Origin of the sequence: Pseudomonas sp. LAMO17WK12:I1 (genome assembly GCF_900177315.1) — a bacterium.
Classification (GTDB): Bacteria; Pseudomonadota; Gammaproteobacteria; order Pseudomonadales; family Pseudomonadaceae; genus Aquipseudomonas; species Aquipseudomonas marginalis.
The window spans coordinates 1-57,671 of sequence record NZ_FWZV01000017.1 but is presented as its reverse complement, the minus strand read 5'-3'; the positions used below and the strand labels follow the sequence as shown (position 1 = coordinate 57,671).

Annotated in this window: 47 protein-coding genes, 1 rRNA gene and 2 pseudogenes (1 of these 50 running past the window's edge); 30 read left to right on the top strand and 20 right to left on the bottom strand. The window is 60.1% G+C overall.

Features of this window, described 5'->3' with window-relative positions:
• From B9N88_RS27635 to B9N88_RS27620, 4 genes are all read left to right on the top strand, one after another.
• Positions 1–2,042: the 3' portion of a DUF927 domain-containing protein gene (locus B9N88_RS27635; RefSeq protein WP_027606918.1), read on the top strand. The gene continues 865 nt to the left of window position 1, outside the view; the window shows 2,042 of its 2,907 coding nt (coding positions 866–2,907); its start codon lies off the left edge, out of view; the stop codon is at positions 2,040–2,042.
• A gap of 71 nt (positions 2,043–2,113) precedes the next feature.
• Positions 2,114–2,749, top strand: a complete 636-nt coding sequence (locus B9N88_RS27630; protein ID WP_027606919.1) for a hypothetical protein — start codon at positions 2,114–2,116, stop codon at positions 2,747–2,749.
• A 1,008-nt stretch (positions 2,750–3,757) separates the two neighbouring features.
• A complete protein-coding gene (locus B9N88_RS27625) occupies positions 3,758–4,609 on the top strand; it encodes a DMP19 family protein (RefSeq protein WP_027606920.1) in 852 nt (283 codons plus the stop codon).
• 1,040 nt (positions 4,610–5,649) lie between these two features.
• On the top strand, positions 5,650–5,892 hold the full coding sequence (locus B9N88_RS27620) for a hypothetical protein (RefSeq protein WP_027606921.1): 243 nt from the start codon (positions 5,650–5,652) through the stop codon (positions 5,890–5,892).
• Positions 5,893–6,189: 297 nt separating this feature from the next.
• Here the strand turns inward: B9N88_RS27620 and B9N88_RS27615 are convergent, their stop codons facing one another.
• Both B9N88_RS27615 and B9N88_RS27610 read right to left on the bottom strand, forming a co-directional pair.
• Entirely contained in the window at positions 6,190–6,447 is a 258-nt protein-coding gene (locus B9N88_RS27615; RefSeq protein ID WP_081744459.1) for a bacteriocin immunity protein, read from the bottom strand.
• 1 nt (position 6,448) lies between these two features.
• Entirely contained in the window at positions 6,449–8,158 is a 1,710-nt protein-coding gene (locus tag B9N88_RS27610) for an S-type pyocin domain-containing protein (protein WP_371263384.1), read from the bottom strand.
• A 952-nt stretch (positions 8,159–9,110) separates the two neighbouring features.
• Here B9N88_RS27610 and B9N88_RS27605 point away from each other — a divergent pair.
• From B9N88_RS27605 to B9N88_RS27580, 6 genes are all read left to right on the top strand, one after another.
• Positions 9,111–10,154, top strand: coding sequence for a methyl-accepting chemotaxis protein (locus B9N88_RS27605; RefSeq protein WP_027606922.1), 1,044 nt, complete (start codon positions 9,111–9,113; stop codon positions 10,152–10,154).
• 947 nt (positions 10,155–11,101) lie between these two features.
• Positions 11,102–11,590 carry a group I truncated hemoglobin gene (locus B9N88_RS27600; RefSeq protein WP_027606923.1) on the top strand — a complete coding sequence of 163 codons (489 nt, stop codon included), beginning with the start codon at positions 11,102–11,104 and terminating at the stop codon, positions 11,588–11,590.
• Positions 11,591–11,681: 91 nt separating this feature from the next.
• Positions 11,682–12,314, top strand: coding sequence for a nitrile hydratase subunit alpha (gene nthA / locus B9N88_RS27595; RefSeq protein ID WP_027606924.1), 633 nt, complete (start codon positions 11,682–11,684; stop codon positions 12,312–12,314).
• 20 nt (positions 12,315–12,334) lie between these two features.
• A complete protein-coding gene (nthB, locus tag B9N88_RS27590) occupies positions 12,335–12,988 on the top strand; it encodes a nitrile hydratase subunit beta (protein ID WP_027606925.1) in 654 nt (217 codons plus the stop codon).
• Complete coding sequence (locus tag B9N88_RS27585) at positions 12,985–13,425, top strand: nitrile hydratase accessory protein (RefSeq protein WP_027606926.1); 441 nt, start codon at positions 12,985–12,987, stop codon at positions 13,423–13,425. Before nthB ends, B9N88_RS27585 begins: the two co-directional genes overlap by 4 nt.
• Positions 13,426–13,493: 68 nt before the next feature.
• Positions 13,494–14,171 carry an energy-coupling factor ABC transporter permease gene (locus B9N88_RS27580; protein WP_027606927.1) on the top strand — a complete coding sequence of 226 codons (678 nt, stop codon included), beginning with the start codon at positions 13,494–13,496 and terminating at the stop codon, positions 14,169–14,171.
• A 297-nt stretch (positions 14,172–14,468) separates the two neighbouring features.
• On the opposite strand, the gene B9N88_RS27575 is transcribed toward B9N88_RS27580, so the two are convergent.
• A complete protein-coding gene (locus tag B9N88_RS27575) occupies positions 14,469–15,476 on the bottom strand; it encodes a helix-turn-helix domain-containing protein (protein WP_051429384.1) in 1,008 nt (335 codons plus the stop codon).
• A gap of 507 nt (positions 15,477–15,983) precedes the next feature.
• On the opposite strand from B9N88_RS27575, the gene B9N88_RS27570 reads away from it, so the two are divergent.
• From B9N88_RS27570 to B9N88_RS27540, 7 genes are all read left to right on the top strand, one after another.
• Positions 15,984–17,231, top strand: a complete 1,248-nt coding sequence (locus B9N88_RS27570; RefSeq protein ID WP_027606928.1) for an acyl-CoA dehydrogenase family protein — start codon at positions 15,984–15,986, stop codon at positions 17,229–17,231.
• Positions 17,232–17,421: 190 nt separating this feature from the next.
• Positions 17,422–18,372: a transporter gene (locus B9N88_RS27565; RefSeq protein ID WP_223841665.1), complete on the top strand. Its 951-nt coding sequence runs from the start codon at positions 17,422–17,424 to the stop codon at positions 18,370–18,372.
• A gap of 226 nt (positions 18,373–18,598) precedes the next feature.
• Positions 18,599–19,432, top strand: coding sequence for an EamA family transporter (locus tag B9N88_RS27560; RefSeq protein WP_027606930.1), 834 nt, complete (start codon positions 18,599–18,601; stop codon positions 19,430–19,432).
• Between the two features lie 75 nt (positions 19,433–19,507).
• The gene (locus B9N88_RS27555) at positions 19,508–20,287 is read left to right on the top strand and encodes a PhzF family phenazine biosynthesis protein (protein ID WP_027606931.1); all 780 of its coding nucleotides are present in this window, start codon (positions 19,508–19,510) and stop codon (positions 20,285–20,287) included.
• 36 nt (positions 20,288–20,323) lie between these two features.
• Positions 20,324–22,153, top strand: a complete 1,830-nt coding sequence (ggt, locus tag B9N88_RS27550; protein ID WP_051429385.1) for a gamma-glutamyltransferase — start codon at positions 20,324–20,326, stop codon at positions 22,151–22,153.
• 23 nt (positions 22,154–22,176) lie between these two features.
• Positions 22,177–22,899: a peptidoglycan editing factor PgeF gene (pgeF, locus tag B9N88_RS27545; protein ID WP_027606933.1), complete on the top strand. Its 723-nt coding sequence runs from the start codon at positions 22,177–22,179 to the stop codon at positions 22,897–22,899.
• A gap of 121 nt (positions 22,900–23,020) precedes the next feature.
• Positions 23,021–23,335, top strand: coding sequence for a helix-turn-helix domain-containing protein (locus B9N88_RS27540; protein ID WP_027606934.1), 315 nt, complete (start codon positions 23,021–23,023; stop codon positions 23,333–23,335).
• Positions 23,336–23,361: 26 nt separating this feature from the next.
• Here the strand turns inward: B9N88_RS27540 and ddlA are convergent, their stop codons facing one another.
• A complete protein-coding gene (ddlA, locus tag B9N88_RS27535) occupies positions 23,362–24,456 on the bottom strand; it encodes a D-alanine--D-alanine ligase (RefSeq protein WP_027606935.1) in 1,095 nt (364 codons plus the stop codon).
• 44 nt (positions 24,457–24,500) lie between these two features.
• The gene (locus B9N88_RS27530; protein WP_027606936.1) at positions 24,501–25,139 is read right to left on the bottom strand and encodes a LysE family transporter; all 639 of its coding nucleotides are present in this window, start codon (positions 25,137–25,139) and stop codon (positions 24,501–24,503) included.
• 137 nt (positions 25,140–25,276) lie between these two features.
• Here B9N88_RS27530 and B9N88_RS27525 point away from each other — a divergent pair, with 137 nt between their 5' ends.
• The gene (locus B9N88_RS27525; RefSeq protein ID WP_027606937.1) at positions 25,277–26,086 is read left to right on the top strand and encodes an AraC family transcriptional regulator; all 810 of its coding nucleotides are present in this window, start codon (positions 25,277–25,279) and stop codon (positions 26,084–26,086) included.
• 6 nt (positions 26,087–26,092) lie between these two features.
• Here B9N88_RS27525 and B9N88_RS27520 read toward each other — a convergent pair whose 3' ends face one another.
• The 4 genes and pseudogenes from B9N88_RS27520 to B9N88_RS27510 form a co-directional block, all read right to left on the bottom strand.
• On the bottom strand, positions 26,093–26,668 hold the full coding sequence (locus B9N88_RS27520) for a flavin reductase family protein (RefSeq protein ID WP_027606938.1): 576 nt from the start codon (positions 26,666–26,668) through the stop codon (positions 26,093–26,095).
• Positions 26,669–26,726: 58 nt separating this feature from the next.
• Positions 26,727–27,155, bottom strand: a pseudogene (locus B9N88_RS33405) (methyl-accepting chemotaxis protein); the annotation flags it as partial.
• 111 nt (positions 27,156–27,266) lie between these two features.
• Positions 27,267–27,953, bottom strand: a pseudogene (locus B9N88_RS33400) (PAS domain-containing protein); the annotation flags it as partial.
• Between the two features lie 194 nt (positions 27,954–28,147).
• Positions 28,148–28,480 (bottom strand): DUF2790 domain-containing protein, encoded by a 333-nt coding sequence (locus tag B9N88_RS27510; RefSeq protein WP_027606940.1) that lies wholly within the window; start codon positions 28,478–28,480, stop codon positions 28,148–28,150.
• 225 nt (positions 28,481–28,705) lie between these two features.
• Here B9N88_RS27510 and B9N88_RS27505 point away from each other — a divergent pair, with 225 nt between their 5' ends.
• From B9N88_RS27505 to B9N88_RS27495, 3 genes are all read left to right on the top strand, one after another.
• Entirely contained in the window at positions 28,706–30,025 is a 1,320-nt protein-coding gene (locus tag B9N88_RS27505) for an OprD family porin (RefSeq protein ID WP_027606941.1), read from the top strand.
• Positions 30,026–30,364: 339 nt separating this feature from the next.
• The gene (locus B9N88_RS27500) at positions 30,365–31,039 is read left to right on the top strand and encodes a heavy metal response regulator transcription factor (protein WP_027606942.1); all 675 of its coding nucleotides are present in this window, start codon (positions 30,365–30,367) and stop codon (positions 31,037–31,039) included.
• On the top strand, positions 31,036–32,439 hold the full coding sequence (locus B9N88_RS27495; RefSeq protein ID WP_027606943.1) for a heavy metal sensor histidine kinase: 1,404 nt from the start codon (positions 31,036–31,038) through the stop codon (positions 32,437–32,439). The genes B9N88_RS27500 and B9N88_RS27495 overlap by 4 nt, the downstream gene beginning before the upstream one ends.
• A gap of 115 nt (positions 32,440–32,554) precedes the next feature.
• Here the strand turns inward: B9N88_RS27495 and B9N88_RS27490 are convergent, their stop codons facing one another.
• From B9N88_RS27490 to B9N88_RS27480, 3 genes are read right to left on the bottom strand one after another with little or no spacing between them, the layout of a single operon-like run.
• Entirely contained in the window at positions 32,555–35,698 is a 3,144-nt protein-coding gene (locus B9N88_RS27490; RefSeq protein ID WP_027606944.1) for a CusA/CzcA family heavy metal efflux RND transporter, read from the bottom strand.
• A gap of 18 nt (positions 35,699–35,716) precedes the next feature.
• Complete coding sequence (locus tag B9N88_RS27485; protein ID WP_027606945.1) at positions 35,717–36,823, bottom strand: efflux RND transporter periplasmic adaptor subunit; 1,107 nt, start codon at positions 36,821–36,823, stop codon at positions 35,717–35,719.
• An 18-nt stretch (positions 36,824–36,841) separates the two neighbouring features.
• Positions 36,842–38,062, bottom strand: a complete 1,221-nt coding sequence (locus B9N88_RS27480; protein ID WP_027606946.1) for a TolC family protein — start codon at positions 38,060–38,062, stop codon at positions 36,842–36,844.
• 185 nt (positions 38,063–38,247) lie between these two features.
• Between B9N88_RS27480 and B9N88_RS27475 the strand changes: the two genes are divergently transcribed.
• Positions 38,248–39,618 (top strand): GntT/GntP/DsdX family permease, encoded by a 1,371-nt coding sequence (locus B9N88_RS27475; protein WP_027606947.1) that lies wholly within the window; start codon positions 38,248–38,250, stop codon positions 39,616–39,618.
• Between the two features lie 3 nt (positions 39,619–39,621).
• Here the strand turns inward: B9N88_RS27475 and B9N88_RS27470 are convergent, their stop codons facing one another.
• Complete coding sequence (locus B9N88_RS27470; protein WP_027606948.1) at positions 39,622–40,911, bottom strand: MFS transporter; 1,290 nt, start codon at positions 40,909–40,911, stop codon at positions 39,622–39,624.
• Positions 40,912–41,096: 185 nt separating this feature from the next.
• Here B9N88_RS27470 and B9N88_RS27465 point away from each other — a divergent pair, with 185 nt between their 5' ends.
• From B9N88_RS27465 to B9N88_RS27450, 4 genes are all read left to right on the top strand, one after another.
• The gene (locus tag B9N88_RS27465; RefSeq protein WP_027606949.1) at positions 41,097–42,515 is read left to right on the top strand and encodes a short-chain fatty acid transporter; all 1,419 of its coding nucleotides are present in this window, start codon (positions 41,097–41,099) and stop codon (positions 42,513–42,515) included.
• A 141-nt stretch (positions 42,516–42,656) separates the two neighbouring features.
• A complete protein-coding gene (locus tag B9N88_RS27460; protein ID WP_027606950.1) occupies positions 42,657–44,357 on the top strand; it encodes an acid phosphatase in 1,701 nt (566 codons plus the stop codon).
• A gap of 121 nt (positions 44,358–44,478) precedes the next feature.
• Positions 44,479–45,648 carry a hypothetical protein gene (locus B9N88_RS27455; protein ID WP_027606951.1) on the top strand — a complete coding sequence of 390 codons (1,170 nt, stop codon included), beginning with the start codon at positions 44,479–44,481 and terminating at the stop codon, positions 45,646–45,648.
• 144 nt (positions 45,649–45,792) lie between these two features.
• Complete coding sequence (locus B9N88_RS27450) at positions 45,793–46,305, top strand: SET domain-containing protein-lysine N-methyltransferase (RefSeq protein ID WP_027606952.1); 513 nt, start codon at positions 45,793–45,795, stop codon at positions 46,303–46,305.
• Here the strand turns inward: B9N88_RS27450 and can are convergent.
• The gene (can, locus tag B9N88_RS27445; protein ID WP_003188288.1) at positions 46,302–46,946 is read right to left on the bottom strand and encodes a carbonate dehydratase; all 645 of its coding nucleotides are present in this window, start codon (positions 46,944–46,946) and stop codon (positions 46,302–46,304) included. The genes B9N88_RS27450 and can overlap by 4 nt on opposite strands.
• A gap of 151 nt (positions 46,947–47,097) precedes the next feature.
• Here can and B9N88_RS27440 point away from each other — a divergent pair, with 151 nt between their 5' ends.
• Positions 47,098–47,502: a hypothetical protein gene (locus tag B9N88_RS27440; RefSeq protein WP_027606953.1), complete on the top strand. Its 405-nt coding sequence runs from the start codon at positions 47,098–47,100 to the stop codon at positions 47,500–47,502.
• Positions 47,503–47,562: 60 nt separating this feature from the next.
• On the opposite strand, the gene rimI is transcribed toward B9N88_RS27440, so the two are convergent.
• Both rimI and B9N88_RS27430 read right to left on the bottom strand, forming a co-directional pair.
• A complete protein-coding gene (rimI, locus tag B9N88_RS27435; RefSeq protein WP_003188286.1) occupies positions 47,563–48,015 on the bottom strand; it encodes a ribosomal protein S18-alanine N-acetyltransferase in 453 nt (150 codons plus the stop codon).
• Entirely contained in the window at positions 48,008–48,751 is a 744-nt protein-coding gene (locus tag B9N88_RS27430; protein ID WP_051429386.1) for a hypothetical protein, read from the bottom strand. The genes rimI and B9N88_RS27430 overlap by 8 nt, the downstream gene beginning before the upstream one ends.
• Positions 48,752–48,938: 187 nt before the next feature.
• Here B9N88_RS27430 and mksB point away from each other — a divergent pair, with 187 nt between their 5' ends.
• From mksB to mksF, 3 genes are read left to right on the top strand one after another with little or no spacing between them, the layout of a single operon-like run.
• Complete coding sequence (mksB, locus tag B9N88_RS27425; RefSeq protein WP_027606955.1) at positions 48,939–50,216, top strand: Mks condensin complex protein MksB; 1,278 nt, start codon at positions 48,939–48,941, stop codon at positions 50,214–50,216.
• Positions 50,206–50,913, top strand: a complete 708-nt coding sequence (mksE, locus tag B9N88_RS27420) for an Mks condensin complex protein MksE (protein WP_027606956.1) — start codon at positions 50,206–50,208, stop codon at positions 50,911–50,913. The genes mksB and mksE overlap by 11 nt, the downstream gene beginning before the upstream one ends.
• Positions 50,910–53,750 (top strand): Mks condensin complex protein MksF, encoded by a 2,841-nt coding sequence (gene mksF / locus B9N88_RS27415; protein ID WP_027606957.1) that lies wholly within the window; start codon positions 50,910–50,912, stop codon positions 53,748–53,750. Before mksE ends, mksF begins: the two co-directional genes overlap by 4 nt.
• Positions 53,751–53,811: 61 nt before the next feature.
• Here the strand turns inward: mksF and B9N88_RS27410 are convergent, their stop codons facing one another.
• From B9N88_RS27410 to rrf, 4 genes are all read right to left on the bottom strand, one after another.
• Positions 53,812–56,115 (bottom strand): PqiB family protein, encoded by a 2,304-nt coding sequence (locus tag B9N88_RS27410; protein ID WP_027606958.1) that lies wholly within the window; start codon positions 56,113–56,115, stop codon positions 53,812–53,814.
• The gene (locus tag B9N88_RS27405; protein WP_027606959.1) at positions 56,108–56,731 is read right to left on the bottom strand and encodes a paraquat-inducible protein A; all 624 of its coding nucleotides are present in this window, start codon (positions 56,729–56,731) and stop codon (positions 56,108–56,110) included. The genes B9N88_RS27410 and B9N88_RS27405 overlap by 8 nt, the downstream gene beginning before the upstream one ends.
• The gene (locus tag B9N88_RS27400; RefSeq protein WP_027606960.1) at positions 56,718–57,377 is read right to left on the bottom strand and encodes a paraquat-inducible protein A; all 660 of its coding nucleotides are present in this window, start codon (positions 57,375–57,377) and stop codon (positions 56,718–56,720) included. Before B9N88_RS27400 ends, B9N88_RS27405 begins: the two co-directional genes overlap by 14 nt.
• Before the next feature lie 152 nt (positions 57,378–57,529).
• Positions 57,530–57,645, bottom strand: a 5S ribosomal RNA gene (gene rrf / locus B9N88_RS27395).
• Between the last annotated feature and the right edge of the window lie 26 nt (positions 57,646–57,671).

The window sequence follows — 57,671 nt, the reverse complement described above, 5'->3', positions numbered from 1 at the left end:
ACCTGCGCACGCTGGGAGCGGCCTCTGTGCGCGTTCTGGCGCTCGCGGTGTTCAGTCAGCGACCGGGCCTCAATGGAGAAGCACCGACCTTTGCCAAGGGCGGTGTGTGGGCGGACGGCGATGATGCTGCCGATGCTCAGGCAAAGGATTGGACGCCCGCCCACTTTGCCGAGCTGGAGCGCACAGGAGAGCTTTTCTCTCTGCCCCTCACGACGCCTCGCGACAAGCCGTCCAAAGCCAAGCAGACCAACAGTAAACAACCCGCTAGGAAACCCAAAACCAATACGCTGCCAGGTGGCTTTCGGCTCACATCCGAAGGCGTATTTTATGCCGGCGATGATGGTGAAGCTCGGCCAGTCTGCTCTCGCCTGGAAATTCTCGCCCGCACCCGGGACGAAAAGGGCAATAACTGGGGCTTACTGGTCGAGCTGGATGATCCCGATGGGGATAAAAAACGCTGGAACATCCCCGCTCGCAACATGGCCGGTGACTTCGGCAAGGAAGTGTTGGGGCCTCTGGTGGATATGGGCTTGCGGTTGGCGGGGAGTCGGTCAGGGCGTAACGCTCGCAACGATTTGCAGGGCTACCTGCAAAGCTATGACAGTGACAAACGCGCCCGAGTGGTTAACCGACTCGGTTGGCATGACGATGCCTATCTGCTCCCAGAGCAACAGATTGGCGTCAGCAAAGAGCAGCTGCATTTCTATGATGCGGGTGCTCAACTTCCGCCCATCAGTCAGGCCGGAACACTCGCACAATGGCAACGCCATATTGGTTCCCTATGCATTGGCAACCACCGCCTGACGTTCGTTGTGTGTGCCGCTTTCGCAGGGCCAGTACTGCATATGCTCGGGCATGAGTCAGGGGGCTTTCACCTTTACGGCGATAGCTCCGGTGGGAAAACCACCCATTTGCAGGTGGCCGCATCGGTCTACGGTAGCCCACGTTGCGTACGCTCCTGGCGCTCTACTGACAACGCCCTCGAGTCCATCGCCGCCGCGCACTCAGATGGCTTATTGGTGCTCGATGAAATCGGCATGTGTGATCCGCGCATCATTGGCGAAACGGTTTACATGCTGGGTAATGGCAGTGGCAAAGCACGCGCCAATGATCGAGGCCAGGCCGGTCGTCACGTTCAGGAATGGCGTTTGTTGTTTCTCTCGACCGGGGAAAAGACGTTAGCGCAGCACATGGCAGAGGCAAACAAGGATCTTAAAGCGGGCATGGAAGTACGCATGCTCGCAGTACCTGCCGATGCCAGCAAAGGGCTTGGAATGTTCGATGCCCTCAATGGTTTTGAGGATGCTGCTGCGCTTTCAGACGCTCTAAAAGCGCGGGTGACCAAATACTACGGCACCCCGCTAACCGCCTTCCTATCGGCCCTGTGTGAGCCCGGAAAGATGCTGGGGTGGTCGACCATTTTGCGCCACACCATTGAGCGGTTTGTCTCGACGTCACTACCCAAATCAGCGAGCGGACAGGCCCAACGTGCTGCCACTCGCTTTGGATTGGCGGCTGCTGCTGGAGAGTTGGCCACCGCCCTGGGGATAACTGGCTGGCCAGAGGGGGGGGCGACCACGGCGGCAAAGGTTTGTCTCAATGCCTGGCTGAATGAGCGAGGCGGCGCCGGAAACTTCGAGAGTGATGCCATCGTGGCGCGGCTTCGCCAAGTGATCGAGCGTTTTGGGGAGAGCCGTTTCACTCGCTGGGAATCCGCCGCCGCCAAGATCGATGAGCACGGCCCTCGCACCATTGACCGGCTGGGCTTTCGCAAGACGCTGGAGCACGGCCTGGGTGATGCGCTGCACACCACCACGACCTACTACGTACTACCCGAGGCTTGGTGTTCCGAAGTTTTCAAAGGCATGAACCTGAACGCCGTTAACAAAGAGCTATTAAGCCGGGCCATTTTAGAGCCCGGCAGCGATGGCAAAGCGGCTCAATCGGTAAGGCTGCCGGGCATGCCTAAAGCCCGCGCCTACGTTTTTAACTCATCCGCACTCATGGCGGATGACAGCGGACACTCCATCGAGGCCGCATAAATTAGTTATCCATTTCGGCCTGCCATTCCGGCAAGCCTTTCGCAGCACCATATGTAAATGGAGATACCCCCATGTTTAAAAGAAACACGCTTTCAACCCCTGAAATCAAAGCGGCTCAAACCAAACACGCAGCTCACCAAAAAACGCTCCAAGAACTGGAAAGGACCAAGGAACAGCTAACCCACAAATTAAAGTCCCTGGTCGCTGAGGACGCTATGGACAAGGAAGCCAAAGCATCTGCGCATGACAAAGCGCTCAAAGCCTACAGTGCGGCCATTGCTACTGGCGATACAGCTGCTGAAGCCGAAGCAGACACAGCTCTGCAATCAATCCTTGGCGAGTCGGACAGAAGCCGTGGCAAGCACCTGGCTCGAACTGCTGCCATCGCTAAACTTGAACAGGAAGTGGTTGAGATCGAGCAACGACTCGAACAGTGCGGCCAAGCATTGGAGAGCTCACACAAAGAGCTCTTGAGGGCAATCCTGTACAAACGAGCGGAACAAATAAGAAGCAGCGCTAATGAGTTGGTGGCAGTAGCCAAACGATACCAGCAGGTCGCGTATGTCATGGGTCTGCAAGGCTCTTTGCAGGACATTCGGATTCCCTTACCTCCCACTCACCGGGAGGACCGGTTTGACTACGTCGGCCCTCATACAATCAGGACAGGTCCAACGAGACCGACAGTTGAGGAACTGCTGTTGGACTGAATTGACACACCATCAACGTGGAACACCTTTTGCGGCTGGAACACCTGGTGTTCCAGCTCAAATAAAAAGGTGTTCCGGCCTGAAAGCCACGAGATACGTGGCTTTCAGCTTTAGTGGAACACCTGGAACACCGGTTTTTGAGGGGTATCGGTTTTTTACCTCCGTCATCCCGTCGCATTGGGTGCCGTCAGCGAGCAACAGCAGGCTCTGCGACACATGTACCAGACCGAACCTACCACGTCTGTCCGCACACAAATCGTTCCTGGCGCAACCTGCGCCGAACGTTGAGGACGTGACTCTGGGACCAAATCAACAGGCTTCAACGTGGAACACCTTTTGCCGCTGGAACACCTGGTGTTCCAGCTCAAATAAAAAGGTGTTCCAGCCTGGAGGCCACGTAGTCCGTGGCTTTCAGCCTTGGTGGAACACCTGGAACACCTGGAACACCGTTTTTTGAGGGGTATCGGTTTTTAACCCCCATCACCCCGTCGCATTAGGCGCCTTCAGCGAGCAGCAGAGGGGTTCGCCCACGCATTCCTACACATCTCCCAGATGCCCAGAGAGCAGCCTGCGAAATTGCGCTCCACCTGACCATCCGTTTGCATTCGATCCGACCAGTAACTTGCATTCGTTCTGACCAGCAATTGCATCGAATTTGACCAACACGCGTTGAAACCAAGATCGGCGGAGAACGGCCAATAGCGGACGATGCGGCGGCCCGCTACGCGAAACTTCCAACTGGGATTTGAATCTACGTGCTCACTTGCTTCTGGGGAAAAATACTTTCATCTTTATGAATTTTTTATTACACAAGTTCAGTCAAGGGCCCTAGAAATTGTCTTTCGGTTTTACGAAGCACAACAGTAAGCCACTCCTTCAACCGTCGAGAGACTGTGCCATATGGATGTTTTTGACCCTGCACATCCGAACTCCCATCGATTGACCTCTATTCCGATCCGCGAAAGACATTACCGGGGCGAGAACCCTTATGCTTTGATAGAAGCGGTTATGAAGACCGTCCAAACATTGGACCATTACGGTGCATATCTGCGACACGAATTGCCTATCGAGACCAGGCTGAGCTGCCAAGTATCCAACTACGAAGGAGAAGTCTGCAATGGAGGGCATGAGCAGTTCATAAGCAACAGCGGTTGGTCGCCAGAAGTTCAGGCCGATGTCGATCAGGGGTTGGCAGCCATGGGAGCACTTGCCATCCAGACGCTGTTTCGAGAGGTGGCTCAACGCGTCAATATAGATGCCAAGGAGCTGGAGGCTGTTCGCGCTCGGGGAGGATTCGACCATCGGGACTTTGGCAAGGTCGACAATTGGATTGGCGACAAAGACAGCGAGTTTTACACGCTTAAACGAGAGACCGACTTTGCCGGTATGCATGCAGCGTGGCTGAGGTCGCTCGAATGTATCCAGTCAGTACCCGATCTCGAATGGAAATTCGTCATAGCCGGGGCCATCCAGGCCCAGACACTACGGGAGGCGCGCCTGCATGCAAAAGGACAGCGCGCAAGTGATTTTCTTGCTGATATCCGCAGCCAGGCGCCGCTGATCAAACCGTTTGAAGTCTATGTAGGAGAACTCGCTGCACGTCACAAGATTGCACTGAACGACTTGCCTACACGCAGTTGGCGAACCTGGCCTCAGGGTAGATTGGTCTGGAGAGACGTGTTCGAAACTCGGCGACCGAGTATCTGGATTGGATTGCGTTACCAATGTTTTTTAACCGAGTTCATTACAGCTACTAACACACTCGTGCTCTATCGGTTAAAGAATCTCGGCCACGACGACATCGTCGAGATTGTTGGACCAGCAATAGGCCAGATCACTCTGGAACGCTGTGAAGAATAAATTCATGGCGATAGAAAAATGGACATCGCATCGTGACCCAAAAGCCAGAGGTCAATCCTAACTCCAGCGTTCTGAACTACGCACTGCCCTGCGCAAATGCTTGCTGACGTCGCAGGAACTTTCTGTTGTGCAACTGCTGTTTACCTGGTAGCACCCGCGACCGAAACGAGCAGTCAAGTCTTTTGTGTGTTCTTTATCCTGGCGGGGCCTCATCGCGTTGTTCATGGTGATGTCCTTATCGATAATGAGTAAGCATCATGCGGCCTTTACTTCTTTCCCCTGAGTGGCCGGCTCTGTGGATGACCGCTTTGGGTCGATCTCTGCCGGTCATACCCACAACTCGTGCCGGTCAAATCTGACGCAGTGACTGGTCAGGTCGAATGAAAAGGGTGAGCAAGTCCGTGCAATTACCCAGCAGCCAAAACACGGCATCTCCGCTTCGCTCATGGGTCCTTTGGGAGGTGATTCGGATTGGGGTAATTCGAACCCCGATGTTTTTTCAGATTCAAGTGGCTATAGGGGGTTCCGTCTCCGGTTGGGTAGTAGGTCAGTAGATGGCCAGGCCCCCCCAGCCCTTGCACAGCTATCATTGAAGCTGTTGAGGTGTCAGGGGAAGAGGTGCCCCTGTGGTCACCACCATTACCCGCTGTTGGTACCCCAGATAAAGGGCGGCGGGATGAATGAATAACTCAACCCTCCTCAATCCGGTGCTCCACAGGCTCCCGGTGCACCATAAACGCTGAAGGCCACGGAATATATGGTTTTCAGGAGCTTTACACCGAATAGAAATAGTCGGAACACCTCGTATTCCAGCAGCTAAGCGTGTTGCAGGAGAGGGGAACATGCCCCCCTCTTAGGCTCGTCCCATCAAGCTCACCCACAGCCACACAGTTACCCTTCAAGAAGGGCAGATACCGGCCAGAAGCGGACGTCCAGCCCACCACTTTCTTCAGGCAGAAGCTGCCAACAGGAAGGCAATCTTGAAAAGGATATAAACTCGCCTGGCGGTGTCCCAGACGTCAACATACGGAAATAGATTCGTGCAGATTCATATTATCTACACCCGAACAGTCATGTTGCTCTCCAAGCATACTTACCAATCATGGAGAGAAATTCAAAATCAGTACCCTGACTACATGACTTCGCTCGGCCCTTGGGAAGAAGATACGGTCATCGAATACCTTGCAGATGAATACCCAGAACTTTCCCCGCGTCCGCAAGAGCAAGTCAATGCGTTCATAGCGGATACTCAAGAGGCAAGAGTGCTTACTTTTGCCGCGTAAATCGTCTTAGCGAGCATTCTCAGAAGCTCGCCCTCGACGTCCGCTTTGGGTCGATAGCTGCCGGTGGCGACTGGCAGCCATCGGCCAGGAGCTGTCGTTCAATCTTGGGTTAATAGCGGCTCGGCAGCGAACTTCCGCAGTTGACACCTATATACCTGAATACACTTCCCACCTACGCCACATATGTCCTTTCAACTGAATTTACCAGGGAACCTCCCAGTTACCCCCTACAATGTTCGAAAAATAAAATACCCTCACCGAAGCTCACGGCAAGGGCATCACCAGAAGCAATCGAGCTTAGGTAGATCTAAATCCAGGCTTACCGTTCGCTGCGCGCCACTCTTTAACTTTTTTTGTTATGACTTCAGGCGTACTCTCCGCATTCGATGGAGGATAATAAATTAAGTCAGATCCGTCTGGATGCTCTGTCAATACCTCAAACTCTAAAACCGCATCAACTTGGTCTTTCTCGGTGGCGTACTCAGAATCACAAATTTTTTTAACAAATAGTAAAAACTCAGATTCTGTGTACTCTTCTATTTTCTTAATACTCATATTACTTACCCTCTAGATGTATTGAGCTGTGCTGCTTTGGGGTAACCACCCGAATATTATCAATATCAAAAACTGCGCCTCCTTTGGATACATAAGTGGCATGATGAAGTTCAAACTTCACCTGACCACCAACCCGATCTCCCTTTCGAACAAACGGAGCCCGCCCGTTCTTCATTTCAGAAATATTGTTGCTGATAAATTGCTTTGATAGTTCGGAGTCATTAGCGACAGACTTCCAAAACGCCTCTCGAAATTTCCTGAAGTTTTTAAACTCTTTGCCTCGCAATTGGTCCGCAATCTGTGACGGAATTGGAGCCCCTTCAACTTGTGATGCAGCTCCCAACCAGTTCCCCGACACAGGCTGGCCAAAACCTGTTGCAACACCTGCATCCTCTCGCCGATCCCGGAACATCGTATAGATCGGTGGCAGACCTGAATCCGCTGGAAAGACCGTAATAAAATCATCAAAACTCGCTTCTGAAACTGCAGGAAAGGCGTCAATGCGGCCTTCCACCGGAGTCACTGTAGCGCCAGTGTAAACTGTTGGCACAGGCTGTTCAGTAGGCGAGGTCGTTGAATTATTCCCTGGGCTGACAATAGGCGTCCAGGTTAGAGTCCGTGGAGGTACATCCGCTGTCGTAGCGGTATATACTTTCTGTGCCGCATCATAACGAGCCGCCACTACCCTGACCTTTGACGGAACCGTCACGCCATCAGTCTTGACTACAAAGACCTCTGACTGCCCATCTGCAGCAGTTTTTGAGCTAATGCGGTAAGCCAAATCAACGGTGCCACCTGTGGCAACAACGCTATTCAGATCTTGCTGAAGGTCAGGAATCAGGTCCGATACTGGGGTACTGAAAGCATAACGCTCCGACAGTTCGCCATTCGCCAGCTTTGACGAGTAAAACAGCGCTGAAACCCCAACAACAAGGCCTGCCCCAACACTCGCAATAACTCCGCCCAAAGCGCTAATGGCTGCACGAATAGCCGCTTGTAGAGTGAGCGCCGCGGCTTCAACTACCGTTACGGTTCCGGCTGAAGTCATAAACAGCGAGCCGGCAGCAGATGCAGGGCCCGGTGCACGGAACGTATTGGCGTTCCGAACAGCTTCATTTGCGGCGGTTAGGCGTGCTTGTTCGGCCTGAATAACAGCCAATGCATCTGCTGCCACTTTTAAACGCCTGGCTGTTTCTGCATAGACCTGAGCGAGCCGAAGGGCTTCATAGCCTAAAGCCCAATCAATAAGCCGTTGCTTTCGGACTGCTGCATCTTGGTACTTATTATCCGGAAATACATCAGAAACAGAATAATACGGTTTAAGGTCCGGGCCGACTTTCAGCGACGCTGCTTTGTCCGCTTGGTTTTTTTCTTCTGCTTTAGAATTGTAGTATAATGTTACATGAATGACATGTTCTTTTGTTACGGTTGATTCTGGAGTTGTGGCATCCATTGGCTCATTAGAGCCTCCCTCACTCTCTACATCCTTTTTTATGTCACTGTCGATTTTCTGCATGTTTTCAGTATGCGCGGCATCGATTTCTTTTTGAATCTTGCTTGTGAATGCATTTATTACATCCCGTCTTTGGAGGTCCATCCGAATAGCGGGAGGGAAGAAGTTCAGTGGCTGATTATCACTTCTAAGATTGAAGTTAAACGCCTCTATCAAGGCCGGGGCTGTTACTCTGGATTCTCCGAGTTCTATTGTCATTACCATTTCCTTTTGGTTAAGTCGTCTGATCCATTCATCGACAGCATTCCTATTTGTGAAGGCTTCCAGCCTTCGCTGCTTCGTGTACTTCGCCCGCCTAAGGTTATCGCGAAGCATGACGTGGGCGAGCAAAAAATACTGTATACACATACATATTTTGCGTCAATGCATATTTTTTGCATAAATGCATTTGTAGAATTGACTGGGATGGCAATGTGATCTCGCCTGATGAAATCCCTGAGGTTTGAAGCAGAAAATTTTGAGTGCCGTCGGTTGGCTCTGGGCATTCGAACCCATATTTCGCAAGCATCCACCTCTGGCCGATTTCTACCTATCGCAACCGTCAGCTTTGGGTCGATTTCGGTCAGTCGTGACAGGCAGAAATCGGCCAGAAGTGGTCATTGCATTTGGTCTGCTTTCGACCCAAACCGGCCCTCCGTGGATTTCAGGGTAGCAATACAACTGACAACCAGAACCAGAGCTATCTATACGATCTGAACGATGCTCATGTGATTGCCCAACCGAAGTAACACCCATTACTGCGCTGAGTTTTCTGAATGAAACCGTCTAGGTTCGGCGCCTTGATGCGTACAGGGTTGACCCTGTGTGGCAATGACAACCACTACGATCGCCCTGCCCTCCTAAGCCTGACCGCGTCATGAATGCCGTATTGTCAATGAGCCGCATCAAACTGCTGAGTCTCTAGGCTCTCTTGCCAGCGCTCATTGGTGTCCCATTCCTTACGACCCAAGCCAAGAGGGATCCGGGCCTCGAACATTTGAATTAATTTTTCGTATTCACCTAATGGCCCAGTGAAATCAGCCGATCTTATTGTTAGAGGGGTCCTAACCTTCATTCGTTAGAGGGCAGCTATAGCCCAGTTTTGTATTTTCTTCGTTCATTGATCAGCAACCCACTGCCGCCATCAATAACTCGTAGAAGCAGAAAGAAAATGATCGAACCCGAACGGATCGTCTCCCTCTCACGGGAAGTGGAGTCTCTGGCGAATCGTGGTGTCAGTGATATACATGCGATCACTCGCCAAACTCGATTGCTGGCAATCAATGCACTCATTGAAGCCGCACATGCAGGCAAGGCCGGGATGGGGTTCTCGGTTGTGGCGGAAGAAGTCAAAAATATCTCCGAGCGTATCTCGAAAATTGCCAGCGGGCTGACCGAGGACTTGCAGGTTTCGGTCAATGAACTGACGGCACTCGGTCGGGGCATGTGCTTTGACGTGCGCGGACAGCGATTGGCTGATCTGTCGCTTAACATGATCGAGATCATCGATCGAAACCTTTACGAGCGCACATGCGACGTGCGCTGGTGGGCAACGGATGCATCCCTGGTAGACGCGCTGACGAGTCACTCCCCGGAAGATTGCGCCCACGCCAGCGAGCGTCTTGGGATCATTCTCGACAGTTACACCGTGTACCTGGACATCTGGGTCGCTGACAACAGTGGGCGAATCTTGGCCTCGGGCCGACCGGGAACCTTTGGCAAAGTGATCGGAGCCAATGTTGCGAAGGAGCCTTGGTTCAAGAAAGCAATGCAGCACGCTTCAGGTGACCAGTATTTCGCTGGAGAAATAACGGCCGAACCGCTGTTGAACGACTCGCAAACCTGCACATTCAGTGCGGCTGTGCGCAGCAAGGCAGGTAAACAGACCCCGGTGATTGGCGTTATCGGAATTTTTTTCGACTGGAAAAATCAAGCTGACTCGGTGCTCAAAGGCGTGCGCTTGAGCGAGGATGAACGCTCGCGAAGTCGATTGATGATCATCGACGGCAATCACAAGATAATTGCCAGCTCTGATACACAGAATCAGCTGGGCGAGCGAATTGAGTTGCAAACTAAAGCCGCCCAAACGAGTGGTTACAGCATCTTGAGTAAAAACCTCATCCAGGGTTACTCGATAACGCCTGGGTTTGAAACCTATGCCGGTATGGGATGGCTAGGCGTAATCGAACAACATTTGCCCACAATTGACGCGTAACCCAACGCGCTGAACCAACACTGCTAGCTCGCTTAGCAGATCTCTAAGCAGACATTAAAAATCAGCACAACTGGTTGCGTACAACGCAGATTTCTTATGTTTAGACTTCGTTACGGCGTTCAATCGGGCGCCGCGTGTATCCCCACATGTATCCCTAACCACACAACATATAAACAAAACAAATAAAATCAACATCTTGTCCACCCAATTCAAATGACTGTGTACCACCAAGTACCGATCCATAGATGTCTACAGCAGTCTATGAATCACCTCAAGAAGCCCGCCTCGTGCGGGCTTTCTTGTATCTGGCCGTTTATCCCTGTCTATCCCTCCCCACCCCGCACCATCGCTGCCCACTGGCATGCCGGACATCTATACCTGTCCTTTTTAACCAAACGGTTGTCCATTCGAGCCAAGCACACTTCATCTCCCCTAGATAATGTTCACTCCACGCCGTGTCCCTAAAAACACAAATGACGAGGTGTCTCATGCATCTACGAGAACAGCAGCGACTATCCGATTCATCCTGGTTTTTACACAGATGGGACATGGCACCCGAAGAGTTTGCCACTTACCTGCTGCAACTCGGGACCTTGGTGCTGCAACGCCGATGGAATGGGAGCAATCGTAAAACACCAACGTCCACGGCGATCTAGAACAGCGAACCGTCCGGTCAAGACAGAAATAAAGGAACCCCAGTCACGGACCATATCTCCCCCCATGGCCGCAGGACCAGTTCCGATGTCAGCATTCTGCGTCGGCTGCAAGCACGGTTTTCCTAAGCCGTTGTCCGTCTAGACCAAACGATTGTCCTTGCCAGCAAAGCGTGCGCTCGACAGCAGCTCTAATTTTGTATTCGTCCCACGTTCTCGCGCCCTTTATCAACCGTGCGGAACACGACATTGAGCGAATCAGATCGTCCCCAGCCGAAACGGAGAAACCGCATCATGACCGACCAGCAACCATCCGTGGAACAACAGCCCTCCCTCTATGCGCGTCTTGGGGGCTACGACGTCATTTATCAGTTCGCAGGTGCAGTTTTGAGGAAGACCATGGGACATCCCGCTATCGGCCATATCTGGGCCCACATGTCCGAATCAACATTCCAGAAGGAACACATCAACTTTGTCGATTTCCTTTCTGAACACTGGGGTGGCAGCGCCAAATACCGGGGCAGGGACATGGTCACCGCGCATCGCGGAATGGGTCTTACCGAGGTGCACTGGCAAGCCGTGCTCGATTGTCTTGAGGAATGCTACAACGACTACGATCTGGCACCGGACCTGCGCAAAGAGGTCAATGACTTTCTGATCAAGTTTAAACCCGCCGTGATTGGTAGCCCCTCCTACCGCGACGTAGTACTCGCACACCCCGAAATGGACCCCGCCAAAGGAATGAAAAGCGTTGGGGTAATTTGGCCGAAACGAGGAAAGTAACCTGTGAAAAAGCTGGCGCCGGATACGGGTATTGCTGCACTCGTCGAGTAATGCAGGGAGCGATTTCACCAACTTCAGAGGGGGCAAAGACATGAGCCATACGCACGAACATCATCACGATCACGACCACACTGAGCCACCGGAGGCCATAGCGCTACGCGTCAAAGCGCTCGAGTCCCTGCTGACGGAAAAGGGCCTGGTCGATCCCGTCGCCATGGATGCTTTGGTGGACACCTACCAACACAAGGTCGGCCCGAGAAACGGCGCCCAGGTCATAGCGAAAGCCTGGTTCGACCCTCTGTACAAACACAGGCTGCTGGAAGATGGCACTGCAGCCATCGCCGAGCTGGGCTTTTCTGGTGTTCAGGGTGAAGACATGGTGGTCGTGGAGAACAGCCAGACCGTGCACAACGTGACGGTATGCACACTGTGCTCCTGCTACCCGTGGCCGACCCTGGGCCTGCCACCGGTCTGGTACAAGTCCGCACCTTATCGCTCGAGGATAGTCATTGACCCGCGCGGCGTGCTGGCGGAGTTCGGTCTGACGATTCCTGATGACAAGGAAGTTCGCGTCTGGGACAGCAGCGCTGAGCTGCGCTATCTGGTATTGCCGGAACGTCCGGCGGGTACTGATGGCTGGAACGAGGAACAACTGGTCGAACTCGTGACTCGCGACGCCATGATCGGTACCGGACTGCCTAAGAATCCGGATCAAGTAGCCTGAACCTGAAAAGGAGAAAACCCATGAATGGTATACACGACCTGGGCGGCATGCATGGTTTCGGCCCAGTGCTCACGGAAGAGCACGAACCCATCTTCCATCATGATTGGGAGCGCAGGGTTTTTCCGCTCTTCGCCTCGCTCTTCGTCGGCGGGTACTTCAACGTCGACGAATTCCGCCACGCCATCGAACGCATGAAGCCGGCCGAATACCTGCAGTCGAGCTACTACGAGCACTGGCTGCACGCCTTCGAGACCCTGCTGACAGAAAAGGGCGTCATCAGCGCCGCCGAACTGCAGGGTACGGCCAAACCAACCCCACCGACACAGCCCGTCACGGTTTTAACTCCGGACATCGTCGACGCCGTCGTGCTCGGCGGCGCCTCGTCACGAGCAAAAGAAGATGTCCCCGGCCAATTCCAAGTCGGTGACCGGGTGCGGACGAAGTGCCTCAACCCAACCAATCACACCCGGCTGCCACGCTACGCGCGCGGTAAGGTCGGCACAATCGTGATTGCACATGGCGCGTTCGCTACCCCGGACACGATGGCCCACGGTTTGGGCGAACAGCCGCAGCAGGTCTATGCCGTACGCTTCAGTGCCGAAGAATTGTGGGGAGTACGGCGACCAGACAGTGTGTGCATCGACCTATGGGACAACTACCTGGAGGCCGTATGAACACGAGCATGCGCCACGCCTACAAGGCCGTCGGCCTCCCTCTCGACGATGAAGGCCCGGTGTTCGACAAGCCTTGGCAGGCTCAGGCTTTTTCCCTGCTGGTGCACTTGCACCAAGCCGGCGTGTTCCCCTGGAAGGACTGGGTGCAGGTATTCAGCGAAGAGATCAAGGCTGCCCCGGCGCAACCCGGAGAAAGCGTCAATGACGCCTATTACCGGCAATGGATCACGGCCATGGAAAGAATGGTCACCACCCTCGGCCTGACCGGGATGGAGGACATCGTCCAGCGGGGCGAGGAATGGAGGCAGGCCTACCTGAATACTCCCCATGGACAACCGGTGGTTTTGCTCAATGCAAGCTGTCCACCGGCCCACGGGCACACCGGTGAGCATCTGCCGCATCGCGAGCCCGTGGCGATCAGCCGAGCCTCTCACTGAGGGCGGAGCAGTTTTTTGTTGTCCTTTTTTACCTAGCAAGCCGCAGAGGCGGCCAAGGAGTCATCGTCATGCATATCGAACCTGGCCTCGTGGAAGCCGGAAAACTCTGGCTGAGCTATGTTACCGCCGCAAGCGTCGGCACCTACACCGTCAAACTCGTTGCGGACGCCATTGGCGAACGCGGTGCCGTCTCGCTGGTGGTTCGCGCCGTCGCCACCACGGCGCTGGTGTTTGGCTTCTTTGAACTGCTACCGCATCATCCGGTTGGCGTCTCGGAGGTGCATCTCATACTCGGTTCGACGCTGTTCCTGTTGTTCGGTGCAGCACCTGCCGCAGTAGGTCTCGCTTTGGGGCTGTTAATCCAGGGTCTGTTCTTCGCCCCATTCGACCTGCCGCAGTACGGCATGAACGTCACCACCCTTTTGGTACCGTTGTTGGCAGTTGCTGCCCTGGCGCGGCGTATCATCGCGCCAAACACGCCCTATGTTGATCTGGGCTATCGCCAGGCACTGGGCCTGTCGACGGCCTTCCAGTCAGGCATCGTCGCCTGGGTTGCCTTCTGGGCCTTCTACGGGAAGGGCTTCACGGCAGAGAACGCACTGTCAGTCCTGACCTTCGGCAGTGCCTACATGACCGTCGTCATCCTCGAACCGCTGTTGGACCTGGCCGTGCTGGCCGGTGCCAAGGCAACGCATCGCCTGCGTAACAGCCGGCTGGTCGAGCGCCGTCTGTATCAGGCCGCCTGAGTCGACAGACGCCAGTCCAAGCCAGACTGCCCCGGGCATTCGAAGACCGCGATGCTCGGGGCATCAAGAGCGAGAACGACCTCAACACCTCGTGAGCAAAACTGGAGGTAGTTGATGCTTTTCAGAAATAGCCCCCGCAAGTCAGTCCGGGGAGTACCGCTGGCTCCATATTCATGGCGAAACGCGCCGTGATGAACGGGGACTACCAACAGATGACCGCGGGTCACCCTGCGCCGCATCCCATCCCATCCCGGCACCTCGCACCTTGATCGCCTTTGTAGTTCCTGAACCTTGTCTTCACCTGATCAGAAGATCCTGGACCGATCCACAACTGTTCGTTCCTGGCTTGGCTTCACCCTCTACGCTGGCTGCAAGCCCCCTTGGGGAAATCCCGAACCGCTGCTTGAACAACCGGGAGAAATGCGAGGCATCGTTAAATCCCCAGCGCAGCGCTACGGCGAGCACGCCAGGATGGCTGGAACTGCAGAGATCGCGCGCGCTGTGCCGCAAGCGCAGCTCCCGGATCAGGCCACTGACGGAAAATGGCTCTTCCTCGAACAGGCCATAGAGTGTCCGGCGCGAGACCTTGAATCGCGCCGCAAGCAGGTCCGGCCCGAGCCCGGGTTCAGATAAATGATCGGCTATATAGGTCTCGACCGCCTGGCGGAAGGCTGTCCGCAGCGGCACCCGGTCCTGTTCCTGCGCCTCCAGCGTGGCGCCCAGCGCGACGGCGATGACACCGTTGAGCGCGGCGCTGAGCCCGTGCTGCGCCTGTAGGCCGACGCTGGCGTCCATCTGTTCAAGTGAGCGGGCGAAGCGAGCCGCGACCAGTCCAAGTCCCGCTTGTCCGCTGACGCAGCGCGCTGTCGCCTGGCGCGGTGCCGCGAGCCTGGACACCAGTTGCTCCCTGGGTATACGGAATGACAGCACGCGCCAATCTTCCCTGAAATCGAGAAAGTAGGGACGCGTGGAGTCCACGACGGAGAAGTCACCGGGCAACACCAGTGTCTCCTGCCCATCCTGACGTACCACGCATGACCCTTCCAACTGGAAGTTCGCGAAGCAGAACTCGACCGGGTTGCGGCGGATTTCATCCCAGCGTCGTTGGACGAACTGCGCACGGGAAAACACGCGGGTCTGCGCGCTCATGGAGAGGGGCCGGGAGCTCACCTCGCCCGTGAAGTTCGATCCTGCAGGCTCTTGCTTGAGGATGGGATTGAGCGAGACGAAGGCTTCGCAGAGGACCTCACGCCAGTAGCTGAATCTTTCGCGCTGCACGCACGCTTCGGTAGTCCAGATTTGCATCCTGCGGTCACCCCTCAGTGGCGCAAAAGACAATCATCACGAGCGCAAGCCAGCGACTGATTTCTGAGCCAATGTCACGGTATGGCGGGCCGCTCAGACGTGTCATGTGGTCCTCCTGTTGCACAGATCGTCAACTGGTCTTGCACGCAAAGGCAAGTCGTCGGTTGATGGGCGTTCAGGCACCCTGGCACGGCATTTTCGTTTGTGCCTGCGCTGTGCACGGCGGGAATGCGAATGCGTCATGCCGGTGCAGTTTTCGCCGGATAAACAGGCGCAGGACTGAACCCATGTGACCTGCGGCAGGAAGACGCAAAGTCCGCGCCAGAACCAAGGGGGCATTCACCCGCCACAGGCTCTTTCTGCAGAAGGCACGACCTCAGTCGGGAAAGCCCTGTGCCCTTGCGCAAATCGTCAATTGGGCTTGCACGCTCCGGCGAGACCGAGGCAGTCCGGCTGCCTACGATGGGTTGTCCGTTACCTAACCCACCGCAAGAAAGGTCGCTTCCCATGGCTATCGATTTCCAGCTCACCGAATCACAGAAGGCTTTACAGGCAAGCGCGCGCACCTTCGCCGCCGAAGTCCTCAGCAAGGTCGCCCCCACTATCGCCCCAATCGCGCGACCGGAAGACCGGTTCTACGCCACGCGGCCGTTCTACGATGCAATGGTCGACGCCGGCTTCATCAAGGCGTTGCTGCCCGTCTCGTGCGGCGGCAGCGCCCTGACCACGCTGGATTTTGCCTTGGCAGCCGAAGAACTCGCCGCCACCGACGTCAACTTGCCTTCGGCCTTGCTGGGCACCGGCCTGGGTTTGCACGCGGTGCTGCACCACGGCACCGAGGAGCAGAAGCGCCGCTTCCTGCCGGACTTCGTCGAAGATGGCTCGCGCCTGGCCGCCCTGGCCTTCACTGAGGTCACCGGAGGCGCTAACTACGACAACCCCGACCCCTCCGCCGGCGTGCAGACATTCGCCCGCCTCGAAGGCGACGAATGGGTCATCAACGGCGCAAAGCACTACACCACCAACGGCACCGGTTGGGACGGCAAGGGCGCGCACCTGTACAGCGTCATATGCCGCACCGATGCGACCCTGCCGCCGCAGCAATCGCTGGCGGTCATCATGGTGCCCGGCAGCGCCCAGGGCATCGAGATCGCGGGCTTTCTCGATACCGTCGGCCATCGCGCGACGATCTCGCCGCGCATCCACTTCAACAATGTGCGCGTGCCGGCGGCCAATATTGTGGGCAAGCCGGGCGATGGCATTGCCATGGTGGAAGATGCCTTCTCCTGGACTGCGGCGCTCATCGGCGCGGCCTGCGTAGGTGTGATGCGCGCGGCCTTCGACGTCGCCTTGAAGTTTGCCCGCACCGACAAGCGCTCCGGCACGGTGCCTGTGATTGAGCACCAGAACGTTGGCTTCATGCTGGCCGATATCAAGATGCGCATCGAGGCCGCGCGCTACCTGACCTGGAAAGCCTGTCACCAGCTCGATATCACCCAGGGACGCAGCCGCGAACTGGCCATCATCACCAAGGTTCACTGTTCGGAACTGTGCGTTCAGGCTGTCTACGATGCCATGCGCGTTGTCGGTGTCGATGCCTATACCGACCTCTACCCGTTGGCCGGCCTGATGCAGGACGCGCTGTGTTTTCCCCTGTACGACGGCGGCAACATGGGGGTCCGTCGCCGGCAACTCCATGCGCTGCTGCGCTCGCCGGCCTACGACGCCATGGCCGGTGCAGAGGCACGCAGTTGAAGCGGCCGCCGTGCCACGAGGCGTAAGCGCCGAGCAGCTGTCCTTCCCAGCACAACGAATGACCGCCCCAACAAAGCGACTTGGGGCGCGTCCCCCCTATCTTTGTCATGCGCACTGCCGCGTTGTCCTGTGTCGCCGCACTTCGCCGACCGATCAATGACAGATGACTACTCGAGAGAGGACTTCCGTAATGACCCAAGCATTCTCCAGCGTCGCCCGCAGGACCGGCCACGTGTCAAAGGCCGGTACCCACTCGCCCCTGAGCAGCATGAACAAGGTATTGGCCTTGGCCTGTCTACCGATGGTCACGATGGTGCCGATGACCGCGCGCGCCATCGATGTGGACATCGGTGATTTCGTCCCGGCGCCGGAGGGTACGACGGCGGGGTTGCTGTACCTGCAGCATGCCGAGCGCAACAAACTCTATGCCCAGGGACGGCAGACGGCGCGGGATCCTCGGCTGGTCTCGGATGTCGGCATCGGGAGGCTGGTGCACTACACCACGATTGGCGGGCTGACGGTAGGCCCCCAGATCCTGGTACCGTTTGGCCGGCTGGATGCCGGGCGCGACACGAGTGCACTGGGCAAAACCAGCGGGGTAGGTGACGTTATCCTGGCCGCACCAGTCTGGTTGATCAACGACGCAGCGTCTCGCACCTATCTAGCCATAGCGCCCTATCTGTACCTTCCAACGGGTAGCTATAGCCACGACCGCCCGCTCAATCTGGGTGAAAACCGCTGGAAGTTTGATTTACAGGTAGGTTTCGTCAAAGGGCTGACCGACAATTGGTATGTCGACTTGACCGGCGACGTCATGTTCCACGGCAAGAACGACAACTACGGCGCTGCCGGCGACACGCTCAAGCAGAAACAGCTCTACCAGGGGCAGGGATATTTGCGTTACCAGTTCACCCCCGGCGCCAACGCTTTCGTCGGCCTGTCACAGACCTGGGGCGGTGAGACCCGAGTCAATGGCGTTGACAGCGACGACGAAGCTCGGCAACGAAAAATCAGCGTGGGTGGCAGTTACTTCATCCGCCCGAAGACGCAGGTGCTGGTGGCGCTCGGGCGCGATCTTGAGGTGGAAAATGGCTTCAAGGAAAGCGCCCGCATCAACGTTCGACTGTTGCAGGTGTTCTGAGCAAAAATCTCATTCAGGGCTACTCGATAACGCCTGGCGTTGAAACAACGCCGGGCATGAGGTGGCCAGGTGTAATCGAACAGCAGTTGCCCTCAATTGACGCGTAACCCGGTACTGATAACGGCTTACCGAAAGGTAGACCGTTTTTTATGCCTTGAAGAAAGTGCCTGGGGCATACTCGCAGCCCCCTCCTGGATACAGAACTGAGCCAATAGGATGCCCCTTCATGAGCCTTGATGTGTTCGCAATCATCATGCTGGGCGCTGCGTTGCACGCGACTTGGAATGCCGTGGTCAAGGGCGGTGACAACAAGCTGCTGACCACCTGCATGATCGCGTCCATTGCATCGCTGATCGCAGCGACGGTCATTCCGTTTCTGGAGTTGCCGGCCAAGGAAAGCTGGCCCTTCATCGGTGCGTCGGTGATTTTGCAGGTGGTGTATTTCGTGCTGGTCGCCTCGACTTACCGCATTGCCGACATGAGCCAGACCTACCCGATCATGCGCGGCACTGCGCCGTTGCTGGTGGCGACAGCGGGCGTAGGGCTGTTGTCCGAATCCTTGTCCTCATTTGCCTGGCTCGGTATTGCCATCATCTGCATCGGCATTTTGAGCATGGCTGCCGCCCCCAGCATCGGTCAGCGAAAAGGCATGCTCCTGGCGCTGGTCAACGCGGCAGTCATCGCCAGCTACACCCTTATCGACGGTGTGGGTGTGCGCAAATCCGGCGCCCCGGCGGCCTATACGCTGTGGATATTCCTGCTCACCGGCCTCGCGCTTGCCGTATGGGCATTTGCCGTCAGGCGGCGCGAATTCTGCCGCTATCTGGCGCGCCACTGGCGCCCAGGTGTTATCGGTGGCTTCGGCACCGTCGTGTCCTACGGCCTGGCACTTTGGGCAATGACGGCGGCACCGATCGCCACGGTTTCGGCGCTCAGGGAGACGTCGATCCTGTTTGGCGTGGTGATCTCGGCACTGGTGCTCAAAGAGCAACTGACCCGCCGCCGCATCATGGCTGCGTGCATCATTGCCGGCGGGGCTATGGTATTGCGATTGGGCTGACGGGCAGGCCGCTTTTGACGCCCTCCCTTACCACTGTTAGTGTCCAGCCTCCCCCCACGCACGGAGTGCTTCACGGTGAAACTGGACATCTACCAAGTCGACGCCTTCAGCCAACATGCCTTCGGCGGCAACCCTGCCGCGGTGTGCCCGCTCACCGAGTGGCTGCCCGATGAGCAACTGCAGCATATCGCCGCCGAAAACAACCTCTCCGAAACCGCCTACTTCGTGCCCCGCGATGGGTTCTATGAGTTGCGCTGGTTTACCCCGCAAGTCGAAGTCGACCTGTGCGGCCATGCCACGCTGGCGACAGCGTGGGTGTTGATTCACGCGCTGGCGGATGCACCCCAGATGCTGCGCTTTGCCACCCGCAGCGGCGAGCTACGGGTGACGCGCAAGGGTGATGAGCTGGCGATGGATTTCCCCGCCCGGCAACCACAGCGCTGCGAACCGCCCGCTGGAATGTTGAGTGCCCTGGGGATCGAGAGCGCCGACGTGTTCGGCACCGATGACTACATCGTGCTGGTGGACGACGAAGCCCAGGTCGCCGCGCTGACGCCTGACTTTTCGCGGCTCAAGGGCCTACCCAAGCGCGGGATTGCAGTCACCGCCAAGAGCACCCGGTTTGATTTCATTTCGCGCTGGTTCGGGCCGAATGTGGGGATCGATGAAGACCCGGTCACCGGTTCGGCACACACCTCGCTGGCACCGTTCTGGGCCGAGCGCCTGGGCAAGTCGCACTTGACGGCCGAGCAAGGGGGCCAGCGCAAGGGCCAGTTGCACTGCGAGCTGCAGGGCGACCGCGTGATTATTTCCGGCAAGGCAGTGTTGTACATGCAAGGCACGATTTACCTGTAAACCGCAGCGCCCCACGGACAACAGATCATTCGCACAATGAACGGAGTTCAGCACGTGTTTTCGATTTCCCGCCGCCAACTGTCACTCATGGCCGCAGCCCTGACCCTGGCTGCCTGCCACACCCCGGTCAACGACCAGCCACCGGCACCGGAGTTGGGCTCGGGCTATCGCACCGACCTCAGCACCCGCCATGCCGAGCGCCATATGGCCGCCGCCGCCAACCCGCTGGCGGCCGAGGCCGGCCGCGAGATGTTGCGCCAGGGCGGCTCGGCCATTGACGCCGCCATTGCGATGCAGGCGGTGTTGACCCTGGTGGAACCACAATCCTCCGGCATTGGCGGCGGTGCGTTCATCATGCTGTGGGACGGGAAAAACGTGCACGCCTATGACGGCCGGGAAACGGCTCCGGCCGGGGCGACCGAGCGGTTGTTCCTGAACGCCGACGGCACGCCGATGGCCTTCACCGACGCACAGATCGGCGGGCGTTCGGTGGGCACGCCCGGGGTGCTGCGGGCCCTGGAAATGGCCCATAGGAAGACCGGCCGCCTGCAATGGGCCAAGCTGTTCGAGCCGGCGATTCGCTTGTCGGAGCAGGGCTTCGCGATTTCACCGCGCTTGCACAGCCTGATCGCCGCAGACCGCTTTATCCCGCAATCGCCGGAGATGGCGGCCTACTTTCTGAATGCCGACGGCACGCCAAAAGCCGCCGGTACACGGCTGAAAAACCCGGCGCTGGCCGCTGTGTTCAAGCGCATCGCCAAGGAAGGACCGGACGCCTTGTACCACGGGCCGATTGCCGATGAGATTGCGCGCAAGGTGCAGGGCAACCGTAATGCCGGCAGCCTGACTCAAGCCGACCTCAAGGGCTACGTCGCCAAGGAACGCGCGCCGTTGTGCACCGATTACAAACGCTGGAAAGTCTGCGGCATGCCGCCGCCGTCCTCAGGCGGGATTGCGGTCGCGCAGATGCTCGGCACATTGCAGGCCCTGGAAGCCCGCGACCCGCGCCTGGCCATCGCGCCGATGACACCGATAAAAAGCGCTTCGCCTGCCGGGCTTGAGCCCACGCCCGAGGCCGTGCACCTGATCGCCGAAGCCGGTCGCCTGGCCTTTGCCGACCGTGCGCTGTACGTGGCCGATGCGGACTTCACACCGGTGCCGGTGGCCGGCCTCGTGGCCCCGAACTACCTGGCACAGCGTGCCACGCTGATCGGCGAGCGCAGCCTGGGCATCGCCAAGCCAGGCCGACCGGCCGGTATTCAAGTCGCGTATGCACCGGACCGTTCGCCGCTGCGCATCTCCACGTCACAAGTCGTCGCCGTAGATGACCTGGGTGGCGCCGTGTCGATGACTACCACGGTGGAAGCAGCGTTTGGCTCCCATGTAATGGTCCAGGGCTTCTTGCTCAATAACCAGATGACCGACTTCTCATTCATCCCCGAAGAAAACGGCCAGCCGGTCGCCAACCGCGTGCAACCCGGCAAACGCCCGCGCTCGGCGATGGCGCCGACCCTGGTGTTCGACCGCGAGAGCGGTGAATTGCTGGCTACGCTCGGTTCGCCGGGCGGCTCGCAAATCATCGAGTACGTGAGCAAATCCCTGGTGGCGCTGCTCGACTGGAAACTCGACCCGCAAGCCGCCATCGGCCTGCCCAATTTCGGCAGCCGCAATGGGGCTACCGAGCTGGAGGCCGGGTTGTTCAGCCCAGGCCTGAAGCAGGTATTGAAGGACAAGGGCCATGAGCTGAGCGAGATCGACATGACCAGCGGCATCCAGGCCATCGTGCTCAAGCGGGACGCCCAGGGTAAGGTGTCGCTCAGCGGCGGCGCCGACCCTCGGCGCGAAGGCGAGGCGCTCGGCGACTGATTTTATTGAACGGAGGTAAGCCCTTGCATCAGGCTGAAAATCTCGCTGCCATCCCTGGCATCGACCACGGTTTCTGTTCGATCGACGACCCACGGCGCCCGGATGAAGTGTTCATCTGCAAGCAAGTGCACAGCGCCTCTGTGATTGAATGGCAGGCCGGCCAGGTGGCCAATACGATCGAGGCCGATGGTGTGTTGACGCACCACGCTCACTCGATCGCGGTGATCACCGCCGATTGCCTGCCCATTCTGTTCGCGTCGAAAACCGGCGAACGGGTGGCGGCAGTCCATGGCGGCTGGAAGGGGCTGCAACGCGGGATTATCGCCAACGTCATGCAGCGCTTTGCCGCCGAAGGGATTGCAGCCGACCAGCTGCAAGTAGCTATCGGCCCCTCGATCAAGCCGTGCTGTTATGAAGTGAGCGACGGGTTTATCGCCGAGTTCCAGAGTGACCAAGGGCACCTGTGGCAACACGCCCAGGCGCCGTGGAGCTACGTGCAACCGGCACCGCTGCGGTCCCCGCAAATCAGTCCGCCCCATGCAAGGCAAGCAGGCAGTGCGTGGTTTGACTTGAGCGGGTATGGGTTGTTGCTGCTGCAAGCGGCGGGTGTCAAGCGTGAGCAGATCGACGTGAGCGAGGTGTGTACCTACTGCACGTCGCCGACGTTTGCCAGCTACCGCAGAAGGACGCATCAGCCGGAGGAAGCGAAGACGTTGATTTATTCGTGGATTGCTCGCACAGACTAATAGGAGAAGGCCTACAACACTCTTTCTCAAATCCTCTACATGTCTTCAGAGATTTACGGCAAGGGCGCTACGGAGAATATTCCAGCGCACATCCTGTACAAAATTGCGAAGGAGATGAACCATGCCTCTCACTGATAAACAACTGCAGGAACGTGACGCCAAACGCAATATCGGCGAAGAATTACTGAGCGCTGTTCAGGATGTTAAAGCAGGACGCTACGGCGCCATGCACCAGGTCGAAATCACTCAAGCTGCCGAAGCAAGAAGCAAGACAGGACTGTCGCAACCCAAATTTGCCGAGCTTTTGGGGGTTTCGGTAAGGACCCTTCAGGAGTGGGAACAGGGGCGTCGTTCCCCCTCCGGCGCAGCACGCTCACTGCTGCATATTGCGGCCATAAGGCCAGACGTTTTTCGGGAGGTCCTCAGTAAGGCCTGATGGCATTACTGGCCACTCCCTGAAGATCAACGGCTGATCTTCAACCCCTTCCGCCCCGCATGCCGCTCCAACGCCAGCTCGATCAACCGGCTCACCAGCTCGCTGTAGCTCATCCCCGCCGCCTGCCACAGCTTGGGGTACATGCTGATGCGGGTGAAGCCGGGCAGTGAGTTGATTTCGTTGATCAGCACTTCGCCGTCGTCGGTCAGGAACACATCGACCCGCGCCAACCCCGCGCAGCCCAACACCTCAAATGCCTCAAGGGCCAAGCGGCGAATCCGCTCACTGGCTGCATGGCTGATGTCCGCCGGCACCACCACCTGGGCCGCCTGGCCGTCGATGTATTTACTGTCGTAGGAGTAGAAACCGCTGTTCACCACGATCTCGCCGCAGCCGCTGGCCACAGGGTTTTCGTTGCCCAGCACGGCGCATTCAATTTCGCGGCCCTGAACCGCCGACTCCACCAGCACCTTTTGATCAAAACCCAGGGCCAGTTCAACGGCGGCGTGGTACTCAGCCTCGTTGCCAACCTTGCTCACGCCCACCGAAGAACCCTGGTTGGCCGGTTTGACGAACATCGGCAGGCCGAGTTTATTCACCGCTGTTTCAAAGGAAGTACGCGCGGCGTTGCTGCGGGTCAGGGTGATGAACGGCGTCACGGCAATGCCTGCGTCGCGCAGCAGGCGTTTGCTGATGTCCTTGTCCATGCACACCGCCGAGCCGAGCACGTCGGAGCCGACGAAAGGCAGGTCAGCCATGCGCAACAGGCCTTGCAGGCAGCCGTCTTCGCCGAGGGTGCCGTGGACGATGGGAAAGATCACGTCGATGTGTGCCAGCAGGCCGTTACCGGAGGTTTCCACCACCTGCTGGCTGGCCTTGCCGGGTACCACCGCCAGTTCGCGGTTGGATTGGTTGAGTGCGATGAGTGCTGGGTTTTCCTGGTTGATCAGGAAGTTCGAGGTGTCGTTGAGGTGCCAGTGGCCGGCCTTGTCGATGCCGATCAAAACCGGCTCGAAGCGGGTGCGGTCGAGTGCATCGACAATATTGCGCGCCGACTGCAACGAGACCTCGTGCTCGGCCGAACGGCCACCAAAAATAATCCCTACCCGCACCTTGCTCATGACCCGGCCTCACTGTTGAAAGTAAGGCTTCTTACCACGGACGGTCAGCGATTCGCTACCAGGTGTGCGCCGAACAACACGTAGCAACCGCCGGCAAAACGGTCGAGCCATTTGCGCGAGCGGCTGTAGAGGTTGGCCATGTGCGCACTGGAAAACACCAGGGCCACGCAGGAATACCAGCTGAACGACAGGGTGGCCATGGTGATCACCGCCAGGGTCAGCAGCATCGGCGACGGCGACGGCGGCATGGTGGAGGCGAAGATGGTGGCGACGAACAACGCGGCCTTGGGGTTGGACAGGTTGCCCAGCAACCCCAGGCGCCAGGCGGAAAACAACGAGCGGCGCGCTTCGTCCGGCAACAGGCTCTGGCCCATCGCCGGTGCCGAGCGCTTGAACAGTTTCAGCCCCAGGTAAATCAGGTAGCAGCCGCCGATGATCTTGAACGCCAGGTACAACATGGGGGCGGCGGTAAACAGCGACTTGATGCCCAGCCCACCCGCCAGCCCCCACATGATCGTGCCAGTGGACACGCCCGCCGAAGCCACCACGCCATGGCGGCGCGAACAACTGGCAGCCAACTGTGCGGTGTTGAAGAAGTTGGGACCCGGCGTCACCACCGCCACCGTCCACAGCAGGGCCAGCGAGACCAGAGGCGCCACATAGGTGGGGTTGATAAATTCCATGGGGCGGCTCCATCAGCGCAGGGCACGAGCAGGGAGCATAGACCTCGCCCGCCGCCTGCACAATCGTACAAGACCCCGGCAGACAAGGGATGCAGACTGGGTTAACGTGTTTCCACCTCTTTTTGTGACAAGCCACCATGGGCAAACCGACCCGCAACTTCGACTGGCTGCACCGTGCCCCCCATGCCAGCGGCCTGGACCGTATCGAGGCGTACTTCGCCGGTTTCGCCTTCGACCCCCATCGCCATGACACCTATGCCATCGGGCGTACCTTGTCTGGCGTACAGAGTTTTCACTACCGCGGCGACATGATCCACAGCCTGCCCGGCACGACCATGGTGCTTCATCCCGATGAGACCCACGACGGCCACGCCGGCAGTGAGGAAGGTTTCAAGTACCGGATGATTTACGTGGAGCCGTCGCTGATCCAGCAGATCCTTGGCGGCAAGCCATTGCCGTTTATCCCCGGCGGCTTGTCCACTGACCCCAGGCTGTTCCGCGCCAGCGATGTGCTGCTGCAAAACCTGGATAACCCCATCGATCCGTTGCAGGAACAGGATGCGATGTTCGACCTGGCCCACGCGCTGAGCAACGCCGCGGGCGCCATCGTCAGCCGCAAGGCGTTCGATTACGTCGCCGCCGAGCGCGCCCGTGAGTTTATCCACAGCGCCCTGGGCCGCAGCATCACCCTGGACGAAATGGCCGACCACGCCGGCCGCGACCGCTGGGCATTGTCACGGGACTTTCGCGTGCTGTTCGGCACCAGCCCCTATCGCTACCTGACGATGCGCCGTCTGGATCTGGTGCGCAGTCTGCTGGCACAGGGGCAGTCGCTGGTGGACGCGGCGCTGACCGCCGGCTTCACCGACCAGAGCCATATGACCCGGCAATTTCGCAGCACCTACGGTATGCCGCCGTCGCGATGGGTGAAGATGCTCGGGCGCTGAGTGCGCTTATAGCGAATGCCCATCGATGGGCTCGCCGATGCTCAGGAAATGCCCACCCGCTACATGGTGCAAGGTGCGTAACTGATCATGCCCTTCAAAGTGCCAGCGGCCTTCGCTGAACACACGCTCGTCGGCATAGGCTGCAACCACTTCGCCGAGGAACAGGTCATAGGCCTGCTGGTTGTGGGGCTCGGGGAGCAAGCGGCATTCCAGCCAGGCTACACAGCCTTCCAGCAACGGTGCCTGCGTGTGTTCACCGTTGAAGGTTTGCAGGCCATAAGCGGCGAACTTGTCACGCTCGGTGCCGGTGGTATTGCCGACCGTCTGCACGAGGTCGACCTGGGCCACACAGGGCACCTGCAGCACGAAGCTGCCGGCACCTTCCAGCAATTGGCGAGTCCAGGTGGCCTTGTCCAGCACCACGGCGACTTTCGGCGGTTCGAAATCCAGCGGCATGGCCCAGGCGGCCGCCATGATATTGCGCTGGCCGTTGTGGGCCGCACTCACCAGCACGGTTGGCCCGTGGTTGAGCAAACGATAGGCCTTGGGCAACGGAACGGGGCGGCAGTGGGTAGGGCTCATGGAGGATCGGCTCTTCAAACGAAAAAACCTACGATACCTCAAGCATCAGCCCTATGGATCAGCTCGACAGTTGGTTAGCGAATTGTCCTACGGCGCTGACCACCTTCTGTGCGCCGTCCTGGATCTCCACGATCACCGTGCCCGCTTCCGCCGCCAGGGCCAGGCCTTGCTCGGCTTGCAGGCGGCCGTCGGTCATCAGGGCCACCGCGTCGCGGGCCATATCCTGGTTCTGACGCACCACACCAACAATTTCCTCGGTGGCTTTGCTGGTCCGTGATGCCAACTGGCGCACCTCATCGGCCACCACCGCAAAGCCCCGGCCTTGCTCGCCGGCACGTGCCGCTTCGATGGCCGCGTTGAGCGCCAGCAAATTGGTCTGTTCGGCAATGCCGCTGATGGTCTTGACGATGGTGCCGATCACTTGGGATTGCGCGTTCAGTGCCTCGATGCCTTCACCCGCCGCCTGCATGTGCGTGGCCAGGTCGCGCATCACCTCCACCGCCTGCGTCACCACGGTGGTACCGCGCTGGGCGCTGTCGTCGGTATGCAACGAGGTGCTGTAGGCAATGTTCGCGGCCTCGGCGACGGCTTGCTCCCGATTGACCTGATCGGTAATCACCGTGGCGAACTTGACCACTTTGTACAAACGATCATTGGCGTCCAGCACCGGATTGTAGGTGGCTTCCAGCCACACCACGCGGCCATGGCTGTCCACACGCTTGAAGCGCGCTGCGACGAATTCTCCGGCGTTCAGGCGTTTCCAGAAATGCTGGTACTCGGCGCTGTTGTACTCCTGCGGCTCACAGAAGATACGGTGATGCTTGCCCTGGATCTGCGCCAGGCTGTAGCCCATGCCGCTGAGGAAACGGTCGTTCGCGGTCAGCACGTGCCCATCCAGGTCAAACTCGATCACGGCGGTGGAACGCACCAGCGCGGTGATCAGGTTTTCATGCTCGCGCGACGCTTCGATGGTGCGGGTGAGGTCGCTGGAGTAAATCGAAAAATGCTTGATGCGCCCATCGGAACTGCGCACCGGCTGCACAATCGAGCGCAACCAGGCTTCCTGCCCGTTACCGCGCATCAGGCGTACGGCGCCGGCGAAATGCTCACCGCGCAGCAGGGCGTTCTTGAAGCGCTGCTGGAATTCGTCCTGGCGCACATGGGCGGGCACCAGGTCTTCGATGGGGCGCCCCAGCAGCGTGGAACTCTGGTAGACCAGTTCCTGCAGAAAGTTGGCATTGGCCCATTCAACCCGACCTTCTGCGTCCAGCGTCAGGCAGAGCATTTCGCTTTCCAGGCTCTCCCTGACCTGTTGCAAGCTGGACAGTTCTTCGCGAAGAGCGGACAGCTCCTGCTTCAAGCGGGTGTTAAACATAGGGCACCGAGGTCGATGGGAGAGAAGTATCAGATCTGCATCGGCCCTATGGGCTGTTTCTGAAGCGAACTCAGGCGCTACACCCCACTCTTTTTTTGACGCCATTAACTGCCGTTATTCCGGCACACGCCCATGACTTGGTACTCCAACGTGGTGAGCTTGCCGCTGGAGTCTTCATAGGTCATGCGCGAAGGCACGGTATTGCACGCGCGGATCGGCGGCGTCACGTTGACCACCTTGGCAATGTCCAGGTCCATGCCATAGCGATACACCTGGACCTGGGGCGCCGGCTTACCGTTTCTCTCGGCGTAGGCGGCCATGGTTTTTTCATTGCGTTCCATCATCAGGGCAAAGGTCCGGTCCCCCCCGCCTTCGGCCAATGCGCCGAATGACAGGACGGCCGTTAGTACACCCACGCCTGCGGTAGAAAAGTTCATCACCTGTTCCTCGACTGAAAGTTCAGTGCCGAGACTAACGAACGAACCCTGACGCGATGTTCACCAGAACATTACTTATTTGTTAGGTGGCGACGAGCTTCCAGAATTGTAATGTTCACGCCACCCAATCGTTATCCACGGTTTGCAACTATCAGCCCGGGCCAGATCAATAAGAACGCCCGCCTCCATAAGAAGCTGATAACTGCCAACACCGAGGAGCGAAACATGCGGATCCGTTATTACACCCTTCCCCTTTCACTGATCGCCACATTGCCCCTGGCAGCCGTGGCCGCGGAAGACAAACCTGAAGGGTTTATCGAAGGCAGCAGCGTGAACGTGCTGGCGCGCAATTTTTACTTCAACCGCGATGACCGCAAGGGCCAATCCAGCCCCACCGGTAATGGCTATTCCGAAGCCTGGGCCCAGGGACTGATCGGTCAATTCGAATCCGGTTTTACCCAAGGCACCGTGGGGTTTGGCCTGGACGCCTTCGCCATGGTCGGCGTGAAGCTCGACTCGGGCACCGGCCGCAGCGGCGGCAAGGGCTCGTTCGGCGTGCTGCCGGTGGACAGCAACAACCATCCTGAAGACAACTACAGCAAGGTCGGCGGCGCGGCGAAACTGCGGGTATTGGACACGGTGATCAAGGCCGGCGACGTGTTCCCGCTGACCCCCGTGGTGGCCTACGGCGATTCGCGGGTGTTGCCGGAAAGCTTCCGTGGCGTGACCCTGCAGAACACCAGCCTGGAAGGCCTGACCTTGCAGGGCGGGCGTCTGAGCGGCATGAGCCAACCCAACGAAAGCGGCATGAACAAGGGCTTTGCGACGTTTTACGCAGGCCCCGTGGACTCGCCCTGGATCGGCTATGCCGGTGGTGATTACCAACTCAACAAACACCTGAGCCTGAGCCTGTACAGCAGCCGCCTGAAGGACGCCTGGGACCAGTACTACGTCGGCAGCGCCGCCAGTTACCCGCTGAACGAAGACGTTTCGCTGTTCGGCGACATCAACTACTACAAGGCCGTGGACGAAGGCAAAAAGCTGCTGGGTGAATTCGATAACAGCATCTGGAGCGCCCGGCTCGGCGTGAAGGTGGGCGCCCACAGCCTGGCCGTTTCGCACCAGCGCAACAACGGCGATGACGACTTCGATTACCTGCGCCAGTCGGACTCGATCTTCCTCAACAACTCGATCCAGTACAGCGACTTCAACTCGCCCAAGGAGCGCTCGTGGATGCTGCGCTACGACCTGGACATGCAGCCATTCGGCATTCCCGGCCTGTCGTTCATGACCCGCTACGGCAAGGGCACCGGCGCCGACTACAGCAACGCCAACGCGGTGTATATGCGCCGCGATGCCGCCGGCGATCCGCTCACCGACCAACGCCGCTGGGAGCGGGATATCGAAGCCAAGTACGTGGTGCAAAGCGGCAACTTGAAGGACTTATCGCTGCGACTGCGCCAGGCCACCGTGCGCTCAAGTTCATTCGAGTCCGACCTTGAAGAAGTCCGCGTCATTATCGAATACCCACTGGCGGTGCTTTAAGACGCGCTTACATTCACTTGCCGATGCCCTACATCTGTTCACAGGTTGAAGTCTGTCAGAACTGTAATATCGGCCTCACCTTCTCGTTAAGTTGCACTTTTTATACTGCGCATCGAACACCTCTCATCTCTGCGGCTTTTGTGTAGCTCCTTTGGAACAGAGATGAATTTTATACGCCCCAGCCGGGGCGTTTTTTTTGCGTGCCCGATCAGTGACGAATCGTCGCACCGGCCTGACACGGCTTGACCCTAAAGCTACTTCAGGCTTCAGAGTTTTCCTACAGCCCATTCAAGCCTCTATGAGGCCATCTCCTTTCGTTTTCCTTGAAGGTAAATCCCCATGCGTATCCTTGTGGTTGAGGACGAGCAGAAAACCGCCGATTACTTGCAGCAAGGCCTGACCGAAAGTGGCTACGTCGTCGATTGCGCCGCCAGCGGCATCGACGGCCTGCACCTGGCCCGGCAGCACACCTACGAACTGGTGATCCTCGACGTGAACCTGCCCAACACCGACGGCTGGGAGGTACTGGAACAACTGCGCCGGGACGGCAACCAGCGCGTGATGATGCTGACCGCGCGCGGCCGCCTGGCCGACAAGATCAAGGGCCTGGACATGGGCGCCGACGATTACCTGGTCAAACCCTTCGAGTTCCCCGAACTGCTGGCCCGTGTGCGCACCTTGCTGCGCCGTAGCGAACATATCCCGCTGCCGGATGTGCTGCGCGTCGCGGACCTGGAGCTGGACCCGCGTCGCCATCGCGCCTATCGTGGCAGCCGGCGCATCGACCTGACCACCAAGGAATTCGCCCTGCTGCATGTGTTGATGCGCCAGGCCGGCGAGGTAATGACCCGCACGCAGATCATCTCGCTGGTGTGGGACATGAACTTCGACTGCGACACCAACGTGGTCGAGGTCTCCATCAGCCGCCTGCGCGGCAAGGTCGATGACCAGAGCGAGGTCAAATTGATCCACACCATTCGCGGCGTGGGTTATGTGCTGGAGGCGCGCCAATGAGGACCAGCAGCCTGTCGATGCGCCTGGGGCTGACGGTCAGCCTCATGGGCGCCGGGCTGGTGGTGCTGTTGGCGACCCTGGCCTACCTGGCCTTGAACCATGAGCTGGAAAAGCTCGCGCGCAAGGGCCTGGAAAGCAAGATGGAACAGCTCCAGCACAGCCTAGCGCTGGGCCTGGACACCCACGCAATCAAAGCCCGCCCCCACTCGTTGCTGGACCTGGTGATGGGCCATGACAATTTCTACCTGACCATCGTCGGCACCGCACCCGATAACGCGGTGCTGCTCAGTGTCGGCGCCAAACCCCAGGAACCGTTGCTGACCGACTTCTCCCCTCGGGAAACCCTCGGTTACCTCAACTGGCAAGACCAGGACGGCAACCAGGTACTCAGTGCCTCCAGCCTGATGCGCCTGGCCAGCGGCGAGCGCGTACGGGTGTTGCTGTCGCTGGACCGCAGGGATGACCAGGCCCTGCTCAGTGCCTACCTGCGCGCCACCCTCATCGCCCTGCCGATGCTGCTGGTCCTGATCGGCATGGGCGCCTGGTGGCTGGTGCAGCGTGGGTTGGCGCCGTTGAAGCAGTTCAGCCATGTCGCGGCCCAGGTGACGACCCAGGACCTGACCCACCGTTTATCCATCGACAACCTGCCCCAGGAGCTGGGCGAGTTGGCGCAAAGCATCAACGTAATGCTGCGTCGCCTGGACGCCGGTGTACAGCAGTTGTCGCAGTTCTCCGACGACCTCGCCCACGAGCTGCGTGCGCCGCTGACCAACCTGATGGGCAAGGCCCAGGTGACCCTGTCCCGCGAACGGCCCTCGGAGGAATACAAGGCGGGGCTGGAATCCTGCACCGAGGAAATGGAACGCCTGTCGCGCATCGTCTCCGACATGCTGTTCCTGGCCCAGGTCAGCCATCCGGCGGCGCGGGCCGGGTTTGGCCCGGTGTCATTGGGTGAAGAAGCACAACGGGTGATGGCGCTGTTCGCCCTCAGCGCCGAAGACAAACACGTGACCCTCAACCTGCGCGGCGACGCCTGGGTGACGGGCGATCGCCTGATGATCCAGCGGGCGATTTCCAACCTGCTGTCCAATGCCATCCGCCATACGCCCGAAGGCTCCAGCGTGCTGCTGCTGGTGGAGACCTACGACCAGAGCGTGGCGTTGTCGGTGGGCAACCCCGGGCGTGGCATCGAAGCGCACCACCTGCCGCATCTGTTCGAACGCTTCTACCGCGCCGACAGCAGCCGTACCCGCGCCGAAGGTGGCACGGGGCTGGGGCTGGCCATTGTGCAGTCGATCATGCAGCTGCATCAGGGGCACACCGACGTCAGCAGCCAGCCAGGCCGGTTTACACGGTTCAGCCTGGTGTTTCCTCTGCGCCTGAAAACAACGCAGGTCTAGGGTGGGAGGGGGCTTGCCCCCGATAGCAGTGTGTCAGCTGACACATGTATCAACTGACCCACCGCTATCGGGGGCAAGCCCCCTCCCACATTGTTTTGCGGTGTTTTTAAAGAACTCAGGCAGCCTCCTCTTCACGGCGATGGGCCCACTGGTACAACGCCGGCAGCACCAGCAAGGTCAGCAAGGTAGAAGAAATGATCCCGCCGATCACCACCGTCGCCAACGGACGCTGCACTTCGGCGCCGGTGCCGGTGGCCAGGGCCATGGGGATAAACCCCAGGGAGGCCACCAGCGCGGTCATCAATACCGGGCGCAGGCGGGTCAGCGCGCCCTCGTGGATAGCCACCGACAGCGAGCGTCCTTCCTCGCGCAGGTTGCGGATGAAGGCAATCATCACCAGGCCGTTGAGCACCGCCACGCCGGACAAGGCGATAAAGCCCACGCCTGCCGAGATCGACAGCGGAATATCGCGCATCCACAGCGCCATGATCCCGCCGGTCAACGCGAACGGAATCCCGGTAAACACCAGCAGCCCGTCCTTGAGGTTGTTGAACATCATGAACAGCAACCCGAACACCAGCAGCAACGCCACCGGCACCACGATCTGCAAACGCTCGGCGGCTTCCTTCAACTGTTCGAACTGGCCGCCCCAGGTGGTCCAGTAACCCGCTGGCACTTTCACCTGCGCCGTGATCGCCGCCTCGGCCTCTTCCACGAACGATCCCATATCCCGCCCGCGCACGTTGGCACTGACGATCACCAGACGCTTGCCGTTCTCGCGGCTGATCTGGTTCGGGCCGAGCACCAGGTCCAGGCTGGCGACCTGGGACAACGCAATGAACCCCAACTGCCCCGCCGCATTCCCGGCCAGCGCCGGCACCGGAATCAGCAGCCGCGACAAGCCGTCGATATCAGTACGCAGCGCGTCGGACAAGCGCACGACCATGTCGAAACGCCGGTCACCTTCATACAGGGTACCGGCCTGGCGCCCACCGACGGCGACGGCAATGGTGTCCTGCACATCGCCGACATTCAGGCCAAAGCGCGCGGCCTTGTCACGGTCGATATTGATGGTCAGCACCGGCAGGCCGGACGTCTGTTCGACCTTCACTTCCGAAGCGCCATCGAGGCCTTGCAGGGTCTCGGCAATGTCTGCGGCGGTGGTGTTGAGCACCGCCATGTCGTCGCCGAATACCTTCACCGCCACATCACTGCGCACCCCGGAAATCAGCTCGTTGAAACGCAGCTGGATCGGTTGCGACAACTCGTAAGCACTGCCCGGCACAATCGCACTGGCGCGCTGGATATCGGCGATCAGGGTTTCGCGGGATTTATTCGGGTCCGGCCATTGCGCCTTCGGTTTAAGCATCACGTAGCTGTCGGAAATATTCGGCGGCATCGGGTCGGAGGCGATTTCCGCCGTACCGGTACGGGCGAAGACCCGTTCGATTTCCGGCACCTGGGCCAGCAAGGTTTTTTCCAGTTGCTGCTGCATCTGCACCGATTGCGTCAGGCTGGTGCCGGGCACGCGCAGGGCCTGTTGGGCGAAGTCGCCCTCGCTGAGGCTGGGGATAAACTCACTGCCCATGCGGCTGGCCACCACGCCCGACGCAACAATGGTCAGCACGGCCAGGCCGAACACCAGTGGCCGGCGCGCCATCACCCAATCCAACACCGGCCCATAGGCCCGGCGCGCGGTACGCATCACCAGGTTTTCTTCTTCCTTGACCTTGCCGGTGACGAACAGCGCAATCGCCGCCGGTACGAAGGTCACTGACAAAATCATCGCCCCCAGCAGCGCGATCACCACGGTGAACGCCATGGGGTGGAACATCTTCCCGGCCACACCGGTGAGGGCGAAGATAGGCAGGTAAACGACCATGATGATCAGCTGCCCGAAGATCAGTGCACGCCGCGCTTCCTTGGCCGCCGCGAACACCTCGTGCAGGCGCTCGCTGCGGGTCAGCAGGCGGCCATGGCGCTGCTGCGCATGGGCCAGGCGGCGGATAGCGTTCTCGACGATCACCACCGCGCCGTCGACGATAATGCCGAAGTCCAGCGCGCCGAGGCTCATCAGGTTGGCGCTGACTTTGTGGGTGAACATGCCGGTAAAGGTGAACAACATCGCCAGGGGAATCACCATCGCGGTGATCAGCGCCGCGCGGATATTGCCGAGGAACAGGAACAGCACCGCGACCACCAGCAGCGCACCCTCGAAGAGGTTTTTCTTCACCGTGGCAATGGCTTTTTCGACAAGGTTGGTGCGGTCGTAGACGGTCACCGCCACCACGCCTTCGGGCAGCGAACGGTTGATTTGTTCGAGCCTGGAAGCCACCGCCTGGGACACCGTGCGGCTGTTTTCTCCGATCAACATAAACACCGTGCCCAGCACCACTTCACGGCCGTTTTCCGTGGCGGCGCCGGTCCGCAGTTCACGGCCGATCTCGACCTGGGCGACATTGCGCACGCGGATCGGCGTGCCATCGGACGTGGTGATGACGATATTGGCGATGTCGTCGATGGACGCCACCTGCCCCGGCGCGCGGATCAACAATTGCTCGCCGCTGCGCTCGATGTACCCGGCGCCGACGTTGGCGTTGTTGCGCTCCAGTGCCGTGACCAGATCGTTCAAGGTCAGGTTGTAGGCCGCCAGGCGCTTGGGGTCGGGGGCGATCTGGTATTCCTTGGCGAAGCCGCCGATGGTGTTGATCTCGGCCACACCGGGCACGTTGCGCAGTTGCGGCTTGATGATCCAGTCCTGGATCACCCGCAGGTCGGTCGGCGTGTAGGGCGTGCCGTCGTCCTTGCGGGCGCCCTCTTCAGCCTCCACGGTCCACAGGAAAATCTCCCCGAGGCCGGTGGAAATCGGCCCCATCGCCGTTTCAATCCCCACAGGCAATTGCTCGCGGGCAACCTGCAGGCGCTCGTTGACCAACTGGCGGGCGAAGAACAGGTCGGTGCCGTCCTTGAAGATCACCGTCACCTGGGACAAACCGGAGCGTGACAGCGAACGGGTCTGCTGCAGGCCCGGCAAGCCGGCCATCGCGGTTTCGATGGGAAAGGTAATGCGCTGCTCGGTCTCCAGCGGCGAAAAACCGGCCGCCGCCGAGTTGATCTGCACCTGCACATTGGTGATGTCGGGCACCGCGTCGATGGGCAGTTTCTGATAGCTGGCAATGCCGACACCGGCCATCAACAGCACCGCCAGCAGCACGATGATGCGCTGCTCGATGGCGAATTGGATAAGGCGCTCAAACATGGGAAATCACTCGCAGGATCAATGGGCGTGCTCGGCCGAGCCCTTGCCCAATTCGGACTTGAGGATGAAGCTGCCGGTGGTGGCCACCTGGGCTCCGGCCTCCAGGCCCTGGCGCACTTCGACGTAGCCGTTTTCACTGGCGCCAAGCTCAAGATGGCGGGTGATAAAACCGTCTGGGGTGCGTACGAAGACCGAGGGTTTTTCCTCGACGGTCTGGATCGCCGTTTGCGGCACGGTGACCTTGGCCTGGTAAGTGTCGGTGGCCAGTTGCACGGTGACGAACAGTCCAGGGCGCCAGGCGTCGTCGGGGTTGGGCACCGTCACACGTACGGTGGCGGTGCGCGTTTGCTCGCCGAGCAAATTGCCGACATAGGCCACGGTGCCCAGCACGTCGGTGCCCATTTCCGTGGAGCTGACTTTCACCGGTTTGCCGAGCCGGACCTTGTTCAAATCCTTGGGAAATACGCCGAAGGTGACCCACACCTGGGACAGGTCAGACAGCGTGAAGGCGTTACTGGTCTCGCTCACCACCTCGCCGACACCGAGGTGCTTTTCCACCACCACGCCCGCGAACGGCGCACGCAGTTCGTAACGATTGCCGCCGGCCAATACCGTGTTGCCGCTGAGCGCGGTCATTTTTTGGCGGGCATTGTTCAGCGCGATTTCGGCTTCTTGCAGGGTTTGGCGCGCCAGCAGGTAATCCTGCTCGGCGGAAATCTTGTCCTGCCACAGCTGGCGTTCACGCTGGAAGGTGATACGCGCCAGTTCAACCCGACGCTCGCTGGCCGCCAGCTCACTGCGCTGGTCGGAAATCTGCTGGCTGGCGATCACCGCGAGCAGCTCGCCCTTCTTCACCGCCTGGCCAAGATTGACCTTCACCGACTCCACCACACCGGCCGCGCGGGGGACGATATGCGAGGTACGGTCTTCGTCGAAACGCACCTCCCCTGGCAGCGTAAGCAATGTGCTGATCGACCGGGGTCGGGCCTCGGCGAGCTCGATGCCGGCGGCCTGGATTTGTTGTTCAGTCAGCTCGAGGGTGCCTTCTTCTTCCTCGGCGTTGGCCACGCCGGACAGCATCAGGCCCAAGGCGACGGCAAGCGCCACGCCGTGTCGTTTATTCATAAGGCACTCCAGAAAAAATCAAAACCGGGCGAGGTCGCCGTAAATCCGTTCGATGCGCAGCCAGGCATCGGTGGCCTGGGCGGTGGCCGCAAGGTATTGGGTGCGCGCCGCGATCAGGGTGCGCTGGGCGTCGAGCACGTCGAGGAAGTTGAACTTGCCCATCTCGAAGCCGCGGGTGGCGCTGTCCACCGCGCCTTGGGCGGCGGGCAGAATCTGCTGGTTGAATGCGCGCACTTCGCTGTTCGCGGTTTGCCACAGGTCCAGGGCCTGGCGCGTTTCGGTACGCAGGCGCAATTCGGCAGCGTTGCGCAGGTCGCGGGCCTGATCGGCACGGCGCGTGGCCGCGAGCACGTTGCCCTGGTTGCGGTTGAACAACGGAATCGGCATCGACACGCCGACCAGGTTCACCCGCTCGCGCACACTGGCGTCGTACTGACTGCCAATGGACACATCCAGGTCGGGAATACGCTGGGCTTTTTCCAGGCCCACGCTGGCTTCGTTCTGCACAATCTGCAGTTCGGCCAGGCGCAGTTCGGCGGTCTGTTCAAGGCGCGCCAACAGGTGCGTGGCGGACGGCAACGGCGGTGTGGAGTGGCTTGGCGTGGCGACGGCCTGGAAGTCGGTCGCCGCGCTGCCGGTACTGGCGGCCAGGCGACGATAGGCGTCGGTGAGGCCCATGTGTGCGCGGTTGAGTTCGAGGCGAATCTCCGACAACTGCACCTGGGCACGCGTGGCTTCCACCGGTGAGGATTTGCCGGCAGTCACGCGGCCGTTGGCGACCACCAGCCCGCGCTCGGCCAAGGCCAGGGAACGCTGGGCCAGGTCGAGACGTTCCTGGGCGCGCAGGGCGCCGTAATAGCCCTCGATCACCTCGGCGCGCAACGTATTGCGGCGCTGTTCCAAGGCCAGTGCGGCGGCGTCCTGGGCACGCGTCGCCACGTCAATGCGGGCACCGCGCTTGCCGCCCAGTTCCAGGGTTTGGCTGAGCTTGAGGGTGGTGGTGCGCGTATCGCGACGAGTGTCTTCGGCATCCCAGGACGCCACCGGATTGGGGATCAGCCCGGCCTGCTGGCGACCGCCCGCGGCGATCTCGATGTCCCATTGCGCGGCCGCCAGGTCGGGGTTGTTGGCGAAGGCGGTTTGCAGGGCGGCGTCGAGGGTGAGGGTTTGTGCCTGGGCAATGCTGGCGGCGCCCCACAACAGCGTCGCCCCCACCAGCTTTCTAACGGAAATTGCCATAACGAGAGTTCCACGCCCATAAAGTAAAAGCCGGGAGAATGTAGCGTTCGCGACTTATCAGAGCGGTGGAGCAAAGATTACAAATCCGACAGCAATGGCTCTACGGCGGGCGTTATCAGGTATGCTTTTGGGGCAGGAAATAAAAAGAAACAATTTTCCCAACCTGTTCGATAAGGAGTCCCGCCTTGGCGTTATCGACTGCCGCGTGGATGGTTCACGACACCCGTCTCATGCTCTGCGTACTGCTGGCCATCGCCAGTATCATCGTGCTGATCAGCGCGACCAAGTTGCCGCCGTTCCTGTCGATCCTGATCGGCACCTTTATCGCCGGGGTCGGCGCCGGGCTGCCAGCGGAAGAGGTGGCCAAGGCCTTCAGCAAGGGCGCCGGGGCGATCCTCGGTGAGGCCGGGATCATCATTGCCCTGGGCTCGATGCTGGGTGCGCTGATGGCGGAATCCGGCGCGGCCGACCGCATCGCCACCACCCTGCTCGGGCTGGGCAAGGGCAAGTCGTTGCCATGGGTGATGGCGCTGGTGGCGATGGTGATCGGCCTGCCGCTGTTCTTCGAAGTAGGCCTGGTGATGATGGTGCCAATCATCTTTGTGATGGCCAAACGTTCGAACCAGCCGCTGTTGAAAATCGCCATCCCGGCGCTGGCGGGCATGACCACCTTGCATGCCTTGATGCCACCGCACCCGGGGCCGCTGATTGCGGTGGGCGCGTTGCACGCCGACCTGGGCCTGACCATGTTGCTGGGCTTTTGCCTGGCGGTGCCGGCGGTGATCCTCGCCGGGCCGCTCTATGGCAACTGGCTGTCCAAACGCCTGCATGTGGATGAGCCGGCCGACATCGGCGCGCTGTTCAGCGCCCCGCCCAAGGCCCCGCGCCAGCCGAGCTTTGGCGTGTCATTGCTGATCATTCTGTTACCGGTGATTCTGATGCTCGGCAGCACCCTGGCCAAAGTCGCGCTGCCAGCGGAAAGCAGCGTGGGCCTGACCCTGAAATTCCTCGGCGAACCGCTGATCGCCCTGGGCCTGGCGGTGATCGCCGCCGTGATCTGCCTGGGCTGGGCCGCCGGGATGCCGCGCGCTGAGGTCGGCAACACCCTGCGCAAGGCCCTTGCCCCCATCGCCGTGTTGCTGCTGACCATCGGCGCCGGCGGCGGCCTCAAGCAAACCTTGCTCGACGCCGGCGTCAGCCAGACCATCAGCAAAGTCGCCGAAGGCGCGCACATGCCGTACCTGCTGCTGGCCTGGTTGATCGCCGTGGCGCTGCGCCAGGCCACCGGCTCGGCCACGGTCGCCACCACCACGACCGCCGGCATCCTCGCACCGATGATGGCCGGGTTGGCGGCGACGCAAAGCTCACTGGTGGCGCTGGCGATCGGCGCAGGTTCGGTGTTCTTCTGCCACGTCAATGATGCGGGGTTCTGGATGGTGCGCGAGTACTTTGGCTTGCAGCTGAAGCAGACGATTTGGGTGTGGTCGGTGTTGCAGACGATTGTTTCGGTCGTCGGCCTGATCGGTACCCTGCTGCTCTGGCACTTTTTGACCTGAGTTTCATCCAACCAGGGTGTGGCGCTTGCCAAACAGCGCCACACACACCACCCCCACCGCGCCCATCACCACGCAATACCCCACGCAAATCCACGGGCTGGTCGGCATCAGCGCGATCAGCATCAGCGGCGTGGTACTTGCCCACAGTGCGTAAGCGATGTTGTAGGTGAAGGAAATACCCGACACCCGCACCTGCGCCGGAAACAGGCCGACCATCACCGACGGCACCGCGCCCACCACCCCGCAACTCAAGCCCGCCAGCGCGTACGCCGCGCCAAGCCAGATGCCGCCGCTGATCAGGCTGGCGTACAGCAGGAAAATACCCACCGGCAGCAGCAGGCTGTAGACCAGCACCGCGCGCCAGGCACCGATGCGGTCCACCAGCAGGCCGGCGAGGACGCAGCCGATGTTCAGGAAGACGATGCCCAGGGCGCTCAAGGCAAAGGTGTGGCTGGGGCTCATGCCGAAGGTTTTCTGCATCATGGTCGGGGTGATGACCACCAATACCACTACGGCGGAGGTGAGCACGCAGGTGAGGATCATCGCCGGCAACAGTACGGCGCGATGGTCACGCAGTACGGTGCGCAGCGGCAGTTCGGCGGCGGCCTGGCGGCGGGCCTGCATTTCGAGGAAGACCGGGGTTTCGCTGAGCCAGCGCCGCAGCCACACGCCGATCACGCCGAACACACCGCCAAGCAGGAAGGGGAAGCGCCAGGCATAGTCGAGGATTTCGGCCGGGGTGAAGACCTGTGCCAGCAGCGTGGCAGTCAGCGCACCGAGCAGGTAGCCGAAGGTCAGGCCGGCTTGCAGGAAGCCCAGGGCATAACCACGATGGTTGCGCGGTGCGTGTTCGGCGACGAAGGTCCAGGCGCTGGGTACTTCACCGCCCACCGCCGCACCTTGCAGCACGCGCAGCACCAGCAGGATCAGCGGGGCGAAATAACCGATCTGCGCGTAGGTGGGCATGATCCCGATCAGCAGGCACGGCAACGCCATCATCAGGATGCTCAGGCTGAACACACGCTTGCGCCCCAGGTGATCGGCGAAGTGCGCCATCAGGATGCCGCCCAACGGGCGCGCCAGGTAACCGGTGACGAAGATGCCGAAGCTTTGCAGCAGGCGCAGCCACTCGGGCATTTCCGGCGGGAAGAACAGTTGGCTGAGGGTCAGCGCAAAGAACACGAAGATAATGAAGTCGTAGATTTCCAAGGCGCCACCCAGGGCGGCCAGGCCCAGGGTTTTGTAGTCGGAGCGGGAAAAACGCTGCGCCTGTGGCACAGAGGTGGCAGTCATGTTGAGGCTCGGCAGACAAACAAAATGGCGTGCAGGTTATGAGCTGAGCCGGTTGATGGCAATCGCGGCAGATATATTTGTTTTCCTCATGGATCGATGAAGATAACTGCATTCCCATATCAATGGCCGTGGAGGAACATGCCGAAAAATTGCCGACACCATAATAACTACAAGAGGAAAGACTCGTGGCCGATGCTATCGAAGAAAGCCGCTATGCCCGCTTTGCCCTGCGCTGCTCGAACTTTGCCGAGCGCTGGTTTCCGGACTCCTGGGTGTTCGCCGCCCTCGCCGTGATCATCGTCGCCGTGGCGACCCTGGGCATGGGCGCCGCGCCGACCGAAGCCGCCAAGGCCTTTGGCGACGGGTTCTGGAGCCTGATCCCGTTCACCATGCAGATGGCCTTCGTGGTGATCGGTGGCTACGTGGTCGCCAGCTCGCCACCGGCGGTCAAGCTGATCGACCGTCTGGCACGCATCCCGAAGAACGGCCGCTCCGCCGTGGCGTGGGTCGCGTTGATCTCTATGGTGGCGTCATTGCTCAACTGGGGCCTGTCCCTGGTGTTCGGTGGCTTGCTGGTGCGTGCGCTGGCCCGCCGTACGGATTTGCGCATGGACTACCGTGCTGCAGGTGCGGCGGCCTATCTTGGGTTGGGCGCGGTGTGGGCGCTGGGGCTGTCGTCGTCAGCCGCACAATTGCAGGCCAACCCGGCCAGCTTGCCGCCGTCGATCCTGTCGATCACCGGGGTGATCCCGTTTACCGACACCATCTTCCTGTGGCAATCCGGTGTGCTGTTGCTGGCACTGATCGTGGTGTCGCTGATCATCGCCTACGCCACCGCGCCCGGCCCCAACAGCGCCCGTGACGCCAAGGCCTGTGGCGTCGACCCGGCCTTCAACCTGCCCAAGCTGCAACCACCGGGTCGCCCCGGCGAATGGTTGGAACACAGCCCGTTGCTGACCATTCTGCTGGCATTGCTGGCGGCGGGCTGGTTGTTCCATGAGTTCTCGACCAAGCCGGCGATCAGCGCGATTTCGGGGCTGAATACCTACAACTTCCTGTTCATCATGGTCGGTGCCCTGCTCCACTGGCGCCCGCGCAGTTTCCTCGATGCGGTGGCCCGTGCAGTGCCGACCACCACCGGCGTGTTGATCCAGTTCCCGCTGTACGGCTCGATTGCGGCGCTGATGACCGTGGTCAAGGGCGGCGACGGCCAGACCCTGGCGCACCATATCTCGACCTTCTTCACGTCCATCGCCTCCCACGACACGTATGCACTGCTGATGGGCGTGTACTCGGCGGTGCTGGGCTTCTTTATCCCGTCTGGCGGCGGCAAGTGGATCATCGAAGCGCCTTATGTGATGCAAGTGGCCAATGACCTGCAATACCACCTGGGCTGGGCGGTGCAGATCTACAACGCGGCCGAGGCGCTGCCGAACCTGATCAACCCGTTCTACATGCTGCCGTTGCTGGGAGTGCTGGGGTTGAAGGCGCGGGATTTGATCGGGTTTTCGTTTGTGCAGCTGCTGGTGCACACACCGTTGGTGCTGTTCCTGCTGTGGGCGCTGGGGACGACATTGAAGTATTTGCCGCCCGTCATGCCGTAGGATCAGTTGCAAGCCTCAAGCCTCAAGCTTGAAGCGTGAAGCTTGAGGCTCATAGCTTGCAGCTGCCTTAATTCCGTCACATTGCATTGCTACCGTCCTGCGAAATATCTTGCAACATCTCGCCAGCAAGGACTCCCCGCAATGAGTGATGATCACGAAGACCGCCCTTCCCCTGATGCCATGGCCCAACCGCCGGTAGACACCGGCCGTCGGCGCTTCCTGGGGGGCGCGGCGGTGTTGGGGGTTGGCGCGACCTTGAGTGCCTGCGGCAATGGCGGTGAGGCGCCGGGCAAGCCGGTGGCGCGGCCACTCACGCCCCAGGAGCTGGACAAGGCCTTGCACGACCAGGTGAAGACCGTGGTGGTGATCTATGCCGAGAACCGCAGCTTCAACAATCTGTTTGCGGACTTCCCAGGCGTTGAGAAACCGCTGTCGGCGCTTTCCGCCGCCGACACACAGCAACGCGACCGCGACGGCAGCCTGTTGACCACCCTGCCCCCGGCCTGGGGCGGTGTGCTGCAAGTGGGCCCGCAAAGCGTGGACGGGGTGACTTACCCCAGCGAAGTGCAATTCCAGGAAAACCTGCCCAACGCCCCGTTCGCCCTCAAGGGCCCGAACGCCGAAGACCTGCCGTTGAGCCTGGTCACCCGCGACTTGTGGCACGTGTTCTACCAGAACCAGATGCAGATCAACGGCGGCAAGAACGACGGTTTCGTCGCCTGGGCCGACGCCGGCGGCCTGGTCATGGGCCATTACGCCCAGAGCCGTTATTCCCTGCGCCTGTGGGATGTCGCCAAGGAGTTTGTGCTCTGCGATAACTTCTTCCAGGGCGCGTTTGGTGGCTCGTTCCTCAACCATCAATACCTGATCAGCGCCACCGCGCCGTTCTACCCGAATGCCGCGCAGTCGGTGGCCAAGGCGCAGATCGCCACGCTGCAAAGCGATGACCCCACCGACCCGCGTCTCAAACCGCTGGATAAATCCCCGGCGAGCGCCATGACCGGCCCGCCACAGTTCGGCCCCAGCGCGCTGACCCCGGACGGCTACGGCGTGAACACCCTGGCGCCGCCGTATTGGCCGACCTGGATTCGTGACCCGGAAAACCCGGACTACGCAAAAGCCGACCTGCCCAACGTGCTGGTGCCGCAAACCCACGAACATATCGGCGACAAGCTGTCGAAAAAGAACGTCGACTGGGCGTGGTACGCCGGGGCGTGGCAGGCGACGCTGGACCAGTTCAAGGATTCGGGCGGCATTCCGAAGATCCCCAACTTCCAGTACCACCACCAGCCGTTCAACTATTTCAAGCAGCAGGGCCCCGAGAACCGTGCCGAGCGTGACAAGCGCCTGCGCGATGGCGGTTTGGGCGATGAGGCGAGCACCAATAAATTCTTCGCCGATGCCCAGGCCGGCAAGCTGCCGGCGGTGAGTTTCTACAAGCCCCAGGGCAACCTGAATATGCACGCCGGTTACGCTGACGTGGCGTCGGGCGACCGCCACATCGTCCGCGCCTTGAAGGTGCTGCAGGAAAGCCCGCAATGGAAAAACATGGTGGTGGTGGTGACCGTCGATGAAAACGGCGGCTGGTGGGACCACGTCGCCCCGCCCAAAGGCGACCGCTGGGGCCCAGGCACGCGGGTCCCGGCGCTGGTGGTCTCGCCCTTCGCGCGTAAAGGCACCGTGGACCATACGGTGTACGACACCGCGTCGATCCTGCGCTTGATTACGCGGGTCTTCCAGCTGGAGACCCTGGACGGGCTCAAGCAACGCGATGACGCCATGATTGCCCGGGGTCAGAAACCCATGGGGGATTTGAGCAACGCGTTGCAGTTCAGCGTGTAGGACGCTTATCCAATAGCGACATGCCTGGCGATTTAGCACGCGGTTTTCCTGGCCAACCGCTACTGTGAGGAGGTGGGCTTTCACCCCGCGCAGACGGGCTTTCGCTGACAAGGAATCAAGTATGTTCAAACCGACCAGGTTGTCCTTCACCCTGGCCGCACTGATGGCCAGTGCGGTCGTACACGCCGACATCGAAGTACCGTTGGGCAGCACTCAACGGGTGACCCAGTTGTTCGCTTACCCCAATAACTGCAATGTGATCTGCTTTCGGCCATGGACGCTGGAGCAGACCGCCGAGCACTACCTGAACCAAAGCCTGCAGCGCGATGGCTACAGCCGAGCCAAGGTCAGCGTCAAGAACCATGAAGGGCAGCTCGCCGCGACCTTCAGCGGTGTACCCGACAGTTACGGCCAGCCCCTGACCGCGCTGCTCAATACCGCTGACCTGGCCTACCAGGGCGCGAGCAGACTCAACAGCGACGGCAAGTGGGCGTACAACTGGTACCTGTTCCTGCCACTGGGCATGGCCCTGGAAAACCGCAAGAGCATCGAGTTGCTGCATTTCCCGCCGGATTATTCGCTGACCCAGGCCCAGGATTACCTGGAGTCGGCCACCACCGACCGCTGGGCCAGCCTGCTCACCGATAACGGCGTGCCGGCCACCGAAACCCCGGCCTACCAGACCATCATCGATATCGCCCCCATCGCCGCCCCTTCCAATGCGGGCAAGGACCTGGAGAACGTCTACGGCTACTTCACCGACTACCAGACCCGCATGGTCAGCGAACTGAGCCTGCACCCCAACGGCTCGCTGCCAATGGTCGCGTTCGGCGCGCCGGTGCGCAGTTGGATCAAGCAGCAATACGGGCAGACCGTGGGTGTGCTGGGCCTGGCGCAGATCAGCCCTGCCGCGGGCAGGACCGTCTCGGTGCTGGGCGCCAACCACCCCAGCTACATCTGGTACGCGGCCAGCCCGGACACCTATGACGGTAACGAGCAGAAAGCCGACGAAGCCGGCTTGAAAGTGATGGGCCAGGACTTGAGCGCCGCCTGCTGGCAGGCCGGAATGGGCCAGAAGCCCGCGAGCGATCCGAATGTACTGCTCAAGGCCTGCATGAACACCTGGCAGGTCACGCGCAAAGAGCAGACCTGCGAATTGTTCTACACCTCGGTGCGCAACCTGACCCCGGAACAGGCGAACGCCAAATGCGCCACGCCTTCGATCAAGACGCAGCTCAAGCAGCTGAAAAACGCAGCACCCGCCCCCAGCATCACGGCGCCTGCGCTGTAGACAGCAAAAAAATCCGATTTCTACTGTCAAAGTTGACAGTAGAAATCGGCTCCACGTTCAGCGAGTCTTGAGCCGGGCCCATCCGCTGCAAGACTGGTAGTCAGCCACCACCCGCAGGTCGATGCAGCCTAACCAAGGAGAGTTATGAAAACTCAAGCCATGGACCAGGCTAAAACCGTTGTGGGTGATGGTTTGTACCCGTTCAAGACACTGCTCGTTGAACAGGGCTACCCTTCGGCCAAGCACTTTAAGGTTGAGCGCGACGGCGGCGGCGTCAGGGCTCGCGTGGATTTTGACGGCCGCGTGCGCATTGCCCGGGTGTCCGGTTACGCCGTGAACGAGCGACGCCCACGTACGCTGCAGCTGTCGGCCCGCATCCACCTGTATGACAGCTGGTTCTGCGGCCTGCTGCGACACTCCTGCAACCCGAATGTGTTTTTCGACACCACTTACCTGGAACTCTGGACCGTACAGCCCATCCCCGCCGGCGCCCCGCTGACCCTGGACTACGCCAGTACCGAGGACACCTTGTTCCGACAGTTCGCCTGCCAATGCGGCGAGCTGAACTGCCGGGGCTGGATCACCGGCAGCACAGAGTGTTTGAACGCCGAGGGCCAGGCGTTCATGACCCATTGGCGCGAACGCAAACGGCCTTAGGCTTCGCCCAGCGGACGCAGGCGATACTGCGGCGGCAGTTGCTCGAAGCCACTGATGGTGGTGTTCAAGCTCTTCCAACGGCCGTCCTTGATGCCGTAGATGCAACCGTGGATCGACAGGCTCTGCCCACGGTGCCAGGCATTTTGCACAATGCTGGTGTGGCCGACGTTGGCCACCTGCTGGATCACGTTCAGCTCGCACATGCGGTCCACACGCTCCTCTTCGGTCGGCAGTTGGGCCAGCACGTCACGGTTTTCGTAGTAGAGATCGCGGATGGTGCGCAGCCAGCCGTCGATCAGGCCGAACTGGCGGTCCTGCATCGAGGCGCGCACGCCGCCGCAGCCATAGTGGCCGGTGACAAGGATATGTTTGACCTTGAGCACATCGACCGCGTACTGGATCACCGACAGGCAATTGAGGTCTGTATGCAGCACCACGTTGGCCACGTTGCGGTGTACGAACAGATCACCGGGCAGCATGCCGACGATCTCGTTGGCCGGTACCCGCGCATCGGAACAACCGATCCACAGGTATTCAGGGGTCTGCTGGCGGGCGAGCTTGGCGAAGAATTCGGGATCTTCCTGTTTGATCGCATCCGCCCAGCGTTCGTTGTTATCAAGCAGGTCTTGTAGTTCGTTCATCAGGGAAAGCCTCAGGAATGATGCGCAGCTTTGACAGACGACCGCCCGTCCGGGTCACGCCGATCATAAAGATAGCCGGCGGGCAATTACTTGAATCTTGGGGGGCCATGCCTGTCCACACACTATAAGCCCCACAGTATGAGGATTGGCCATGACTGAATCACGACGTCCCTACGGCGCTGCACAGCCCGAACCGATTGACGACAACGAAGACCGCATGGGCTCGATGCGCGAGCTGGATTTTGACGAGGAAGAACCGACGGCGGAGATTGGCAATGAGATCCCCCGTGGCGAGCGAGAACAGCTGATGCCCGACGAACGGGTGCGCGAGGCCGGAATGACCGGGGCTTCAACGGCGGATCATGAGTCGACCGATGATGACATGAGCCCGGAAACCCTGATCCATGAAGACGGTGCGCGGGATGCTCGGGAGGCGGGCGAAGACAACCCGGCGGATTTTGACCTGAGCATTGTCGATGAAGATGACATTGGCGGCGGCAATGGCCTGGATGAAGCGGAACTGGCTGATCTGGACCCGGTGGACGGAAACCGCTGACACTGCGTAAATCCAAATGTGGGAGGGGCGACCTGCCCCCTGCCACCTTGGCTTGTGTGTTTAATCGACCAGGGTGCAGGCCATCACGACTGCATCCTCACGCCCGCCGACGGCCGGGTAGTAGTCCCGACGACGCCCAATCTCGTTGAAGCCATAGCGCTCATACAGGCGGAACGCGCCGGTATTGCTGTCGCGCACTTCCAGGAAGCATTCCCGCGCGTTGGCGGCATAGGCGCGGGACATCAGGTGTTCCAGCAGTGCCAGGCCCAGGCCACGGCCCTGGTTTTCCGGCTTGACGGTGATGTTCAGCAAATGCGCTTCATCGAGGATGATCTGTACCACGCCGTGACCTACCTGCTGCTCGCCTTCGAACATCAGCCAGATCTGGTACTTGCCCAGGCCGTCGAGAAAGATCCCGCGGGTCCAGGGATGGCTGAACGCCGCGTATTCGATTTTCAGCACGGCGTCGAGGTCGGCCTCGGTCATCGGGCGGAAGGATAAAGCCTCACTCATCGGTTGTTTTCCAGCGCGCCATCAGCCGGCGCATGGCTTGCCAGACATCAGCCTTACGCTGTGGCTCTTCCATTAATAATTCCAGGCCCGGCAGGGCCCATACAGAACCCAGGCCCTCGACCTGCAGTTCGCGGTACCAGGCTTCTGCGTTCGCTTCACCGGCAAATCGTACGGCGGGCAGGCCGATCAGCCACAGGCACACGCAGGGTTCGTCCTCCAGGCGTGCCGAGACGAAGCCTTGCACGAAATCCCGCGCCGCTTCCGGGCCCTGGTCCATGGTGCCGCGTACCAGCAGCGGCCAACGGACCGGGTCGCCGACGATTTGCGGGCTGTCGGGCAGGCCGGCGGCGCGCAGCATGTCCTTGAGCAGCATGTAGGCGGGGTCGCGGGTCTGGAAGCGCTCGCCGGTGGGTAACTCCACCAATAGCAGGCAACGCCCGGCCCGCAATAACTGCAGGGCAAAACGTGGCGGCGGCACCACGGGGGCCTTGGCAACCGGCGCAGCCGCTTCGGCCACCACGGGCTTGGCCATTGGCCCCGGGCGCGGCACCTCGACCTTGACGCGTTCAACCGCAGGACGAGCTTCCAGTACGGGTTTGACCACAGCCACCGGTGCAGCCGCCTCCTCCCCCGAAACCTCGAACGCCTCATAGGGCTCAAGCGCCGCTAACAGCTCGGGCCGCGACGGGGCGGCGAACGGCAGTTCGGTGCGGGGCAGCCAGTTGACCACCTGCATGGCGGTCAAGTAAGCGCGACGTCGGGACTCGATAAGCACAGCTCGGCCACTTGTGGATAAGTAAAGAGCGGGGATTCTACCGCTGTTCGGTAACAATCGCCCACTGTGCACTGACCGGCTGTGGATAAATCCCGCGCCTGATGCAGTACAATCGCGACTTTTAATCGCCAACCAGCCGGCCATTCCCATGATCGAACCCAAGCGCGTCCTGCGCGCCCTCGCCGAACACTGGGCCTTACTTGAGCCACTGTGCGAACACTTCGACCAAGGCACCCTGAGCCTCGGCGAGCTGCGCGCACAACTGGCCGCCCAACAACTTGACAGCACGCCCCAGGACATCACCAGCCTGCTGGACGTGTGGATTCGCCTGGATATCCTGGTGCCTGTCGCCAAGAGCCCGAACCGTTTCGAGCTCAACGCGCAGATCCACGACTTCCTGGCTTATCTTCGCAAGGAGCACCGGCTTGGCCTGTGCCTGGAGATCGAAGCCTACCTGCGCCATCTGGAGCGCCTGGCCGGTTATATCCAGGATGCCTTCGACATTCGTGATGGCCACGACCTGGCCCGCCAACTGCGCCTGCTGGACATGCGCGTACGCGACGTACTGAAAAAACTCGCCAACGACGAACAGGCCCTCGCGGCCGTGGCCGACCGTGCCAAGACCAGCGACCGGCAGATCCCGCTGCGCCAGCGTTATGCTGAAGTCCTGGCGACCTGGGACGAGTACGTCGAACCGATGATCCAGCTGGTGAACGCCGACGGTGCCTTCGAGCAAGGCGTGCGCAAAGTGGAAAACGTGCTGCTGCGCATGCTCACCGAGCAACAGCGCCTCGGCCACCTGGTGGACGACGACATGCTGCTGCGCACCCACGCGCGCATCCTCGAAATGCAGACCAGCGCCCAGTTGACCTTGCGGCATGCCCGCGAGCTGCTGTTGCCGCTGCGCGAAGAAGCGCGTCGGCACAACGCCGTGACCCGCGGTGCGGCGCTGGCGCTGTCGGCCATCCGCCGTAAAGGCCTGGACGCGGTGCCGCAGGCGGCGATGCCGATGTTTACCCGACCGCAAAGCACCTTCCTCGGCAGTGCCAGCCAGGTCGAGGCCTATGTGTATGCCCTGGCGAACTTCGAGCCGAAACCGGCCCGGTTCCCCAAGGCGCACAAGTCCCACAAGGGCGAAGCCCAGCGCGCACCGCGGACGGTCAAGGAAATGCTCGAGCGCTGCGAAGACGCGCTGCCGATGCCGGACCTGATGACCTGGCTGCTGGAGCAGGAACCGGACGGTGCCACCGACGAATTGCTGTACTGGTTCTCGCGGCTCTCGCGGGAGAAACGCTTCAAGCGCGAGCGCCTGGAACGCCGCGACTACCACACACACGAGCACCAGGTCAGCCTGCGCTCATTCGCCCTGCTCCCGGCCGGCACCGACGCCGCCGAGCATTCTGCGAGTACACCTCATGCATCTTGATCTATCCGAACTGTCCCAGCTGGCGCCGATCTTTCGCGAGCTGTTCAAGGGTTACCACGTCAGCCGCCGCGACCCCGAGCTGTACGCGCAACTGTCGAACTTCCAGGACCAGTACCGCACGCTGTTCAAGGCCCTGGGCTTTGAGCTGGTGTGCGATACCCGTGGCTTCTACTACTTCGTGCCGGACTCCGCGATTGCCAGTGCGCAGGTCAACAAGACCGCCCAGCGCCTGGCGCTGTTCACCTTCATCATTGTCGAGCACCTGGCCGACCAGGGCCGCGACCCGATCGCCGTGCTCGACGGTGGCAGCCTCGGTCGCGATGAACTGCCGTCCCTGCTGGAAAAGTACCGCGACCTGTTTATCCAGGCCGAAGTGCAGACCCAGGAAGAACTCGAAGAAAAGATCATGCGCCGCATGACCCAGCTGGGTTTTGCCAGCGAAGACAACGGCATCTACCGCTTCCTGCCACCGATGCACCGCTTCCTCGACGTGTGCCTGTCGGTGCAGCAAGACCGTGACCTCGCGGCCAGCGTGCACAGCGTGTTGCCGTTGCCGGCACCGGTGATCATCGACGAAGACAGCGATGAGAAGCTGCTGAAGACCGATGACCCGCTGGACTTGAGTGACTTCGCGGAAGAAAGCGAAGAAGACGCCCTGGCCCGCGCCATTGCCGAAGAACAGGAGACCGACGCATGAGCAAGGAACGCTACGGCATCCGCCGCTTCGCCCTATTGAACACCGCCGGCTACAGCTTGGGCTTGTTCCCGCTGGAAGAACCGCTGTCGGTGTATGGCGCCAACAACCTGGGTAAATCCGCGTCGATCAACGCCTTGCAGTTCCCGATCCTGGCGCGCATGTCGGACATGAGTTTCGGCAAGTACACCCTGGAGCAATCGCGACGCTTCTACTTCGCCACCGACACCAGCTACATCCTGGTGGAAGTCTCCCTGCCCCATGGCCCCCACGTAATCGGCGTGGTCGGGCGCGGCCCGGGCGGCGGTTTCGGGCACCAGTTCTTTGCCTACGCCGGCAAGCTGGACCTGGCCCACTATCAGAAAAACGACACCTGCCTGCGTCAGAAGGAGCTGTTCACCAACCTTGAGCGCGAAGGCCTGAAAGCCTACGAACTCAAGCCGGATGAACTGCGCCGTTTGCTGGTGGGTGGTCATACGTCGATCCCGCTGGACCTGACCCTGATCCCGCTGCGCTCCACCAGTGAGCAAAGCCTGAAAACCTTCCGCGCGTTGTTTATCAACCTGCTGCACATGCGCGAAATCACCGCGGCCAAGCTCAAGCAGCTGTTCCTCGATGCGTTCGAGCACAGCCTGCGTTCGGGCAGTGTGGATTACATCGCAGCGTGCGAAGAAGCCTTCCGCGACGTACGACGTATGGAGCAGGACTACAATTCCCTGGTCGCAGCCGGCCCGCTGGTGGAAGCCCTGGCCAACGGCGTTCGCCAGCGCGACGTACTGCGCGGCAAGCTGCATCGCCTGTCGCCGCTGCTGGATTCGCTGCTCGGCACCTGGTCGGACTATGCCAGTGCGCGCAAGGAAGAGCTGACCATCCAGGCCGAGCACTACCGCAACGAGCAGGACGCACTGCAGAACGACCAGCGTGGCGGCACCCAGGAGCTGATGCGCCTGGAGCGGGAAATCAGCGGCATCCAGCGTTGGCTGGGCGAGCTGTCGGTGCTCAAGCATCGCTTTGCCCTGGTGGATGACGTCAAGGTCCTGGAGCAGCAACTGCTGGCGGCCAAGGATGCTCACGATGAACTGGCGGGCGCCCTGGCGCAGTCGCGGCAGTTCAGCGCCGAGGATCTGGACGAGCGTCTGCGTGACCTGGAAAAACGCTTGAAGTCGGTCAAGCAGCAGCTTGATCACGCTGATAACAACAGCTACGCCAAGCTGCGCGAAGAGTTTTCGCAGCAGGACGTCGAGCGCCTGATGCGCCTGTTCAACAGCTCGTTGTTCAGCCTGCCATTAGGTGAACACGGCATCACCCTGGACGAGGACGGCCAGTGGGTCAAATCCCTGGAGCAGATCCTCGATGGCTTCAAGGGCGAGCGCTTTGAAGTGCCGGGGCTGTCCATCGACATCTCCCACATCGAACCACCGGCGCTGCAGGCCCTGGCGGATCGCGCGGCGTTGCGCGACCAAAAGGAACGCCTGGAGAAAGAACTCAAGCAGCTGAAAACCCAGCAGGCCGTGGCCTCCGACCGCGCGGCGAGCAAGACCCAGACCGAAGCGCTGTACCAGCAGGTGCTGGACGCGCAAAAGGCGCTGGAAGACTTCCGTCGCGCGCAAACCCTGAGTGCCGAAGAAGGCGAAAAACTGGAAAACCTGGCACAGATGGAAGCGGCCCAGGATGAATTGAAACGTTCCAGCGATGCGTTCACCGAGCGCGTCCAGCAACTGTCCGCCAAGCTGCAACTGGTGGGCCGCCAGATCGGCGATATGGAAGCCAAGCAACGTACGCTGGATGACGCCTTGCGCCGCAGGCAGCTGTTGCCGGCCGACTTGCCGTTCGGCACGCCGTTCATGGACCCGGTCGATGACTCCATGGATAACCTGCTGCCGCTGCTCAATGACTATCAGGACAGCTGGCAGGGCCTGCTGCGTGCCGATGGCCAGATCGAGGCGCTGTATGCTCAGGTGCGCCTCAAGGGCGTGGCCAAGTTCGACAGCGAGGATGATGTAGAGCGTCGTCTGCAATTGTTGATCAACGCTTATGCGCACCGCACCGATGAGGCGCTGACACTGGGCAAGGCGCGCCGCGCGGCGGTCACTGACATTGCGCGAACCCTGCGTAATATCCGCAGCGACTACGACAGCCTGGAACACCAGCTGGCGCTGTTCAACCGCGAGATCAACAAGCGTCAGGTGTCCAACCTGCAGAGCTTCCGCATCGTACTCGCGCCGAACAAGGAAGCCCTCAAGCATATCGACCAGATCATCCACAGTGCTGGCCAGTACGAAGAAGGCGAAACCCTGTCGGTGTTCGACCTCAGCCAAAGTGCCGAGCAGGACAACAAGAACGAAGAGGCCAAGGAATACCTGGCCCGCCTGGTGGCCGCCAACCATAACCAGTTGGGCCTCAAGGACCTGTTCGAGCTGGCCTTCGAAATCACCAAGGTGCACGGCCAGCCGGTGATCCACACCGACATCGATGGCGCGGCGTCCAACGGCACCACCATGACCATCAAGGCGCTGACCAACATGTACTTGTTGCTGCACTTGATGGACCGTGACCAGGCCGGGCGTGTGCGCTTGCCGTACTACCTCGACGAAGCAGCGGATATCGATGAGAAGAACCAGGCGGCGTTGCTGGAAACCAGTTTGCAGCTGGGCTTCGTGCCGATCCTCGCCAGTGTGAAGCCGCAGGTGTCTGCCCAGGTGGCAATCGACCTGGAAGGCGGCAGCGGGCCGAACGGGATCTACATCGATGAGGCAGACTGGAAGTACATCCGTCGCCATGATGTGGTGAAGGCGACAGTGAATGTGCAGGCGGATGAACCGGAGCTGGATGAGGTCTGACGTTTTGCGCTGAAATGCAAAAAGGCCGCGATCCATTGGATCGCGGCCTTTTTTTGTAGCTTTATTTGCCGAGTGGGATTTTCGGTGCCCAGGTCAGCCATTCCTCTTCGAATTTGTCGAACAGCGGGAAGGTTTGCTGCGGCCGCGCGGCGTTGCCCATGCGCTCGCCGTCTGGCGTGGCAAAGGCGATACCGCCGGCCACCAGCGTCTCCAGGGATTCGGTGCGCACCGTCGCGCCCTTGAACAGACCGAAGTCGAGGCCAAAGCCGCTGGTGTTCCAGAAGCGGCTGCCACTGCGTACCAGCGGTGCGTACTTGGGCTCGATGAGGATGTGGATCAGCACCCGATCGGCGGTCTGGCCCAACTCGTAGCCGGTCACTTTGCCCACGGTGACTTCACGGTAGGTCACCGGTACACCTTCTTTCAACGAGCCACGGCGTGCGGCGCTGAGTGTCAGGCTCAGGCCAGCCTCCTGACGGACAGCTTCAGGGGGTTGGGCCAGTGCGACGAAGCTCTTCTGCGGACCGGCGTTTTTCGCAGCCGGCTGCACCTCGATGTATTGCCCGGTGACCAGGGTTTCCAGGTTGGAGGTTTTCATCAGGCCCAGCTCTGGCTTGACCACCCAGAACTGGCTGCCGACGCGCGCGATGCGGTCCGCTACTTGGGTAATACGTGCACTGAGCAACACCGATTGCATATCGGCACTGAGGTCCACGCTCTCGATCTTACCGACATCCAGGCCTTTGAAACGTACCGGTGTGCCTGGACGCATACCGTCAGCACGCTCGACCTTGATGGTCACCAGGGTGCCATGCTGATTGGCCGCCTCACGGTCGGCAAACAAACGGAAACGTGGAATGCGCTTTTTCAGCGGTACGTTCGGCTGTGGCGTTTCGAAGGCAATACCGCCGGCCATCAGGCTGGCCAGGGACTCACTCTTCACCTGGATACCACCGGTAAGGCCGCCGGTCAGGGTCACGCCGCTGGCATTCCAGAAACGTGTCGAACCGTTAACCAGGTTTTCGTATTCCTTCTCGATATGAACGCCGATCACCAGTTGCTTGTTCTTGCGCGAGAACTGGTAGCTCTGCACCGAGCCGACCTTGACCTGTTTGTAGAGGATTGGGCTGCCGACATCCAGGGAGCCGAGGTTATCGGTGAACAGCACCATGTGCAGGCCCGGGGAACGCAGGTCCAGCGGCGGCGCCTTGGCGCGGGCGACGAATTCGCGTTGCGGGGCGCTGCCTTTGTCACCAGGACGAATGGCGATGTAATTACCTTTGACCAGGGCTTCCAGGCCGGTAATGCCGGCCAGCGAGATGGAAGGTTTGACCACCCAGAACTGGGTGTCCTGAACCAGGTAGTCTTCGGCCAAGGGGTCGAGGGTCAGCTCGGCGTTGGCGCTGGACAGGTCCGGGTCGATCTTCAAGGTTTTCAGGCTGCCCACCTGAATGCCTTTGTACATCACCGGTGTACGCCCGGCCTGCAGGCCTTCGAAGTCCGTGAGCTTGACCTTGGCCTTGATACCGGCAGCGGCTGCGTCGAAGTCTTCGTACAGGCGGAACGGCAGGCTCGGATCGGTCGGCGGGCTGTCCTTGCGATTCTCCGGCGTGGCGAAGGCAATGCCGCCGGCGACGATACTGGAGAGGGATTCGCTGCGCACCTTCACGCCGGAGAGATTGGCATCGATGCTGATGCCGCTGGCGTTCCAGAAGCGGGTGTGTTTGCGCACAAGGTTGGCGTAGGTCGGCTCGATGTAGACCTTGATCTCGACGGTGCTCTGGTCCTCGGAGAGCAAGTAGCTTTTGACCTGGCCGACCTGTATCTGCTTATAGAACACCGGGCTGCCACGGTTGAGCGAGCCGAGGCGGTCGGCCTTGATGGTCAGGTGCAGGCCAGGCTTGGCGTCGGACAAAGGCGGCTCTTCGGAGAGCGCCTTGAATTTGCGTGTGGGCTCACCGTCACCGGGGCTGGCGGCGATGTAGTTACCCGAGACCAGGGTTTCCAGGCCGGTGATACCGGCAAGGCTGACACTGGGCTTGACCAGCCAGAAACGCGTGTTGGTCTTGAGGTATTGCTCGACATCCTTGTTCATCTCGATGGTGGCAATCACCCCGCGATTATTGCCCTCGTCGTCAAGGGCAAGGGTCTTTACCTTACCCACGGACATGCCTTTGTAGACCACTTCGGTTTTGTTGGCCTGGATGCCTTCGCCGCTTTCAAAGCGCACCTGGATCTCAATACCCTGCTGGGAATAGGCACGCCACCCCAGCCAACCGCCGATGATCAAGGCAATCAGGGGAAGAACCCAAATGGCTGACCAGTTGGAGGCCGGGCGGGTTTTAGCTTTAGGCAAATCACTCATGGTCGTCGTCCGACTCCGTGTTATCCCAAATCAGTCGGGGATCAAAAGTTACTGCGGCAAGCATCGTAAGGATCACCACACTGGCGAACGCTGCGGCGCCAAGGTTGGCCTCGACGCTGGCAAGCCGTCCGAAGTTTACGACCGCCACCAGGATGGCGATCACGAAGATATCCAGCATGGACCAGCGGCCAATGAATTCGATAAAGCGGTACATGATAATGCGTTGCTGCGCGGAAAGCGGTTGGTGACGCTGAACCGAGAACAGTAAAAGGCCAATGCCCACCAGCTTGAACGTCGGCACCAGGATGCTGGCGATGAACACCACAGCCGCAATCGGGAACATGCCGTGCTGCACCAGTTGGATGACTCCGGCCATGATGGTGCTGGGCTCGCCCTGGCCGAGGGAATTGACGGTCATGATCGGCAACAGATTGGCGGGGATATACAGAATGGCCGCCGTGATCAGCAAGGCCCAGGTACGGGTGAGGCTGTTGGGGCGACGGGCATGGATCAGCGCACCGCATCGCGTGCAGGTTTGCTCATCGGTGTCAGGCTCTTGTTTGTTCAGCTCGTGGCATTCAGTACAAATCAGAATGCCCGCATCAATCGCCCGCATGATCATCCTCTCCTGACAGTGCTTGCCAGATCTGGTGCGGCGACATCACCACCTCAAGCAGAACCTGAACCATTAATAGGCTGACAAAGCAGACCAGACCCAGGCCGATGGTGATTGAGGCCATGTCGGCGAGTTTCACGATCGCCACCAGTACGCCCATCAAGTAGACCTCCAACATTCCCCAATCTTTCATATGATGGTAAATGCGGTACAGCAGCAGGCCGTAACTACGGCCGATCTTCCAACGAATACTGAGCAGCACCACCAGCTGGCAAAGCAGCTTGAGCAGCGGAATACCCATGCTGCATAGGAACACCACGGCGGCGACGCCTTGCATCCCGGTATCGAATAGACCGACTACGCCACTCCACACAGTGTCCTCTGAGGACTGCCCGAGCAGATTGAGCTGCATGATGGGCAGAAAGTTCGCCGGGACGTACAGCAACAGCGCGGCGAGTACCAGGGCGAGGCTGCGCTCAACGACATTATGGCGGTGAGCGTAGAGTTCATAACCGCAACGCGGGCATTGGGCTTTTTCACCGAGGGCGAGCATGGGTTTGCGCATCAGCAAGTCGCACTCATGGCATGCAACCAAGTTGTCCAGCGGTAAATCCGACACCTCAAGGGCATCAACCGGATCCGGCATAGATAGGGCTCTGACTCTAAAAAAGGTTAGGTGCCTATTCTAGTGGTCTGGTTCAGAAATAACTGTGCAAATTTGTCGTGCATCTTTGCGCACTTTTCGAGCGCCCAAAACAAAACCCCATCTGCTTTCGCAAATGGGGTTTCGGAATTTAATCTTGACGATGACCTACTCTCACATGGGGAAACCCCACACTACCATCGGCGATGCATCGTTTCACTGCTGAGTTCGGGATGGGATCAGGTGGTTCCAATGCTCTATGGTCGTCAAGAAATTCGGGTACTGAGTCGTGGCCAG

Excerpts from the sequence above, each read along its gene's own strand:
- B9N88_RS27500 (WP_027606942.1), top strand. The coding sequence starts at position 30,365 with ATGCGTATCCTTGTGGTTGAGGACGAGCAGAAAACCGCCGATTACTTG.
- B9N88_RS27505 (WP_027606941.1), top strand. The coding sequence starts at position 28,706 with ATGCGGATCCGTTATTACACCCTTCCCCTTTCACTGATCGCCACATTG.
- B9N88_RS27560 (WP_027606930.1), top strand. The coding sequence starts at position 18,599 with ATGAGCCTTGATGTGTTCGCAATCATCATGCTGGGCGCTGCGTTGCAC.
- B9N88_RS27450 (WP_027606952.1), top strand. The coding sequence starts at position 45,793 with ATGAAAACTCAAGCCATGGACCAGGCTAAAACCGTTGTGGGTGATGGT.
- B9N88_RS27520 (WP_027606938.1), bottom strand. The coding sequence starts at position 26,668 with ATGAGCCCTACCCACTGCCGCCCCGTTCCGTTGCCCAAGGCCTATCGT.
- B9N88_RS27490 (WP_027606944.1), bottom strand. The coding sequence starts at position 35,698 with ATGTTTGAGCGCCTTATCCAATTCGCCATCGAGCAGCGCATCATCGTG.
- B9N88_RS27440 (WP_027606953.1), top strand. The coding sequence starts at position 47,098 with ATGACTGAATCACGACGTCCCTACGGCGCTGCACAGCCCGAACCGATT.
- B9N88_RS27570 (WP_027606928.1), top strand. The coding sequence starts at position 15,984 with ATGGCTATCGATTTCCAGCTCACCGAATCACAGAAGGCTTTACAGGCA.
- B9N88_RS27615 (WP_081744459.1), bottom strand. The coding sequence starts at position 6,447 with ATGAGTATTAAGAAAATAGAAGAGTACACAGAATCTGAGTTTTTACTA.
- B9N88_RS27565 (WP_223841665.1), top strand. The coding sequence starts at position 17,422 with ATGACCCAAGCATTCTCCAGCGTCGCCCGCAGGACCGGCCACGTGTCA.
- B9N88_RS27530 (WP_027606936.1), bottom strand. The coding sequence starts at position 25,139 with ATGGAATTTATCAACCCCACCTATGTGGCGCCTCTGGTCTCGCTGGCC.
- can (WP_003188288.1), bottom strand. The coding sequence starts at position 46,946 with ATGAACGAACTACAAGACCTGCTTGATAACAACGAACGCTGGGCGGAT.
- B9N88_RS27580 (WP_027606927.1), top strand. The coding sequence starts at position 13,494 with ATGCATATCGAACCTGGCCTCGTGGAAGCCGGAAAACTCTGGCTGAGC.
- B9N88_RS27485 (WP_027606945.1), bottom strand. The coding sequence starts at position 36,823 with ATGAATAAACGACACGGCGTGGCGCTTGCCGTCGCCTTGGGCCTGATG.
- B9N88_RS27610 (WP_371263384.1), bottom strand. The coding sequence starts at position 8,158 with ATGACAATAGAACTCGGAGAATCCAGAGTAACAGCCCCGGCCTTGATA.
- B9N88_RS27575 (WP_051429384.1), bottom strand. The coding sequence starts at position 15,476 with ATGCAAATCTGGACTACCGAAGCGTGCGTGCAGCGCGAAAGATTCAGC.
- B9N88_RS27400 (WP_027606960.1), bottom strand. The coding sequence starts at position 57,377 with ATGCCGGATCCGGTTGATGCCCTTGAGGTGTCGGATTTACCGCTGGAC.
- B9N88_RS27455 (WP_027606951.1), top strand. The coding sequence starts at position 44,479 with ATGTTCAAACCGACCAGGTTGTCCTTCACCCTGGCCGCACTGATGGCC.
- B9N88_RS27410 (WP_027606958.1), bottom strand. The coding sequence starts at position 56,115 with ATGAGTGATTTGCCTAAAGCTAAAACCCGCCCGGCCTCCAACTGGTCA.
- B9N88_RS27480 (WP_027606946.1), bottom strand. The coding sequence starts at position 38,062 with ATGGCAATTTCCGTTAGAAAGCTGGTGGGGGCGACGCTGTTGTGGGGC.
- B9N88_RS27525 (WP_027606937.1), top strand. The coding sequence starts at position 25,277 with ATGGGCAAACCGACCCGCAACTTCGACTGGCTGCACCGTGCCCCCCAT.
- B9N88_RS27605 (WP_027606922.1), top strand. The coding sequence starts at position 9,111 with ATGATCGAACCCGAACGGATCGTCTCCCTCTCACGGGAAGTGGAGTCT.
- B9N88_RS27585 (WP_027606926.1), top strand. The coding sequence starts at position 12,985 with ATGAACACGAGCATGCGCCACGCCTACAAGGCCGTCGGCCTCCCTCTC.
- nthA (WP_027606924.1), top strand. The coding sequence starts at position 11,682 with ATGAGCCATACGCACGAACATCATCACGATCACGACCACACTGAGCCA.
- rimI (WP_003188286.1), bottom strand. The coding sequence starts at position 48,015 with ATGAGTGAGGCTTTATCCTTCCGCCCGATGACCGAGGCCGACCTCGAC.
- mksE (WP_027606956.1), top strand. The coding sequence starts at position 50,206 with ATGCATCTTGATCTATCCGAACTGTCCCAGCTGGCGCCGATCTTTCGC.
- B9N88_RS27460 (WP_027606950.1), top strand. The coding sequence starts at position 42,657 with ATGAGTGATGATCACGAAGACCGCCCTTCCCCTGATGCCATGGCCCAA.
- mksB (WP_027606955.1), top strand. The coding sequence starts at position 48,939 with ATGATCGAACCCAAGCGCGTCCTGCGCGCCCTCGCCGAACACTGGGCC.
- mksF (WP_027606957.1), top strand. The coding sequence starts at position 50,910 with ATGAGCAAGGAACGCTACGGCATCCGCCGCTTCGCCCTATTGAACACC.
- B9N88_RS27470 (WP_027606948.1), bottom strand. The coding sequence starts at position 40,911 with ATGACTGCCACCTCTGTGCCACAGGCGCAGCGTTTTTCCCGCTCCGAC.
- ddlA (WP_027606935.1), bottom strand. The coding sequence starts at position 24,456 with ATGAGCAAGGTGCGGGTAGGGATTATTTTTGGTGGCCGTTCGGCCGAG.
- B9N88_RS27540 (WP_027606934.1), top strand. The coding sequence starts at position 23,021 with ATGCCTCTCACTGATAAACAACTGCAGGAACGTGACGCCAAACGCAAT.
- ggt (WP_051429385.1), top strand. The coding sequence starts at position 20,324 with ATGAACGGAGTTCAGCACGTGTTTTCGATTTCCCGCCGCCAACTGTCA.
- B9N88_RS27625 (WP_027606920.1), top strand. The coding sequence starts at position 3,758 with ATGAAGACCGTCCAAACATTGGACCATTACGGTGCATATCTGCGACAC.
- B9N88_RS27600 (WP_027606923.1), top strand. The coding sequence starts at position 11,102 with ATGACCGACCAGCAACCATCCGTGGAACAACAGCCCTCCCTCTATGCG.
- B9N88_RS27630 (WP_027606919.1), top strand. The coding sequence starts at position 2,114 with ATGTTTAAAAGAAACACGCTTTCAACCCCTGAAATCAAAGCGGCTCAA.
- B9N88_RS27430 (WP_051429386.1), bottom strand. The coding sequence starts at position 48,751 with ATGCAGGTGGTCAACTGGCTGCCCCGCACCGAACTGCCGTTCGCCGCC.
- B9N88_RS27495 (WP_027606943.1), top strand. The coding sequence starts at position 31,036 with ATGAGGACCAGCAGCCTGTCGATGCGCCTGGGGCTGACGGTCAGCCTC.
- B9N88_RS27405 (WP_027606959.1), bottom strand. The coding sequence starts at position 56,731 with ATGCGGGCGATTGATGCGGGCATTCTGATTTGTACTGAATGCCACGAG.
- B9N88_RS27510 (WP_027606940.1), bottom strand. The coding sequence starts at position 28,480 with ATGAACTTTTCTACCGCAGGCGTGGGTGTACTAACGGCCGTCCTGTCA.
- nthB (WP_027606925.1), top strand. The coding sequence starts at position 12,335 with ATGAATGGTATACACGACCTGGGCGGCATGCATGGTTTCGGCCCAGTG.